Origin of the sequence: Mesorhizobium amorphae CCNWGS0123, from assembly GCF_001686985.1 — a bacterium.
GTDB classification, from domain to species: domain Bacteria; phylum Pseudomonadota; class Alphaproteobacteria; order Rhizobiales; family Rhizobiaceae; genus Mesorhizobium; species Mesorhizobium amorphae.
The window spans coordinates 1,401,815-1,458,860 of record NZ_CP015318.1; the positions used below are offsets into that span (position 1 = coordinate 1,401,815).

General features: G+C 64.3%; 50 protein-coding genes and 2 pseudogenes (2 of these 52 cut by a window edge). 16 read left to right on the forward strand and 36 right to left on the reverse strand.

Features of this window, described 5'->3' with window-relative positions; translation table 11 throughout:
- A protein-coding gene (locus tag A6B35_RS06670) for a phosphoenolpyruvate carboxykinase (ATP) (protein WP_006206918.1) crosses the window boundary here: on the forward strand, positions 1–20 show its final stretch. It extends 967 nt beyond the left edge of the window; the window shows 20 of its 987 coding nt (coding positions 968–987); its start codon lies off the left edge, out of view; it ends in the stop codon at positions 18–20.
- Between the two features lie 34 nt (positions 21–54).
- Here the strand turns inward: A6B35_RS06670 and A6B35_RS06675 are convergent, their stop codons facing one another.
- From A6B35_RS06675 to A6B35_RS06745, 15 genes and pseudogenes are all read right to left on the reverse strand, one after another.
- Positions 55–1,080 carry a nucleotidyltransferase family protein gene (locus tag A6B35_RS06675; RefSeq protein WP_006206917.1) on the reverse strand — a complete coding sequence of 342 codons (1,026 nt, stop codon included), beginning with the start codon at positions 1,078–1,080 and terminating at the stop codon, positions 55–57.
- 74 nt (positions 1,081–1,154) lie between these two features.
- Positions 1,155–2,141 (reverse strand): dihydroxyacetone kinase subunit DhaK, encoded by a 987-nt coding sequence (gene dhaK, locus A6B35_RS06680; protein ID WP_006206916.1) that lies wholly within the window; start codon positions 2,139–2,141, stop codon positions 1,155–1,157.
- A 34-nt stretch (positions 2,142–2,175) separates the two neighbouring features.
- Positions 2,176–2,601, reverse strand: a complete 426-nt coding sequence (locus tag A6B35_RS06685) for a hypothetical protein (RefSeq protein ID WP_006206915.1) — start codon at positions 2,599–2,601, stop codon at positions 2,176–2,178.
- Between the two features lie 8 nt (positions 2,602–2,609).
- Positions 2,610–4,211 carry a phosphoenolpyruvate--protein phosphotransferase gene (ptsP, locus tag A6B35_RS06690; RefSeq protein ID WP_006206914.1) on the reverse strand — a complete coding sequence of 534 codons (1,602 nt, stop codon included), beginning with the start codon at positions 4,209–4,211 and terminating at the stop codon, positions 2,610–2,612.
- Positions 4,195–4,497, reverse strand: a complete 303-nt coding sequence (locus A6B35_RS06695; protein WP_006206913.1) for an HPr family phosphocarrier protein — start codon at positions 4,495–4,497, stop codon at positions 4,195–4,197. The genes ptsP and A6B35_RS06695 overlap by 17 nt, the downstream gene beginning before the upstream one ends.
- A gap of 22 nt (positions 4,498–4,519) precedes the next feature.
- A complete protein-coding gene (gene dhaM / locus A6B35_RS06700) occupies positions 4,520–4,909 on the reverse strand; it encodes a dihydroxyacetone kinase phosphoryl donor subunit DhaM (RefSeq protein ID WP_006206912.1) in 390 nt (129 codons plus the stop codon).
- The gene (gene dhaL, locus A6B35_RS06705) at positions 4,906–5,508 is read right to left on the reverse strand and encodes a dihydroxyacetone kinase subunit DhaL (protein WP_006206911.1); all 603 of its coding nucleotides are present in this window, start codon (positions 5,506–5,508) and stop codon (positions 4,906–4,908) included. Before dhaL ends, dhaM begins: the two co-directional genes overlap by 4 nt.
- Before the next feature lie 79 nt (positions 5,509–5,587).
- Positions 5,588–7,231: a dihydroxyacetone kinase subunit DhaK gene (locus A6B35_RS06710; RefSeq protein ID WP_006206910.1), complete on the reverse strand. Its 1,644-nt coding sequence runs from the start codon at positions 7,229–7,231 to the stop codon at positions 5,588–5,590.
- Between the two features lie 82 nt (positions 7,232–7,313).
- Entirely contained in the window at positions 7,314–8,327 is a 1,014-nt protein-coding gene (locus tag A6B35_RS06715) for an ABC transporter ATP-binding protein (RefSeq protein WP_006206909.1), read from the reverse strand.
- Positions 8,320–9,432 carry an ABC transporter ATP-binding protein gene (locus A6B35_RS06720; protein WP_006206908.1) on the reverse strand — a complete coding sequence of 371 codons (1,113 nt, stop codon included), beginning with the start codon at positions 9,430–9,432 and terminating at the stop codon, positions 8,320–8,322. The genes A6B35_RS06715 and A6B35_RS06720 overlap by 8 nt, the downstream gene beginning before the upstream one ends.
- A 3-nt stretch (positions 9,433–9,435) precedes the next feature.
- On the reverse strand, positions 9,436–9,639 hold the full coding sequence (locus A6B35_RS06725; RefSeq protein WP_006206907.1) for a hypothetical protein: 204 nt from the start codon (positions 9,637–9,639) through the stop codon (positions 9,436–9,438).
- Between the two features lie 271 nt (positions 9,640–9,910).
- Positions 9,911–10,861 (reverse strand): carbohydrate ABC transporter permease, encoded by a 951-nt coding sequence (locus A6B35_RS06730; protein ID WP_006206906.1) that lies wholly within the window; start codon positions 10,859–10,861, stop codon positions 9,911–9,913.
- Positions 10,858–11,805 carry a carbohydrate ABC transporter permease gene (locus A6B35_RS06735; protein ID WP_006206905.1) on the reverse strand — a complete coding sequence of 316 codons (948 nt, stop codon included), beginning with the start codon at positions 11,803–11,805 and terminating at the stop codon, positions 10,858–10,860. Before A6B35_RS06735 ends, A6B35_RS06730 begins: the two co-directional genes overlap by 4 nt.
- A gap of 218 nt (positions 11,806–12,023) precedes the next feature.
- On the reverse strand, positions 12,024–13,355 hold the full coding sequence (locus A6B35_RS06740) for an ABC transporter substrate-binding protein (RefSeq protein WP_006206904.1): 1,332 nt from the start codon (positions 13,353–13,355) through the stop codon (positions 12,024–12,026).
- A 255-nt stretch (positions 13,356–13,610) separates the two neighbouring features.
- Positions 13,611–14,299 (reverse strand): annotated as a pseudogene (locus tag A6B35_RS06745) (PIG-L deacetylase family protein).
- A 25-nt stretch (positions 14,300–14,324) separates the two neighbouring features.
- Here A6B35_RS06745 and A6B35_RS06750 point away from each other — a divergent pair.
- From A6B35_RS06750 to nhaA, 5 genes are all read left to right on the forward strand, one after another.
- Complete coding sequence (locus tag A6B35_RS06750; RefSeq protein WP_040584360.1) at positions 14,325–15,215, forward strand: DMT family transporter; 891 nt, start codon at positions 14,325–14,327, stop codon at positions 15,213–15,215.
- Positions 15,216–15,297: 82 nt separating this feature from the next.
- Positions 15,298–17,760 carry an ATP-dependent helicase HrpB gene (gene hrpB / locus A6B35_RS06755; protein ID WP_006206900.1) on the forward strand — a complete coding sequence of 821 codons (2,463 nt, stop codon included), beginning with the start codon at positions 15,298–15,300 and terminating at the stop codon, positions 17,758–17,760.
- Positions 17,761–17,815: 55 nt separating this feature from the next.
- Positions 17,816–19,138, forward strand: coding sequence for an ActS/PrrB/RegB family redox-sensitive histidine kinase (locus A6B35_RS06760; protein ID WP_006206899.1), 1,323 nt, complete (start codon positions 17,816–17,818; stop codon positions 19,136–19,138).
- A 120-nt stretch (positions 19,139–19,258) separates the two neighbouring features.
- Complete coding sequence (locus A6B35_RS06765; RefSeq protein WP_040584356.1) at positions 19,259–19,822, forward strand: ActR/PrrA/RegA family redox response regulator transcription factor; 564 nt, start codon at positions 19,259–19,261, stop codon at positions 19,820–19,822.
- A gap of 92 nt (positions 19,823–19,914) precedes the next feature.
- On the forward strand, positions 19,915–21,114 hold the full coding sequence (nhaA, locus tag A6B35_RS06770; RefSeq protein ID WP_040584359.1) for a Na+/H+ antiporter NhaA: 1,200 nt from the start codon (positions 19,915–19,917) through the stop codon (positions 21,112–21,114).
- Here nhaA and A6B35_RS06775 read toward each other — a convergent pair.
- The 4 genes from A6B35_RS06775 to cueR form a co-directional block, all read right to left on the reverse strand.
- Positions 21,111–22,145, reverse strand: a complete 1,035-nt coding sequence (locus A6B35_RS06775) for an RNA polymerase subunit sigma-70 (protein ID WP_040584354.1) — start codon at positions 22,143–22,145, stop codon at positions 21,111–21,113. The two genes, nhaA and A6B35_RS06775, sit on opposite strands and share 4 nt — an antisense overlap.
- A 41-nt stretch (positions 22,146–22,186) precedes the next feature.
- Positions 22,187–22,933 carry an SDR family NAD(P)-dependent oxidoreductase gene (locus A6B35_RS06780; protein WP_006206895.1) on the reverse strand — a complete coding sequence of 249 codons (747 nt, stop codon included), beginning with the start codon at positions 22,931–22,933 and terminating at the stop codon, positions 22,187–22,189.
- Between the two features lie 169 nt (positions 22,934–23,102).
- Positions 23,103–23,603, reverse strand: a complete 501-nt coding sequence (locus tag A6B35_RS06785; RefSeq protein WP_050900912.1) for an MmcB family DNA repair protein — start codon at positions 23,601–23,603, stop codon at positions 23,103–23,105.
- Between the two features lie 999 nt (positions 23,604–24,602).
- Positions 24,603–25,016, reverse strand: coding sequence for a Cu(I)-responsive transcriptional regulator (gene cueR, locus A6B35_RS06795; protein WP_006206892.1), 414 nt, complete (start codon positions 25,014–25,016; stop codon positions 24,603–24,605).
- 226 nt (positions 25,017–25,242) lie between these two features.
- Here cueR and A6B35_RS06800 point away from each other — a divergent pair, with 226 nt between their 5' ends.
- Positions 25,243–25,860 carry a L,D-transpeptidase gene (locus tag A6B35_RS06800; RefSeq protein ID WP_040584358.1) on the forward strand — a complete coding sequence of 206 codons (618 nt, stop codon included), beginning with the start codon at positions 25,243–25,245 and terminating at the stop codon, positions 25,858–25,860.
- Positions 25,861–26,013: 153 nt separating this feature from the next.
- Here A6B35_RS06800 and A6B35_RS06805 read toward each other — a convergent pair whose 3' ends face one another.
- From A6B35_RS06805 to A6B35_RS06840, 8 genes are all read right to left on the reverse strand, one after another.
- Positions 26,014–26,583: a NifU family protein gene (locus A6B35_RS06805; protein WP_006206890.1), complete on the reverse strand. Its 570-nt coding sequence runs from the start codon at positions 26,581–26,583 to the stop codon at positions 26,014–26,016.
- 187 nt (positions 26,584–26,770) lie between these two features.
- Positions 26,771–27,262, reverse strand: coding sequence for a universal stress protein (locus A6B35_RS06810; RefSeq protein WP_006206889.1), 492 nt, complete (start codon positions 27,260–27,262; stop codon positions 26,771–26,773).
- A 248-nt stretch (positions 27,263–27,510) separates the two neighbouring features.
- Positions 27,511–28,578: a tryptophan--tRNA ligase gene (gene trpS, locus A6B35_RS06815; protein WP_006206888.1), complete on the reverse strand. Its 1,068-nt coding sequence runs from the start codon at positions 28,576–28,578 to the stop codon at positions 27,511–27,513.
- 150 nt (positions 28,579–28,728) lie between these two features.
- A complete protein-coding gene (locus A6B35_RS06820; protein WP_244897096.1) occupies positions 28,729–30,069 on the reverse strand; it encodes a glycosyltransferase family 2 protein in 1,341 nt (446 codons plus the stop codon).
- Between the two features lie 22 nt (positions 30,070–30,091).
- The gene (locus A6B35_RS06825; RefSeq protein ID WP_006206886.1) at positions 30,092–30,622 is read right to left on the reverse strand and encodes a dTDP-4-dehydrorhamnose 3,5-epimerase family protein; all 531 of its coding nucleotides are present in this window, start codon (positions 30,620–30,622) and stop codon (positions 30,092–30,094) included.
- A gap of 274 nt (positions 30,623–30,896) precedes the next feature.
- The gene (gene murJ, locus A6B35_RS06830; protein WP_006206885.1) at positions 30,897–32,507 is read right to left on the reverse strand and encodes a murein biosynthesis integral membrane protein MurJ; all 1,611 of its coding nucleotides are present in this window, start codon (positions 32,505–32,507) and stop codon (positions 30,897–30,899) included.
- 46 nt (positions 32,508–32,553) lie between these two features.
- Positions 32,554–35,355: a [protein-PII] uridylyltransferase gene (locus tag A6B35_RS06835; RefSeq protein WP_006206884.1), complete on the reverse strand. Its 2,802-nt coding sequence runs from the start codon at positions 35,353–35,355 to the stop codon at positions 32,554–32,556.
- 185 nt (positions 35,356–35,540) lie between these two features.
- A complete protein-coding gene (locus A6B35_RS06840; RefSeq protein WP_244426143.1) occupies positions 35,541–36,335 on the reverse strand; it encodes a glycosyltransferase family 25 protein in 795 nt (264 codons plus the stop codon).
- A gap of 227 nt (positions 36,336–36,562) precedes the next feature.
- Here A6B35_RS06840 and A6B35_RS06845 point away from each other — a divergent pair, with 227 nt between their 5' ends.
- From A6B35_RS06845 to A6B35_RS06855, 3 genes are all read left to right on the forward strand, one after another.
- The gene (locus A6B35_RS06845) at positions 36,563–39,070 is read left to right on the forward strand and encodes a heavy metal translocating P-type ATPase (protein ID WP_006206882.1); all 2,508 of its coding nucleotides are present in this window, start codon (positions 36,563–36,565) and stop codon (positions 39,068–39,070) included.
- 44 nt (positions 39,071–39,114) lie between these two features.
- A complete protein-coding gene (copM, locus tag A6B35_RS06850; RefSeq protein ID WP_006206881.1) occupies positions 39,115–39,507 on the forward strand; it encodes a CopM family metallochaperone in 393 nt (130 codons plus the stop codon).
- A 91-nt stretch (positions 39,508–39,598) separates the two neighbouring features.
- On the forward strand, positions 39,599–40,444 hold the full coding sequence (locus A6B35_RS06855) for an aldo/keto reductase (RefSeq protein WP_006206880.1): 846 nt from the start codon (positions 39,599–39,601) through the stop codon (positions 40,442–40,444).
- 31 nt (positions 40,445–40,475) lie between these two features.
- On the opposite strand, the gene mutS is transcribed toward A6B35_RS06855, so the two are convergent.
- Entirely contained in the window at positions 40,476–43,199 is a 2,724-nt protein-coding gene (mutS, locus tag A6B35_RS06860) for a DNA mismatch repair protein MutS (RefSeq protein ID WP_006206879.1), read from the reverse strand.
- A 239-nt stretch (positions 43,200–43,438) separates the two neighbouring features.
- On the opposite strand from mutS, the gene A6B35_RS06865 reads away from it, so the two are divergent.
- Complete coding sequence (locus A6B35_RS06865) at positions 43,439–45,718, forward strand: NADP-dependent malic enzyme (RefSeq protein WP_006206878.1); 2,280 nt, start codon at positions 43,439–43,441, stop codon at positions 45,716–45,718.
- 140 nt (positions 45,719–45,858) lie between these two features.
- Complete coding sequence (locus A6B35_RS06870; RefSeq protein ID WP_006206877.1) at positions 45,859–46,932, forward strand: sensor domain-containing diguanylate cyclase; 1,074 nt, start codon at positions 45,859–45,861, stop codon at positions 46,930–46,932.
- 72 nt (positions 46,933–47,004) lie between these two features.
- Here A6B35_RS06870 and A6B35_RS06875 read toward each other — a convergent pair whose 3' ends face one another.
- From A6B35_RS06875 to A6B35_RS06885, 3 genes are all read right to left on the reverse strand, one after another.
- On the reverse strand, positions 47,005–48,105 hold the full coding sequence (locus A6B35_RS06875; protein WP_006206876.1) for a porin: 1,101 nt from the start codon (positions 48,103–48,105) through the stop codon (positions 47,005–47,007).
- 364 nt (positions 48,106–48,469) lie between these two features.
- Entirely contained in the window at positions 48,470–49,216 is a 747-nt protein-coding gene (locus A6B35_RS06880; RefSeq protein WP_006206875.1) for an antitoxin Xre/MbcA/ParS-like domain-containing protein, read from the reverse strand.
- A gap of 258 nt (positions 49,217–49,474) precedes the next feature.
- Positions 49,475–50,467 carry an adenosine kinase gene (locus A6B35_RS06885; protein ID WP_006206874.1) on the reverse strand — a complete coding sequence of 331 codons (993 nt, stop codon included), beginning with the start codon at positions 50,465–50,467 and terminating at the stop codon, positions 49,475–49,477.
- A 372-nt stretch (positions 50,468–50,839) separates the two neighbouring features.
- On the opposite strand from A6B35_RS06885, the pseudogene A6B35_RS06890 reads away from it, so the two are divergent.
- Positions 50,840–51,741 (forward strand): annotated as a pseudogene (locus A6B35_RS06890) (DMT family transporter).
- 76 nt (positions 51,742–51,817) lie between these two features.
- A complete protein-coding gene (locus tag A6B35_RS06895) occupies positions 51,818–52,516 on the forward strand; it encodes a sulfate transporter family protein (RefSeq protein WP_006206872.1) in 699 nt (232 codons plus the stop codon).
- Positions 52,517–52,557: 41 nt separating this feature from the next.
- Here A6B35_RS06895 and A6B35_RS06900 read toward each other — a convergent pair whose 3' ends face one another.
- The 5 genes from A6B35_RS06900 to A6B35_RS06920 form a co-directional block, all read right to left on the reverse strand.
- Positions 52,558–53,361, reverse strand: a complete 804-nt coding sequence (locus A6B35_RS06900) for an isocitrate lyase/PEP mutase family protein (RefSeq protein ID WP_006206871.1) — start codon at positions 53,359–53,361, stop codon at positions 52,558–52,560.
- A 79-nt stretch (positions 53,362–53,440) separates the two neighbouring features.
- Entirely contained in the window at positions 53,441–54,292 is an 852-nt protein-coding gene (locus tag A6B35_RS06905) for a hypothetical protein (RefSeq protein WP_006206870.1), read from the reverse strand.
- Positions 54,293–54,370: 78 nt separating this feature from the next.
- Entirely contained in the window at positions 54,371–55,027 is a 657-nt protein-coding gene (locus tag A6B35_RS06910; RefSeq protein ID WP_006206869.1) for an HAD family hydrolase, read from the reverse strand.
- A complete protein-coding gene (gene dut, locus A6B35_RS06915) occupies positions 55,027–55,512 on the reverse strand; it encodes a dUTP diphosphatase (RefSeq protein ID WP_006206868.1) in 486 nt (161 codons plus the stop codon). Before dut ends, A6B35_RS06910 begins: the two co-directional genes overlap by 1 nt.
- Positions 55,513–55,596: 84 nt before the next feature.
- Positions 55,597–56,067, reverse strand: a complete 471-nt coding sequence (locus A6B35_RS06920; RefSeq protein WP_006206867.1) for an Lrp/AsnC family transcriptional regulator — start codon at positions 56,065–56,067, stop codon at positions 55,597–55,599.
- Positions 56,068–56,182: 115 nt separating this feature from the next.
- Between A6B35_RS06920 and A6B35_RS06925 the strand changes: the two genes are divergently transcribed.
- Positions 56,183–56,434, forward strand: a complete 252-nt coding sequence (locus tag A6B35_RS06925; RefSeq protein WP_006206866.1) for a DUF6356 family protein — start codon at positions 56,183–56,185, stop codon at positions 56,432–56,434.
- Positions 56,435–56,449: 15 nt separating this feature from the next.
- Positions 56,450–57,046: the 5' portion of a class II glutamine amidotransferase gene (locus A6B35_RS06930; protein WP_006206865.1), read on the forward strand. Its footprint extends 204 nt past the window's final position; only the first 597 of its 801 coding nucleotides appear in the window; its start codon is at positions 56,450–56,452; the stop codon falls past the right edge of the window.

Below are 57,046 nucleotides of genomic sequence, written 5' to 3' on the forward strand. Positions count from 1 at the left end.
GCTCGGCGTTAGCCGGCTGACGACAGGGATCGGCCTGACCGGGCTTGCTCGGGGTCAGGCACGATACGGCCTTGGCTTCGCCAGTCTCTGGACCCAGCGGAAAGCATCGCGCCGCAGGCGCGAACGCATCCTGTCCCTGGAGTTGACGCCGAGCAGCGTATCCCGGGTGATCAGCCATCTGGCGAGCCGGATGCCGAGATCGGGCCTGATCCGGCTGGCGAGTTCGAGCGCGCGGGGCGCGTCGAACAGCCGGCCGGTCACATCGAGCACGGTCGCCAACTCAAGCTCGATGCCGGTCATGCGCGCCGCCTCCAGCAGTCGTGCTTCCGCTTCGGGCGTTTGCAGCACCCGCACGCCTTGCAGCACGTCCACGCAAAGCTGCAGCCGGTGGAATTTGTGCCCGCCCGAAGCGTGGACGATGGCGATGGTGAGCAGGGCGGCCGGCGTGTCGGTCTCGTCGCCGTCGATCGCGCGCAGTTCCTTGAATCCCAGTGACAGCCGCCGCCGCATGCCGGAATCATGCACCAGATTGCCATGCAGTTCGATCAGCAGGCTCGAATTCTCCTTCTCCAGCCATTTGAACTCCTGCAGATCTTGCGACTGGACTTCGCCGCTGCAGAGCCGGAAACCAGACGCCGCGATCACCCGGTTGGCGTCGTTGAGACGGGCCGGCTCGACCAGGATGTCGATGTCGGTAAAGGGGCGGTCGGCGACGTGGCGGTACAGCTTTCGCGCAAAGACCGGACCCTTGACGATCCGCGCCGGAATCTCGTCCGCGGTAAGCGCCTTCATGATGCGGTCGCCATGGTACTGCAGCAGCATCGACTGCCCGGTTACCAACGTCGACTTCTGGCGCAGATCGGCCAGCCTAGCCTGCAAGTCCAAGTCCTGCGGCAGATGGGCGTCGCCGCGCTCCTGCAGCTTGCGCAGCATGATCGGCAGCACGCCGTGGAATTCGGCATTGGCGAGCAGGGCCAAAAGGCTATTGGCAGCGACGTCTCGGCCCCAGGCCGCAGGTGCCTCGGGATCGGCGAAAGTCAGCAGCAGTTTTTCATCGGCGGGCGAAAGGGATGGGAGCATCAACCGGGCAGCTTGGCGAATTCGCAGTCAGTTGCCGCAATGGTCGCAGAAAAGCCCTGGCGAAGCCAGCGCCGCTACATCCCCCAGCGCAGCGCAGCCGTATGCACGGGCGCGTCCCATAATGCCGTCGTCTCGGCGTCGAGCAGGGTCAGCGTGATCGAGCAGCCGGCCATGTCCAGTGACGTGACATAGGATCCGACGAGCGAGCGGGTCACAGTCACCCCGTGCTTTTCGAAAATCGCCCGGGCGCTGTTGTACATCAGATAGAGCTCCAACAGCGGCGTGCCGCCGAAGCCGTTGACGAACAGCAGCGCCGGGCCTTTCGCCTGGCCGCCGAGATCGCCCAGGATCGCGGTACAAATCTCCTCGGCAATGGCATCGGCGCTCTTCAAGGCATCGCGCCGCCTGCCGGGCTCGCCATGAATGCCGACGCCGAACTCCATCTCGCCGTCGCCGATATCGAAGGTCGGCTTGCCAGCCGCCGGCACCGTGCAACTGGTCAGGGCCACGCCCATCGAACGCGTCGCGCCATTGACGCGCTCGCCCAGCGCCTTTAGCGCTCCCAGCCCCATGCCTCGCTCTGCCGCCGCACCGACGATCTTCTCGACCACCAGCGTGCCGGCGACTCCGCGCCGGCCGGTCGTATAGGACGAGTTCTCGACCGCGACATCGTCGTTGGTCACCACCTGCATGACGCCCTCAGACATTTCGGCCGCCATGTCGAAATTCATCACGTCGCCTTCGTAGTTCTTGACGATGAACAGGCAGCCGGCGCCGGTATCGACGGCCTGCGCAGCCGCCAGCATCTGGTCCGGCGTCGGTGAGGTGAACACCTGGCCGGGGCAGGCGGCGTCCAGCATGCCGTGCCCGACCAGCCCGCCATGCAGTGGCTCGTGGCCCGAGCCGCCGCCCGAGATCAGCGCCACTTTGCCGGGCTTCAGCACCTTGCGGCGGACAAATTTGTGCTCGTCACCCGGCACCAGGATGTCGGCATGGGCGGCGACGAAGCCATCGAGGCTTTCGGTCAGCATCGTGTCCACCGAATTCAGGAATTTCTTCATGGTGTCCTCCCGACACGCTTTTGCTTAACAGGGATCAGCCGCTGCCCTTGCCGGCGATGCTGGTGATCTTCTGGATGAAATCGTTGATTGCCCGGTCGAGTGCCGCGTTCTGCTTGTCGTCGCCGAAATCGGGAACGATCAGCGACACGTGCCGCGTCTTGCGCAGACCCGATGCCACCGACATCTTGCCCGGATGCGCCTGGTGGTAAGCGACGAGGAACTGGTCGCGCTCGGCCTGACTGAAGTGGCAGACGGAAAAGATAGAAGGCAAATGTTTCGATGGGATCGGGATCGAATAGGCCGGGCTGGAGATCTGGGTGACGAAGCTGCGATGCTTGCCGAGCGCGTCGGCAAGGCGCTGGCGCATGCCGGACGGACGCTGGTCGATGACATGCGACAGGATCGTCTTGTAGGCGCGGATCGCGTCTTCCGAACCGGGTTCAGGTGTCTTGTCGACCATCCCGGCGCCTAGACGGTTACGTCCGCGATGGCCGCCTTGGCCATGGCGAGTTGGGCAGGCGCCACCGAGAGGTCGCGCAGGCCGGCTTCGAGCAGCCCCGGGATCGATGCCGGGTCGCCGCCGGCATCGCCGCACAGGCTGACCGGTATTCTTTGCTCCCGGCCGAAGGCAACGACCGAGGCGATCAATCGGAGCACGGCCGGATGTCGGACCGAGTTAAGATGAGCGACGGCAGTGTTGTCGCGCGCTGCCGCCATCACATATTGCGTCAGATCGTTCGAGCCGATCGAGAAGAAGGCGACATCGGCGAATGCCTCCGGCGCGATCGCCACCGAGGGCACCTCGACCATGATGCCGAGCGGCGGCGTTTTCTGCGCGACACCGCGCGCGGCAAGCCCGGCCTGCTCTTCGGCAAACAGGGCTGCGGCGCGCGCATATTCGTCAGCGACGGCAATCATCGGGAACATCACCTTCAGATTGCCGTGGATGCCGGCGCGCAGCAATGCCCGGATCTGCACGCGGAGGATTTCGGGCCGCGCCAGCGACAGCCTGATGCCGCGCAGGCCGAGAAACGGATTGGCTTCCTCGACCGTGAGGCCCGGCACCGGCTTGTCGCCGCCGGCATCGACGGTGCGGATGGTCACCGGCTTTTCGCCGGCCCATTCCAGCACCTTGCGATAGGCGCGGTATTGCGTCTCCTCGTCCGGCAGCGTCTTGCCGAACAGGAACTCGGTGCGCATCAGCCCGACGCCGTCGCAGGTGGCGATATCGATGCCATCGACGTCGGACAGATCGGCGATGTTGACCTGAACCCGCACAGCCGTGCCGGCCTTCGTCATCGCGGGCCGCGCCAGATAGGTTTCCGCCTTGTCGCGGCGTGCCGCGAAGGACGACGACGACCGGCGGAACGCCTCGATCTCGGCAGGCGACGGCGACAGCACGATGCCGCCATGCTCGGCGTCGAGCAGGGCTATACCGACGGGATTAGCCGGCGAAGCGCTTGGCCCTGCCGCCCCAAGCCCGACAACCATCGGCACGCCGCGCGAGCGCGCCAGCATGGCGACATGGCTGGCGGCACTCCCGGCCTTCAGGGCGATGCCGCCGCCAGAACTCCAGTCGGTCTCGAGAAACCGCGTCGGCGCTAGGTCCTCGCCGTAGAATATGGCGCCGGCCGGTGCCGTGCTCTCATCGTCCTCGCTCAAGGCGCGCAGCACCTGGTCCCTGATGTCGTGCAGGTCGGCGGCGCGCGCCCGGAAATAGTCCTGGTCGGAGGCCTCATAACCTGCGATTTCGGCATCCAGCACTTGTCGCCATGCCGCGTCCGCGGGTTGACCGGAGGCGATTGCGGCCAAAGCCGGGCCGCTCAGCGCGTCGTCCTCCAGCATGGCGATCTGGAATTCGAGGATGCCGGCGGCCTCGCTGTCGGCGGTCTCGATCAGGCCTCCTAGCCGCCCCGTGGCGATGCCGATTGCCGCTTCCAGAGCCGCTCTTTCGTCGGCCGCGGTCGCCTTGACCGTGTAATGCGAGGCGGCGCGGTCGAGACTGAACAGCGGCCCCTCGGCGTAGCCGGCCGAGGCCGAAATGCCTTGCAGCCTAAGCGGTTCGGGCATGGTCCGCGCCCTCGTCGAAATCGCGCCGCACCAGCTCGACCAGCGCCCCGACCGCCTCGCCGGCGCCGTCCCCTTTGGCGCGGATATGCAACAGCGTGCCTTTCGGCGCCTTGGCCGCCATGACCTTGACGATGCTCTTGGCGTCGAACCAGGGCCCGTTGGCGGCGAGCGCCACCTCGACCTCGGCCGCAAACGTCTTGGCGAGCTTGGTGAACTTCACCGAAGGGCGCGCGTGCAGACCGACCGCGTGGGTGATCAGGACGGTGGCTTCGGCGGATGCGGACATGCTTGTCAAAATTCCCGTTCGTTCACGACGGCGACAGTTCGTGCGCCGTCGCCACAACTTCCTTGAGCGAGGCGCCGCCGGACGCCTCGGTTGCCGCCATCACCGCGCCTTCGACGATCGGTGCGTTGCAGACGATGATCTTCTGCGCGCGCGGTTCGCCGATCATCTCCACCGCCATCTCCGAATTGGTCTCGGCGCCGCCGAGATCGACGAGGATGGCCACACCTGCCTCAGACCAGGCCTTCTCGATGGCACCCATGATCGCCTCGACGCTGGTTCCCAGCCCGCCATGGCCGTTTCCGCCGCACCATGCAAGCGGCACTTCGTCGCCGACCATCTGGCGCACCATGTCCGCGGTGCCTTCGGCGACCAGCGGCGAATGCGATACGATGACGATGCCGACATTGCTCATGCGTGCCTCTCGATTGTTTCGGCCACCGCCCGTACCAGCAGTGCTGTCGAGCGGGCGCCGGCGTCCATATGGCCGATCGAGCGTTCGCCGAGGAACGACGCGCGCCCGCGCAAGGCCTTCATCGGCACCGTGGCCTGCGCAGCCCTGTCGGCGACGGCGACGATCTCGGCTGCCGTCTTTCCCTCGGCCAGCGCCTCATGCACGGGTTGCAGTACGTCGAGCATCGTTTTTTGTCCGGTTTGCGACTTGCCGCGCGCGGCCACGGCTTCGATGGCCTTGCCGAAGGCCGCCGTCAGTCCGGCACGGTCCGGCTCCGCCGAAATCTCCTTGCCCAGCGCCATGAACAGCGTGCCGAACAGCGGGCCGGAAGCCCCGCCGACGGTCATCACCAGCTTGGTGCCGATCGCCTTCAGCGCCTCCGGCAGCGGCTTTACCGCGAAAGTGTCAGCCTCGGCACGCACCGCCTCGAAGCCGCGCTTCATGTTCAGCCCATGATCGCCGTCGCCGATCGCCTGGTCGAGCGCGGTCAGTTCGTCGGCATGCGCCGCGATCGTGTCCGCCGCTGCCGCGATCAACCTTGAAAGATCCGACGCCGCCATTGCCACCATGCTCCCGGCTCCTGCTCTGTCGGCAGTGTGGAAAGAACCCATGCCCGACATGTGCAGCATCGCCTTCCTGTCAGGCCGCCGCAAGCAAGGTGACCGCTGCCGCGAAGACTTCGGCCACGGCACAGGCGCCGGGGTCGACGACGCCGTAGAGCTGGCTGCCGACATAGGCGGACCGCCCGGCCTTGGCCTTGCGCATGGCGGCAGTTGCCTCGGCACCCCGTTGCGCCGCCGCCGCCGCATCCTCCAGGCCGCCGCTGTCGAGCGCTTTCAGGGCGGGCTCCAGGGCATCGATCATGGTGCGGTCGCCTGGCCTGGCGCCGCCGTAGAAGATCATCCGGTCAAGGCCGGCAAGCAGCGCCTTGCTCACGCTGGCGTCACCCTCCAGCGCCTGCGCCGCGGCGGTGAAGAAGATCGACAGCAGGACCCCGCTGGAGCCGCCCATCGACTTGCTCAGAATATCGCCGACCTCGCCGAGGGTTGCGGCAGGGTCGGCGAGCGGCAGGGTATCAAGTCGGTCGAGCACGCTGCGCGCGCCGGTCGCCACTGTCGAGCCGGTGTCACCGTCTCCGGCCTTGGCGTCCAGTGCGTTCAATGTCGCTTCCAGCGAGATCAGCCGTTCGCAGATGGTGGCGATAAGGCGCTCGGTATGCGCGTCCTTGCTGGCTTCCCTGGCGGCGTGCCGGACGGGCGCGCTTGCCAGCGTCACGATTGCCGGTGCACGGACGGCTCGAGCCGGCATCCAGGCGTGCGGCGCGACCGGCGCCCGCAGGGCCGCCTCGCGTGCCGCATCGAGCCGGATCAGCGACAGGGAAAAGCCGTTCATGTTGAGCGCCGTCATCAGCGGCCCCGGCCCTATCGTGAGCGTCACCTGGTCCGCCAGCGGTGAGGCAAGCACGGCGTTGGCGACAAGCGCCATCTCTAGCGGCGGCACGGAACCGAGATTGTTGATCAGCAACGCATAGTCGGCTGCCGGATCGAGTCGCGCGGCGATGCGCTCCACCATGATCGCAACCAGTTTCTCGGCACTCTGCACGGCAATGCGTTCGACGCCCGGCTCGCCATGGATGCCGAGGCCAAGCTCGCCATCGCCGGCCCCCAGCCTTTCCTCGTGCGGCTGTCCGGGGATCGAGCAGGACGAGAGCGAGATGCCGAGTGAAACGATATCGGCGGCCGCCGCGCGCGCTGCAGCCGCGACCGCCGCCAGGTCATGGCCGGTCTCCGACAGGTGCCCGGCGATCTTGTGCACGAACAAGGTACCGGCGACGCCGCGCGGCTGGGCGATGTCGGGCAGCGCGATATCGTCGGCGACGATCACCATCTCGACGCGAAAGCCTTCGGCGCGCGCCTTCTCGGCGGCCAGGCCGAAATTGAGGCGGTCGCCGGTATAGTTCTTGACGATGAGCAGGCAGCCGGCGGGGCCGGTAACCGAACGAATGGCCGCCAGCACCGCTTCCACGCTCGGCGAGGCGAAGATCTCGCCCGAAACCGCGGCCGTCAGCATGGCCTTGCCGACAAAGCCGGCATGCGAGGGCTCATGGCCGGCGCCGCCGCCGGAGACGACGCTCACCTTCGTCTTGTCCCAGTCGGCGCGCAGGATAACCTTTATCTCGGGATAGCCGTCGAGACGCGCGAGGTCGTCGGCGCCGATGGTCCTCAGCAAACCGTCCAGCGCTTCGGTGACGATCGAGTCCCTGCGGTTGAAAAAGTGCTTCATCGAATTCGTCCCGTCCCGTGCCGCGTCAGTCAATCAGAAATCCGGCGTTGCAAGGGTCCGGATGGAGTACACATCGAGCCGCTCACATCAGCCTCTGCCCGTCCGCGCCGAAATAGAGCGGCGCGCGGTAGCGGATCGTGACCTTGTCACCCTTTTCGAGAGCCGTATCGGGGTCGGTCAGCGTGACCAGTTTCTTGGCCCCGACCGTCACATGCAGATGGTTCTGGTCGCCCAGATGCTCGACCCAGTCGACGATGCCGTCGGCATGGCCATTCGCCGCCTTGTCGATCGAAAGATGCTCGGTGCGCGCGCCGATGGTCTGGGTTCCGGCCGGCGCACCGCCGTCGGGCAGCAGCCCCACCGGCAAAAGATTGATCGCCGGCTGGCCGAGCCGTGCCGCGACATGAAGGTTTGCCGGCTCCGAATAGATTTCACGCGGCGTGCCGATCTGCGCCAGCACGCCGTCGGCGAGGATACCGATGCGGTCGGCCATGGTCATCGCCTCTATCTGGTCGTGCGTGACATAGAGCATGGTGGCGCCGAGCTCGGCCTGGATGCGCTTCAGCTCGAGCCGGAGATCGCCGCGCAGCTTGGCGTCGAGCGACGACAGCGGCTCGTCCATCAGGTAGATCGCGGGCTTGCGCACCAGCGCCCGGCCGATGGCGACGCGCTGCATTTCGCCGCCCGACAGTTTCGTCGAACGGTTGGAGAGCTTGTGGTGGATGCGCACCATCTTTGCCACGTCCTCGACACGGCGGCGGATCTGGTCTTCCGGCATCTTTCGCGCCGGCGAACGCAGCGGGAAGGCCAGGTTGTCGTAGACCGACAGGTGCGGGTAGAGCGAGTATTGCTGGAAAACGAAGGCGGTGTCGCGCTCGGCCGGCGACAGCGCCGTGGCATTGTGGCCGCCGATGTGGATCGTGCCGGCATCCGGCCGCTCCAGCCCGGCGATCAGCCTGAGCGTCGTCGTCTTGCCGGCGCCGGTCGGCCCGAGCAGCACGACGAATTCGCCGTCGGCGATGTGCAGGTCGAGACCGCTGACGGCGACCTGCTCGCCGAAGCTTTTGCTGACGTTTCTGATGTGCACGTCAGCCATGCTGTGCTCTCCCCTGGGAGGCCGAGTCATGGATCGCGGTTCTGACCGCGCGTCCTGACCCTTTGTCGAACAGCGACAGCCGCGCGCTGTTCAGCGAAAGGCCGACATGATCGCCCGCGGCGAGCCGGATTTCGGCCGGCACCCGTGCCTTGATGATGCCGTCCGCCGTCTCCACCGCGACAATCTGCGTGGTGCCGAGATATTCGGTGCCGTAGATGGCGCCGCGCAGCTTTGAGGCATCGTCGAAGCGGATGTGCTCCGGCCTGATGCCGAGCGCCATGTCGCTAGGTGCGATATCCTCACGCACCTCCGGCACCGCCACCTTGGCGCCTTGCACGACGATCTCCTTCGCACCCTTTGCCAGTCCACCGCCAAATCGCAAGAAATTCATAGGAGGCGAGCCGATGAAATCGGCGACGAACATGGTTGCGGGACGGTCGTAGATCTCGCGCGGCGTGCCGAACTGCTCGATGACGCCGTGGTTCATCACCGCGATCTTGTCGGCCATCGACATGGCTTCCATCTGGTCGTGCGTGACATAGACTGTGGTGGCGTGGATGCGGTTGTGCAGTTCGCGCAGCTCATGGACCATGAGATCGCGGAATTCGGTGTCCAAAGTACCGAGCGGCTCGTCCATCAGGAAGCATTTCGGCCGCCGCACGATGGCGCGGCCGAGCGCCACGCGCTGGCGGTCGCCGCCGGCAAGGCCGGAGACGGATTTGTTGAGCAGATGGTCGATGCGCAGCAGCTTCGCCGTCTCTTCCACCCGTTGGCGGATTTCGGCTGAAGGCATTCCCTGCGCCAGCAGCGGAAAGCCGATGTTCTTGCGCACATTCATGTGCGGATAGAGCGCGAACAGCTGGAACACGAAGGCGATGTCGCGCTCCCGCGCCCGGCGCATGGTGACGTCCTCGCCGCCAAGCAGGATGTTGCCGCCGGTCGGTAGTTCCAGCCCGGCGATCATGCGCAATGTCGTTGTCTTGCCGCAGCCCGACGGTCCGAGCATGACGAAGAACTCGCCATCCTCGACGACGAAGCTGGAATCCTGCACGGCGACGAAATCGCCAAAGGCCTTTCTCAAATTCTGGACGCGGATTTCGGCCATCGTCTACTCCGGGAACTTCGAGACGACGATGAACATCGCCGTGCCGAAAAGCATGGTGATGAAGGAATAGGTGTACAGCGACAGCGCGAAGGGCTGGAACAGCATCAGGAAGCCGATGGCGATGATCACTGTCGCTATGTTTTCCATCAGCCCGCGCCGGGCCCAACGCGGCCAAGAGGAGCGCTTGGAGACAACAGGGCGGTTCATGCGGCACTCCCTTCCTTCTCCCCGTTCAAGGGGAGAGATGGTTGCCAGGTGGTTCCCCCACTCCGTCGCTGCTTAGCAGCGCCACCTCTCCCCCCTCCGGAGGGAGAGGAAGGGAGCCTGGCTGAGTGAAGTGCGCGCCCTTCCTCTACCCCGTCGATCGGGGGAGAGGTGTCGAGCGAAGCTCGACGGAGTGGGGGTCGACCTGGCGCGGCGCGAGACCATGCATGCGCCTGCTTGCCATGCACGCTATCGCTTCTTATTCCCACACTAATCATTTGCGCACCGCGCCGAAGGTGATGCCGCGCAGCAATTGCTTGCGGAGCAGGATGGTGAAGACCAGGATCGGCACCAGGAAGATCGTCGTGCCGGCCGCCACCGCCGGCCAGTCCTGGCCGCCTTCGCCGATAATGGTCGGGATGAAGGGCGGCGCGGTCTGCGCCGTGCCGGACGTCAAGAGCGCTGCGAAGGCATACTCGTTCCAGGCGAAGATCAGGCAGAAGATGGCGGTCGCCGCGATGCCGGTGGTCGCTTGCGGCAAAACCGTGCGCCAGAAGGCCTGCAGCCGCGTATAGCCGTCGATCATCGCCGCTTCTTCATATTCGCGCGGGATCTCGTCGATGAAGCCCTTTAAGAGCCACACCGCGAGCGAGACGTTGACCGCCGTGTAGAGCAGGATCATGCCGAGCGCGGTGTCGGAGAGGCCAAGCTCGCGGTACATCAGGTAGATCGGAATGGCGACCGCGATCGGCGGCATCATGCGCGTCGACAGGATGAAGAACAGAAGGTCGTCGGCCAAGGGCACCTTGAAGCGCGAGAAGCCGTAGGCCGACAGTGTGCCGAGGAACACCGCGCAGAAGGTCGAGCCGAAGGCGATGATCAGCGAATTGACGAAGCGCGGCAGGAAGTTCGATGGGCCGGCGATCACCATATTGCGCTTGCGCACCGTCTCGTCGCAAAAGCCGGTCGCCGGTCCAAGCGAGTTGATGTATTCCGGCGTCTGCCTCGTGCGCGTCGTGAACAAATTGCAGTAGCCCTCGATGCTCAGCTGGAACACGACCTTCGGCGGATAGGCGATCGAGTCCGGCGGCGTCTTGAAGCTGGTGGCAAAGATCCACAGCAGCGGCACGATCGAGATCAGCGCATAGGCGACGATGATCGTGCCGGCGATGAGCTTTGCGTTTGCCGAAGGGGCGACGACGGAATGGGCTGTGGTCAGGCTCATCTCTGCTTCACCTTGTTCAGCGCCTTGACGTAGATGTTGGCCAGCCCGAACACCGCGACGAACAGGATGATGGCGAAGGCCGACGAATAGCCGGTGCGCCAGCTCTCAAAAGCCTGTCGCTTCAGTGTGATCGAGGCGACCTCGGTCGTCGAGCCCGGCCCGCCGCCGGTCAAGAGATTGACCATGTCGAACATCTTGAAATTCTCGATGCCGCGAAACAGCACCGCCAGCATGATGAAGGGCAGGGCCATCGGCAGCGTGATCGACCAGAACTGCCGCCAGTTGGAGGCGCGGTCGACCTCGGCCGCCTCATAAATGTATTCGGGGATCGAGCGCAGGCCGGCGAGGCAGATCAGCATCACGTAGGGGGTCCACATCCAGGTGTCGACGATGATGATCGACCATGGCGCCAGAGAGACGTTGGAGAGCATCTGGATGTCCGTCGGCGGAATGCCCGACACGAACGAGATGGCATAGGCGAACAGGCCGATCTGCGGCTCGTAGAGGAAGCGCCAGAAATTGCCGACCACCGCCGGCGACAGCATCATCGGCACCAGGATGATGGTCGTCCAGAAAGCGTGGCCGCGGAATTTGCGGTCAATCAGCCAGGCCAGCGTGAAGCCGATCAGCGTTTGCAGCAGGATGGTCCAGAACACGAAATGCGCCGTCGTCTGCATGGCGATCCAGATGTCCTGGTCGCCGAGGATGCGCTTGTAATTGGAGAGACCCAGATTCTTCACCACTTCGTTCGGCCGGTTGGCCCGGTAGTTGGTGAAGGACAGATAGATCGCCCAGAACAGCGGGAAGATGTTGATGGCGAGCAACAGAAGGATCGTCGGCGAGATGAACAGCCAGGCGAGGCCCTTGTCGCTGATGCCCCGGACCCGGCGGGCCAACGGCTCAGGCGTGGCCCGGGCAACGCTGTCCGCAGTCCGATTGAGCATGGTGAGTCCTGCTTCGGTCACTTTACGTCTCGACAATGGAATTTATCTGAACTGCGTCCCGTGCCAAGGGCGGCACGGGACCGAGAGCATGATGCCGAAAAGTGTGAACCGGTTTGCGGACGACATCATGCTCACTCTCTCTTTGGTCCGGAGCGGATGATTTCAGGTCTATTCGACCCGAAATCATCCGCTCTGGGGTCGAGCTCGGGAGGAGCCGTTCACATCTTGCCGTCGTCCTGGAAGACCTGCGTCCAGTCCTTGACCAGGCCGTCAAGCGCGTCCTTGGCCGAACCCTGGCCGGCGACGACATAGTCGTGGAAGCGCTTCTGCGAGGCCTGCAGCAGCGGCGCGTAGCTCGGCTCGGCCCAGAAGTCCTTCACGATGGCCATCGAGTCGAGGAAGGTCTGCGCATAGGGCTGGCTGGCCGGGAAGTTCGGGTCTTTCACGACCGCGTTGAGGCAGGAAAAGCCGCCAAGCGACCACCACTTGGCCTGCACGTCCTTGTTGGCGAACCACTTGATGTATTTCAGCGCCGATTCCTGCTTGTCGGAATAGGAGACAACCGAGATGCCCTGGCCGCCGAGCTGGGCGAACTGGTCGCCGTCGGGGCCTTTGGGATTGGCGAAATAGCCGATCTTGTCGCCACCGACATTCTCGTCCTTCTGCAGGCCCGGCCAGGTGAAGGCGAAGTTCATGTGCATCGCCACCTGCCCGGATTTGAAGGCATCGACGCCTTCGCCCATGTAGCTATTGGAAGCGCCGGGCGGGGTGCAGCAGTCATAGAGCGCCTTGTAGAACTCCAGCCCCTTCACCGATTTCTCGGAATTGACGAAGCCGTCCATCTCGTAGGGCTTTTCGGGGTTCTCGTATTTGAAGCCGAAGCTGTAGAGCACGTCCATGGCGCCCATGGTGATGCCTTCCGAGCCGCGCTCGGTATAGATCGACGCGCCATAGACCGTCTTGCCGTCGATCTCACGCTTCTGGAAAAACTCGGCGATCTGCTTCAGCTGGTCGAAGGTCGTCGGAGCGGCGAGATCCCAGCCATACTTCTCCTTGAATTCCTTCTGCAGCTCCGGCTTGGAGAACCAGTCCTTGCGGTAGGTCCAGCCGACGACGTCGCCCATTGCCGGCAGCGCCCAGTAGTTCGGCGAATTCTTCGGCCATTCCGAATAGCCGACCACGGTCGCCGGCACGAAGTCGTCCATGCTGATCTTCTCCTTGTCGAAGAAGTCGTTCAGCTTGACGTAGTGGCCGTTCTCGGCCGCGCCGCCGATCCACTGGCTGTCGCCGATGATCAGGTCGCACAGCTTGCCCTTCGAATTGAGCTCGTTGAGGAAGCGGTCGGCGTAGTTGGTCCACGGCACGAATTCGAACTTCATGCCGATGCCGGATTCCTTGGTAAAATCCTTGGACAGTTCCACAAGCGCGTTGGCCGGGTCCCAGGCTGCCCAGCAAAGCGTCAGGTCTTCCGCATGCGCGACGTTCGAGACGGCTGTCGACGCAAGCATCGCCGAGGCCAGACCCAACGTCAGTTTCAAGGTCGATTTCATGCCTTCCTCCCATTTGCGAAACACGTCCGGATGACGGTTTCAAGAGCCCGCTAACCCCTCTCCTCAGGGGCCCAAACATGGCGGCGCGGTGGCGCGGCGGATGTTTAGTAATTTGTTTAGTAATGCCATCTTTACTAAACAAGGCAAGCGAATTCGTCGCTGCATCGCAGCATGATTTGCGAAGACCTTGAGCTGGCTAAGAAAATTTCGGGAGGATCGTGGCTGTCTGGGTGCCCGGCGTGCCGGCAGCCGGCTTTACCTGACCGTTATCGTGCTGACCGTGACCGGTCGGATCGCCGGCGCCGGCGGCAGCAAGGCGCGGATGTCGGCGAAGGGGAACACCGGTTCGAAGCGGAACGCTTCGGCGAGCGCGCCTGGCGCGCCATTGCACTGGCCGGCGCGAAATTCGTTCTGCACGCGCGCCGCGTCGACGAAGCGCTCGGGATCCTGCGAGCGATGCGCCCGGATCGCTCGCGCCTTGATGTCGGCATGGGCTGTTATCTCAACGCAATGCGTCGGCAAAAGCCGGTACCGCCAAGCGTGTCGGCATGCAGCACCGGCACGGTGAAGGACGCTGCGATGCGCACTCCGTCCGACAACGCGCGGTGGTCGCCGTGATAGTCATTCGGCGCATGGGTGATGACGAGATCCGGCTTCACCTCACCGATCAGCGCCTTCAGCGCCGCGATCAGGGCGGCGTCGGCGACGAGCGCACCATCAGGAAAGTCGAGGAAGCGTGGGACAACACCGAGCAGCCTTGCCGCTTCCGTCGCCTCCTCGCGACGCACGCGGGCAAGCGTTGCCGGGTCGCCGCGCCCGCCTTTGGCGCCGTCCGTGGCTATGGCGAAAGTCGGCTCTGCGCCTTGCGTGGCATAGGCGGCCATCGTACCGAACATGAAGATCTCGATATCGTCCGGATGCGCGCCGAGCGCCAATACCTTCACTTTACTCTCCGCGGAAATGAACAACGTGCCGAACGGAATCCTGCTCGCCCTGATCGCCTACGCAAGCTATTCGTGCAACGACGCCGTTGTCAAAAGCCTGGGCGGGCAGTTCACCATCTTCGAGATCGGCTTCTTCTCGACACTGTTTTCCGGCTGTTTCCTGCTCTTCACCCGGCCGAACGGCGAACGCTGGCGTGACTTCTGGCGCACCAAGCGGCCCTGGGCGGTGCAGGCGCGCGCCTGGGCCGGCATCGCGTCGGGCGTGCTCAGCGTCTATGCCTTCACCACCATCCCGCTAGCCGAAGCCTATGCGCTGATCTTCCTGGCACCGCTCTGCGTCACCATCCTTTCAACCGTCGTGCTCAAGGAGAAGGTCGGCCCCTGGCGCTGGCTGGCGGTGGTCGCCGGCTTTGCCGGCGTCATGCTGGTTGTCAGGCCGGGTTTTCGCGAGCTGCATCTCGGGCACCTCGCGGCTTTCGGCGTAGCCTTCCTCGCCGCCGCCAGCGTCATCCTGATGCGCTCGCTTGCCCAGCAGGAGAAGCGCACGACCATGCTCGGCGTGCTGATCGGCTACGGCCTGGTCTTCAACGGCATCGGTGCTGCCGCCACCTCGTTCACGCTGCCCGACGCCCGGCAGCTGGTATGGTTTGTCATCTCGGGCGCCTTCACCTCCTGCGGACAGTTGCTGCAGCTGCTTGCGGTCAAATACGCACCCGCCAACCGGATCGCGCCGACGCATTATTCGCAGATCGTCTGGGCGGTGATCCTCGGCGCACTGTTCTTCCAGGAATATCCCGATGCCCTGTCGCTGGTCGGCCTCGCCGTCGTCGGCGGTTCCGGCCTGCTGACCATGGTGCGTGAGGAGGTGCGCCTGGGCACGGTGCGCTGGAACCCGTTTTCGCGGACCCGGCTTTGAGCCCGCCGCGATGGTCCGGTTGCGCGGCGGCTGCTGTCGCTGGTATGCGAGCGCAGCGGACTGGCTGTTTATCCCGAGGACAATGAGCAAGAGAACCCTGCCGGAACTTCCGGTCTCCGCCGTGCTGCCGGCGCTCGGCGAAGCGCTGGCAAAGCAGAGCAGCGCCGTGCTGGTGGCGCCGCCGGGCGCCGGCAAGACGACGCTGGTGCCGCTGGCGCTGCTCGACGCGCCATGGCTGGGTGCAGGCAAGATCGTGCTGCTCGAGCCACGCCGGCTCGCCGCCCGCGCCGCGGCCCGCCGCATGGCCGAGCTGATCGGCGAGGAACCCGGCGGTACGGTCGGCTATGCCATGCGCATGGAGAACCGCACATCGGCCCGAACGAAAATCCTCGTCGTCACTGAAGGCGTGCTCGCGCGCATGATCCTCGACGATCCGGAACTGCCGGATGTTTCGGCGGTGCTCTTCGACGAGTTCCACGAGCGCTCGCTCGACGGCGATTTCGGCCTGGCGCTGGCGCTTGACGTGCAGGGCGCGCTTAGGCCGGACCTGCGCCTGCTGGTGATGTCGGCAACGCTCGACGGCGCGCGCGTCGCCAGGCTGCTGTCGGGCGCTCCGGTGATCGAAAGCCAGGGCCGCGCCTTTCCCGTCGACATCCGCTACGACGAGCGGCCTGCCGGCGTCCCCATCGAGGACGCCATGGCCAGGGCGATCCGATCCGCACTAGCCGAGGAGAGTGGCAGCGTGCTCGCCTTCCTGCCCGGCCAGCGCGAGATCGAGCGCACCGCCGAGCGCCTGCACGACCGCGTCAGTGCCGACACCGATATCGTGCCGCTCTACGGCATGCTCGACAACCGGGCCCAGGATGCCGCCATCAAGCCGGCGCCTTCGGGTCGCCGCAAGGTGGTGCTGGCGACGTCGATCGCCGAAACCTCGATCACCATCGACGGCGTGCGCGTCGTCATCGATTCCGGCCTGTCGCGACTGCCACGCTACGAGCCGGCCAGCGGCCTGACGCGGCTGGAGACGCTGCGGGTCAGCCGCGCCTCCGCCGACCAGCGCGCCGGCCGCGCCGGACGCACGCAAGCCGGTGTCGCCATCCGGCTATGGCGGGCCGAGCAGACGGCGGCACTCCCCGCCTTCACCCCGCCGGAGATCCTCGAGGCGGATCTGTCCGGCCTGCTGCTCGATTGCGCCGCCTTCGGCGTCGCCGATCCGAAAAGCCTTTCCTTCCTCGATCCGCCGCCGGCGCCGGCGCTCAACGAGGCGAGGACGCTGCTCAGCGCACTGCACGCCATCGACGGGGCCGGGCGCCTGACCGATGCGGGCGCGGCGATGCGCAAGCTGGCACTGCCTGTGCGGCTCGCCCACATGGTCGCCGAAGCCGCAGGGAGCGGCCACGCCTTCGAGGCGGCGATGCTCGCCGTGCTGCTTACCGAGCGCGGTCTTGGCGGCGACGGCGCCGACCTCGAGCGGCGGCTAATGCGGTTTCGCACAGAGAAATCGCCGCGCGCCGTCGCGGCGCGGCAGCTTGCCGAGCGGCAGGCGAAACAGGCCGGCGGTGTGAGGAGCAATGAGCCGGCATCTGCAGGCGCCCTGCTCATCCACGCCTGGCCCGACCGTGTCGCCAAGGCGCGCGGCGAACGCGGCCGTTTCGTTCTGGCCAACGGTTCGGGCGCCATGCTCGACGCCGCCGATGCGCTGGCGGGCGAGACATGGCTGGTCGTCGCCGATCTGCAGGGCAAGGCGCAGAATGCCCGCATCAGCGCGGCAGCTCCGGTCGACGAGGCCGATATCCGTGCTGCTCTCGCCGACAGGATCGAGACCCGCCGCGAGACCAGCTTCGACCGCGACCGGCGTGCCGTGCGCGTGCGCGAGACGGCTCGGCTCGGCTCCATCACGCTTTCCGAGCGCATGCTGCCGGCGCCTTCGGGCACCGACGCGGATCAGGCGATCCTCGATGCCTTGCGCGAGCATGGCCTGTCGGTGCTGGAATGGGGCAAGGAGGCCGAGACCCTGCGCCAACGGCTCGGCTGGCTGCACCGTGGCCTCGGCGCGCCCTGGCCCGACGTTTCCGACACAGCATTGATCGACCGGCTCGACAACTGGCTGCTGCCGTTCCTCACCGGCGCGGCGTCTTTTGCCGCCATCAATTCCAGTGCGCTTTCGGCCGGCCTGATGGCGCTGGTGCCGCATGATTTGCAGCGCCGGATCGATGCGCTGGCGCCGACCCATTTCGACGCGCCCTCAGGCAGCCACGTGCCGATCCGCTATGACGGCGAATGGCCGGTGCTGGCGATCCGCGTGCAGGAATTGTTAGGCCTCGACCGGCATCCGACGATCGCCAATGGCAGCGTGCCGCTGACGCTCGAACTGCTGTCGCCGGCGCACCGGCCGATCCAGACGACGCGCGACCTGCCCGGTTTCTGGCGTGGCTCCTGGGCCGATGTGCGCACTGACATGCGTGGCCGCTATCCCCGGCATGTTTGGCCGGAGAACCCGCTCGCCGCCGCAGCCACCAGCCGGGCAAAACCGCGCGGGACATGATGCATCCGGATAGAAACATCTACCGCTTGTCTTTTCCCGGCTATAATCCTTGGCCATGATCAAGATCCTCAACGCGCCCGATTTCCAGCAGAGCCAGCGGCTGCGACTCAACACACTGATCAGGCTGCGCTGGCTGGCCATCGTCGGCCAGAGCCTGACGGTGCTTCTCGTCGCCTACGGGCTGAAATTCCCGCTGCCGGTCAGCATGTGCTTCGCGCTGATCGCCTGCTCGGCCTGGATGAATTTGTGGCTGACCTTTCGCTATCCGGCGGCGCATCGGCTGACCCCGCTGTCGGCCTTTGTCATCCTGACCTTCGACAGCCTGCAGCTTGCCGGCCTGCTCTATATGACCGGCGGCCTGACCAATCCGTTTTCGGTGCTGATGACCGTGCCGGTCGTCATCTCGGCGGCGTCGCTGCCGCTGCGCCTCACAGCGGTGCTCGGCGCGCTGGTCATGGCGGCGGCGACCTTGCTGGTCTTCTTCCACCAGCCGCTGCCCTGGCACGAAGGCGCGCCCCTTGAGATGCCGTTCGTCTATGTCGCCGGCATCTGGATGGCGGTGTTCTCGTCCATCGCCTTCACCGCCATCTACGCCTTCCGCGTCGCCGAGGAAGCGCGCCTGCTCGCCAACGCGCTCGCCGCCACCGAACTGGTGCTGCAGCGCGAACAGCATCTTTCCGCTCTGGATGGTCTCGCCGCCGCCGCCGCGCATGAATTGGGCACGCCGCTTGCCACCATCGCCCTTGTCTCCAAGGAGATGGAAAAGGCGCTTGGCGAAGACGCCAAATACCTCGAGGACGTGACACTGCTGCGTTCGCAAAGCGAGCGCTGCCGCGAAATCCTCAAGCGCCTCACCAGCCTGTCCTCCGAGGGCGAGGCGCATCTGTCGCGCCTGCCGCTGACCTCGCTGGTAGAGGAGGTGACGGCGCCGCACCGCGATTTCGGCATTTCGATCAAGCTCCGGCCGGGCGAGCGCATCGGTGCCGAACCGGTCGGGCGGCGCAACCCGGGCGTCATCTACGGCCTCGGCAATCTGGTCGAGAACGCCGTCGACTTCGCCCGCAAGACCGTCACCGTCCGCTGGAGTTGGGACGACGAACACGTCTCCTTCTCGATCATCGACGATGGGCCGGGCTTCCCGCCTGAGATCATCGACCGCATCGGCGAGCCCTATATGTCGACGCGCCAGGGCACCGAGGCCGGCGGCGGCCTGGGGCTTGGGCTGTTTATCGCCAAGACCTTGCTCGAGCGCTCCGGCGCCACGCTCGATTTCCGCAATTCGAGCGGGCTGGGCGAGGGCGCCGTGGTGCATATCTCGTGGCCGCGCAGCGTCTTCCTCAATCCCGAATCGTCGTCGAGCATGTTCGACACCGCCTGAGATCGATGTCGCAACCTGCATAGTGGCCCTATCACCCCCGGTTTCAGGCGCTAAAAATTGGACAATAGTGCTGCGGAACTGTATCTGCGTAAAACTAAGGCAGCAGGATTTCTGGAAGCGATGAGCGGAGACGAAACGACTGGCGCAATGGTTGAAGGCGAGGACACCTCGCTGCTGATAGTCGATGACGACAAGCCGTTCCTGACGCGGCTTGCCCGCGCCATGGAAACCAGGGGCTTCGTGGTCGAGACGGCCGACAGCGTCGAGGAGGCGGTGACGAAAGCACGCGCCCATCCGCCGGCCTATGCGGTGGTCGACATGCGGCTCGGCGACGGCAACGGCCTCGACGTCGTCGCCGCCATCCGCGAGAAGCGCGACGATGCCCGCGCCGTCATCCTCACCGGCTATGGCAACATCGCCACCGCGGTGACGGCGGTGAAGCTCGGCGCCATCGACTATCTGTCGAAGCCGGCCGACGCCGACGACATCTTTGCCGCGCTGACCCGCACCTCGGGCGAACGCGCCGCACCACCGGAAAATCCGATGTCGGCCGACCGCGTTCGCTGGGAACACATCCAGCGCGTCTACGAAATGTGCGACCGCAACGTCTCGGAGACCGCGCGCCGGCTCAACATGCATCGCCGCACGCTGCAGCGGATTCTCGCCAAGCGCGCGCCGCGCTAACGTCCCGGCAGATGGACCGCTTGCCTCGCTGCCGAGGCTTGCGCATCATCTGAACCATGATTCCGGCCGGCAGGCGGCATGACGGAGGCGACATGCGGGACGACACAGCGCGGCCGGTTTCCATCTTTCGCGAATTCCTCGATGGCGAGGCGGCCGGCGGCATCATCCTGATGGGCGCCGCCGCACTGGCCCTCATCGTCGCCAATTCGCCGCTGTCCGAAACCTATTTTGCCGCCCTCCACGCCTATCTCGGGCCGCTTAGCGTCTCGCACTGGATCAATGACGGGCTGATGGCGGTGTTCTTCCTGCTGGTCGGGCTGGAGATCAAGCGCGAGATGCTGGACGGCCAGCTCTCGACCTGGCCGCGTCGCGTGCTGCCGGGCGTTGCGGCGGCCGGCGGCATGGTGGTTCCGGCGCTGGTCTATGTCGCCATCAACCGCGACAATGCCGCTGCCCTGTCCGGCTGGGCGATCCCGACCGCCACCGACATCGCGTTTGCCCTTGGTGTCTTGTCACTGCTCGGCAACCGCGTCCCGGCCTCGCTGAAAATCTTCCTCACCGCCTTGGCCATCATCGACGATCTCGGCGCCGTCATCATCATCGCGCTGTTCTATACAAGCGGCCTGTCGCTCGCCTATCTGGGCGCCGCCTTCGCGGTCATTGCGGTGCTCGCCGTGCTCAACCGCATGCGGGTGCTGACGCTGGTGCCCTATCTCGTGCTCGGTGTCGTCTTGTGGGTGCTGGTGCTGAAGTCGGGCGTGCACGCCACGCTCGCCGGCGTGGCCCTGGCGCTGACCATCCCGCTCGAACGTTCTCCCGGCATCAGCCACGACCTCGAGCACTCGCCGCTGCACCGGCTCGAACACGGCCTGCACAAGATCGTGCCGTTCGTCGTCATCCCGATCTTCGGCTTCGCCAATGCCGGCGTGTCGCTCGCCGGCGTCAGCCTTGCCGCACTGGTCGAGCCGTTGACGCTGGGGGTGGCCGCCGGCCTCGTCGCCGGCAAACTGGTCGGCGTCTTCGGCTCTTCGGCCTTAGCCATCCGGCTGGGCTTGGCCGACCTGCCGGCGAATGCCGGCTGGCTGCACCTGATTGGTATTTCGCTGCTCTGCGGCATAGGCTTCACCATGAGCCTGTTCATCGGCCTGCTCGCCTTCGCCAGCGATGTGGCGCTGCAGGACGCGGTCAAGGTCGGCATTCTTGCCGGCTCGCTGATCGGCGCGCTGCTTGGCGCCGCCGTGCTGCTGGTGGCGCCGGCGGCTGGCGAAGCCGATGGGGCGGACGAAGGCTAGGCTGGCGGCAGACCGAAGGCAGCAAACAATGAGGGGCCGAGCGGCGGCACATAGATCGTCAACGAGGCGATCTTCCCGTCGGCGGGCTCGATGACATGCAGAGAATGGGGCAGCCACGCAAGGTTCTGATGGCTGCGCGCGTAGACCGCGACCGCGGGCTGGCCATTGGCCCCGGTGGCCACCGCGCGATAGCCGGCAAAATTGCCCCAGACGGTCCCGAAAAAAGCCCGGATCGCCTTTCGCCCTCGGTACCATTCCCGCCATGGCGGCATGTGGTAGGTGGCGTCTTCGCGCAGCAGGTCGACGAGGCCGTCGAGGTTGTCCGCTTGCCAGGCCTGCATGTAGCGTTCGAGCAGCAGCCCCTCTTGCGGGTTGGGTTGCGATCGCTGCAGGGGACGCCCCCGAGGATAGCTCTGGCCAAGCGTTGCGCGAGCCCGCTGCAGGGCGCTGTTGATAGAAGCTGTCGAACCGCCCAGCAAGTGCGCCGTCTCGACCGCTGACCAGCCAAGCACGTCGCAAAGCAAAAGGGCGGCCCGCTGCCTGGGCGGCAGAAGCTGGATCGCCGCGACGAAAGCGAGTTGCACCGCTTGACGGGCCTCGTAGCGCGCGTCCGGACCCGGTTTGTCGTCGACCAGATCCGGAAGCTCGGCGTCCGGATAAGGCTCCAGCCAGGTGAGCTCGGCGGCCGGCCCGCCGGTCGCCCTCGAGTCAGAGGGCGGCCGTTCGGGCTCAAGGAGAATGCGATGCACACTCGACCTCGCCTTGATGGCATTGAGGCAGCTGTTGGTGGCGATCGCGTAGAGCCAGCCACGAAGCGAGCCCCGGCCTTCGAATTGCGACCTTGCGCGCCAGGCCTTGAGGAAGGTGTCCTGGACAAGGTCGTCCGCCTCGTGCAGCGAACCCATCATCCGATAGCAATGCAACTTGAGTTCGCGGCGATGGACCGCTGTCAGGCGCTCGAAGGCCAGCCGATCAAGGATCGGCTGGCCTGGCCGGCCCAAGGGCTCAACAGGGCCAGAAGCGTCTGTCATACGAAGCTGCGGTGCTGAAATCGGCTGACATCCTGCGCGCCTCATGCCGCCGCCGCAAGTCCGCTGCCGCTCACCGTGAAGGAGCTGCCTTCCGGTTTCCCGGTGGCCAGAGCGACCACCGCCCGGCCCACATCGGCCGGTGTCTGCAAGTCGGTCATGCCCGCAAGCATGTCTGCGGGCCGGATGCCCAAGTAGGCCGCAAAGCCATCGAGGCCGGCATCGCCTACCCCGGTCCCTGGCATGATGCGAGCCGGCGCAAGCGCCATGAAACGCAGGCCGAGGCCAAGGCGATCCGATTCCTTCTGGCAATGACCGGCCAGGAACATCTGCATGCGTTTTGCACCGGCATAGCCGCCGGCGAACGGGGGTCCCCCGCTCAAGGCTGCGCCACTGGAGATCAGCACGACCCGGGTCCCCGGCTTGAGCGGACCCGTGAGCGCGGCCTTGCAAAACAGGAACGCCGCCTTGACGTCCGTTTCCCAGTTTGCGGAGAACATCTCCCAATTCTGATCCTGTACGGGCACGGAGGGGGCAAGGGCGCCGGCGCAGATCACCAGGACGTCCGGCTCCAGCACGTTGAAAACCGCATCGGGCGCAGCCTCCTTCGTCGCGTCGGACGCAAGGGTTTTCACACCGGGCATCTCGTTGAAGAGTTCTGTCAGGGCTGCTGCGCCGCGGGCGACGGCGAGAACGGTCGCCCCTTCGCCACGTGCTGCTTCCACGATCGAGCGGCCGACACCCCGGCTGCCTCCGATGACGACGACATTCTGACCTTTTAACGATCCCATGGATCACCTCGCTTTCCGGCCACTGGACCGTCCAGCGCCTATTGATCAGGACAGCGCAGGGGAGCGGAAATCATCGGTGCGGGCTCAGAAACTTTCTCAGGGGATCGACAGGGCCCGCGCGGAGCCCGATTCGGGCGGTCAGCCCTGCCGCCAGCGCGCCGAGGCGAACCTATTCGCTCTCGCCCTCCAGTGCGGGCACCGCCACGCCAGCCAGTTCCGCCGCCAGCAGCCGCGAAGCCCCGGCACGCGCGATCCTCAGCATCAGCGCCTTGCGCGTTGCCGCCGCCATGCGGTGCTCGGGCGCGTCGCGCAGGATCTCGGCGCCGTAGCCGTCGGAGAGGATGAAGCCGCATTCCACGGGAAAGATCTCCGCCGGCACGCCGGGATGCGTGGCGAAGAAGAAGCGGTCGGAATGCAGCCGGTAGTCGGGCCATTTGCGGTCGACCCGGAAATCCTCGATCGAGGATTTGATCTCGATGATCCAGATGTCGCCCTGGCGGGTCAGCGCCACAAGGTCGGCACGGCGGCCGGTGGCCAGCGACAGTTCCGGCAGCACATGTGCGCCCATTTGCATGAGCAGCCGCTGCACGCCGCGCCGCACCAGTAGCGCGCGCTCCGACTGTCGGCCGTCGATCAAAGGGTTAAGTGGAATCGGGGAAATGATGGGCATGGCGGGCACCATGCCAGATTTTGTTCACGGTTTGAACCCATGAACGGCACGAGGCCGGTGAAACGCCTTTAGTGACCACTAACGTAGCTAGGAACGCGTGCCGGACTTTCCATGAACGAAAGGCCACCAGCCTAGCTCGAATGGCTTATGGCGTTGCGTCGCCGTTCATACGACGGAACGAGACAGGCTTTATCGCCGGTAAGGCTTGCGGGCACGCTGCATCTTGCCGGTGATGTCCTTCGCGGTCTTCATCAGCGCCTCATGCAGTGTCTGGAGCGAGCAATGCTCGCCGTAGGCGGCGGGACCGGCTCCGTTCCCACGTTGAATGAGCCGCAGCCTATGCCTGTCACATCAGCTTAACAATTCTCTGGTAGCTAAGGCCCATAGCCTAACTTTTCCTCCGCCCCGCCAGCTTCATCCAAAGCAGACGGGGCTTATTTTTTGTTGAAGACGTTGCTGCACCGGTCCTGTTCCGTGCCATTGGATGGAAGCTGCATCCTTGCCGGTGATGTCCCTTCGCCGTCTTCAACAGCGCCAAAACCTGGAGCGAGGCGGTAGTGATCGCAGCCAGGCGATATCGGCGGCCGACGATGCTCTTGTGCAGGCCGCGATCGTAAATTGACGGACCCAGCCAAGATTTGATGGCTGCTACGCAAAGGGTCAATTGCACCCAAAAGAAGTCAGGCCAGGACAGTTTTCAGCCTTGAAGGTCCACGAGCGCGGATCATATAAGAATATATACTTTTCCCATTGCTTCAGGGGTAGGCATGGCGGTGAACAGGGCAGCATCAAAAAGCGAGAGGCTCTCGGCCTTCGACCTCGATGCTCTGCGCGAGGTGTTCAGGAAGTCGGTTCGTGAGCATGACGTCTCAGCAGCCGATTGGGCGGAACACGCCAAATTGTTCCTCAAGCGGACAACCAAGCGCGAAGCTGGCAAGGAAACTATTGGCCGCGTCGTTTAGGCGGCCCGGTATCAGCCATTGATGCCACACCATCGCGCTATGCCGTTGGCGCTCGACTACCTTCAGCCGCCCCAGCCATATCATCCAAAATCGGGCAGTCCGGCCGGTCGTCGCCATGGCAGGCGTGGATCAGTTTTTGTAGTGTCGCCCGCATCGACTGCAACTCGCGCACCTTCTCCTCGATGGCGCTGACGTGGGCGGCGGCGATCTCGCGCACATCGTGGCTGGCGCGGCTGCGATCCTGGTAGAGCGCCATCAGCTGGCGGCAGTCGTCGATGGAAAAGCCGAGGTTGCGCGCGCGGCGCAGGAAGGCCAGCCGATGGATATCGTCGCCCGAGTAGTCGCGGTAGCCATTGCCAGCGCGCGCCGGCGCGATCAGGCCGATCTCTTCATAGTAGCGGATGGTCTTGGCCGGCAGGCCGGAACGCTCCGCGGCAGCTCCGACATTCATGGCGTCTTCCCTGGTTTCGGCAGCTCCCGGAACTGCCCCATTGAAATTGCTTCACAATCCTGTGACGGCTGTTGCCGAAATGCCGCAGTCGCGGGCTTACCGGCACGTAAGGTCCTGCATATAGGCATCCCGCGCTTGGCAAGCAACGCAAATGCCAGCATGAATGGTTAAGGAAAAAGCGGCCGACTCGTGCCGCGATCAACTGGGCTGGGCATCGGACCTATTCATGCGCATGAAGTCGTTTGCAATTGTCGCTGCCCTCGCGCTGTCGACCACCATTAGCGGTTGCAGCACCATCGGCTCGCGGCTGTTTTCCAACAACTACGGCGCGGTCACCGATGCGGGCTATCAATTGCCGCGCATCCCGATCGAGAAGGTGCCGGCGAAGTATCACCGGCAAGAGGTGAATTACGACACCAGGGAAAAGCCGGGCACCATCATCGTCGATACCCAGAACAAGTTCCTCTACTTCGTCGAGGGCGACGGCCGCGCGATACGCTACGGCATCGGCGTCGGCCGTGAGGGCTTCGAGTGGCACGGCACCGCCCGTATCGCGATCAAGCGCGAATGGCCGACCTGGACGCCACCCTCGCAAATGATCAAGCGCCAGCCCGAGCTCGCCAAGTTCGCCGGCGGCATGGACCCCGGCCTGAAGAACCCGCTCGGCGCGCGCGCCATGTACCTGTTCAACAGGGGCGGCGACATGGGCTACCGCCTGCATGGCAGCCCGGAATGGAATTCTATCGGCAAGGCGATGTCGTCGGGCTGCATCCGGCTGATGAACCAGGACATCATCGACCTCTACGACCGCACGTCGGTCGGCGCCAAGGTCATCGTGATGTGACACCCTTTATTACGCGGACCGTCTAGGCAACAAATGGACGTCCAAAAACAGAAAACCGGGCAATTCGGCCCGGTTTTTTGTTGTCCGCGTTCTGAAGTTGCGAAGCGTTTTTGAGAACTCGCCCTGCTTGCCGGCAGGGCATGGCGACGGAAGTTAGGAGACCTGTTCGACCTGCTGCACCTCGGGCACAAAGTGCCTGAGCAGGTTCTGGATGCCATGCTTCAGCGTCGCCGTCGACGACGGGCAGCCGGCGCAGGCGCCCTTCATGTGCAGGAACACGGTGCCGTTCTCGAAGCCGCGGAAGGTGATGTCGCCGCCATCCTGGGCAACCGCCGGGCGCACCCTCGTGTCGAGCAGTTCCTTGATGGTGATGACCAGCTCTTCGTCGGCCTTGTCGTAGAATTCGCCGGTCTGGCTGGTCTCGGCGGCGGGGCCAGCCCTGGCCATGACGGGCGCGCCCGACATGAAGTGCTCCATGATGGCGCCGAGGATCGCCGGCTTCAGATGCTGCCAGTCGGGGCCGTCCTTGGTCACGGTGATGAAATCATAGCCGAAGAAGACGCCGGTCACGCCCGGGATCTCGAACAGCCGGCCGGCCAGCGGCGAAGCTCCTGCCGCACTGTCGGCGTCGCGGAAATCGGCGGTGCCTTCGCGCAGCACTTCCTTGCCGGGCAGGAACTTCAGCGTCGCCGGGTTCGGCGTCGATTCGGTCTGGATGAACATGGCTGTCTCCATGCCCGTGTCGGGCAATAGTTTGGAATAGTTCTAAATAGGCTCTATCGGCTGGACATTCAAGCGAAACGCGTCGCCCGAACGGCTGGCTGGCGGAATGTTTTTTCAGCGTCCCTGCGACGCGCTTTTGGGCGTATTGAGCTTCAGGTCAGGCCGGCCGCACCTGAGTATCGATACCTCAGGCCAGGCTGTCGATCTCCTCATCCGAAAGATTCTGCGGCACCACGGTGACGGGAATAGGGAAGGCGGCGCCTTTGCCGGCTACCGCGCCGACCAGCGGTCCGGGGCCTTCCTTGCCGGCGCCGGCCGCCAGAACAAGGATGGCGATGTCCTGGTCTTCCTCGATCAGTCTGTGGATCTCTTCGGTCGGTTTGCCTTCGCGCACCACCAGCTCAGGCTCGATGCCGAGCTTCTGGCGCACCTTGTTGGCATAGCTGTCGAGCGCGGTGCGCGCCGTGGCGTTGGCCTCCTCGCGCATGATCTTCTCGACCCCCAGCCAGTGCTGGAAATCGTCCGGCTCGATGACATAGAGCAGCACCAGCACGCCACTGGTGCTCTGCGCCCGCTTCGAGGCGTAGGCGACGGCGCGCTCGCATTCCGGCGTGTCGTCGATGATCGCCAGGAACTTGCGGCGATGTCCGGCTTCGCGACTGAGGCGCTTGGAGACCATGTCTATCTACCCAGTGTCGTGATTTCGAAGTTCGCCTGATTTTGATATCGCGCGCGGAGCGAACTTCGAATCAAAACGACACTAGAAATCAATAGTTTGCTCGCTTCCCCGATTTTGAAATTCGCACTGCCTTTGATATCCAACTCCGGCGAATTTCAAAATCAGGGAAACGAGTGGTTTCGGCCGCAATCTGCCACCCGCGCTGACCGGCCGCAAGCGGCCGGCAGTGGGGATGGTGACAGGACAGATCAGCCTTGCAAAAGACCGATGATGTCGCGCACCGTCTTCATCGTGGATTCCGCCAGGGTGCCGGCACGTTCGCCACCGTCCCTCAGCACCGCGTCGACATAGGCGCGGTCGCCTTCGATGCGGCGCATCTCGCCGGCGATCGGCGCCAGCCTGTCGACGGCAAGGTCGGCCAGCGCCGGCTTGAACACCGAAAACTGCTGGCCGCCGAATTCCTTCAGCACATCTGCCTTCGAGAGTTCGGCAAGGCCGGCATAGATGCCGACCAGGTTCTCCGCCTCGGGCCGGCCGGCAAGGCCGTCCAACTCGCTCGGCAAGGCTTCTGGGTCGGTCTTGGCCTTGCGGATCTTCTTCGAGATGGTATCGGCGTCGTCGGTCAAATTGATGCGCGACAGGTCCGACGGGTCCGACTTCGACATCTTCTTGGAACCGTCACGCAGGCTCATGATGCGCGCCGCCGGCCCGCCGATGACCGGTTCGGTCAGCGGGAAATAGCCGTTCACCGTCTCCTCGCCGACCTGCATCTCGACGCCGACGCCAAGGGCCGCGATGCGGTCCGAAAAGTCGTTGTTGAATTTCTGCGCGATGTCGCGGGTCAGCTCAAGGTGCTGCTTCTGGTCCTCGCCCACCGGCACGTGCGTGGCGCGATAGAGCAGGATGTCGGCGGCCATCAGGCTCGGATAGGCGAGCAGGCCGAGCGAGGCGTTCTCGCGGTCCTTGCCGGCCTTGTCCTTGAACTGCGTCATGCGGTTCATCCAGCCGATGCGCGCCACGCAGTTGAAGATCCAGGCAAGCTCGGCGTGCTGCATGACCCGCGACTGGTTGAAGACGATGTGCTTCTTCGGGTCGATGCCGGAGGCGAGGAAGGCCGCGGTGATCGAGCGCGTCTGGTCGGCAAGGTCCTCATAGACCAGCTGCGCGGTCAGCGAATGCAGGTCGACGACGCAATAGATGCAGTCGGACTGTTCCTGGAGGGCGACGAATTTCTTGATGGCGCCGAGATAGTTGCCGAGATGCAGATTGCCGGTCGGCTGGACACCGGAAAAGACAAGTGGCTTGAAGGCGGTCATGATGTCCTCATGGCTTGTGGAGGGCCGTATAAGCGTGATTCCAAAAAGTTGCAGACTTTTTGGAGCCAATCATGCGGCTGGAAACCGCACGCGGCGAAAGTCTTCGACGGCGCGCTTATGGACGAAGACCAAAAAAGCGGCAAGAGGGGATCAGCGGGCCGGGCGGAACTTGGCGAGCAGGCGCTTGCCCCTTGCCAAATTGGCGAGCACCCGATTGCCCGTTGCCGACCTGGCGAGGAACCGCTTGCCCTTGGCAACAAGGCCTCGCCACCCAAGCGGCGTGACCTCGATGTCGGCCACGCCGATGCCGTTGCGGCCTGCGGGTCTCTGCAATCTGGTGAGGTGAAGCTCCAGGATCGTATGATCGTCCTTTCGCAGCGCCGTTTCGAACGTCGCTTGCGCGTTCCAGAGATCGCCCACCTGGCGCACCCCGGAAATGCTTGCCACAACCGGCTGGCCATTTACGGACAGTTTTAGCCTGGTCAGCGCCTCGCGTTGAACGTGCCGGATGTGCAGGCAAATCCGCGCCTTGCCGGCATATTTGAACGGCACAAGCAGCTTCGGGCGTGGATTGCAGCCGACCCAGAGGATCCAGTCGCCACCTGCTTGGAACGGAGACCAGTCGAGCGCCTTTGGCGAGCTGTCCTGCTTGACCACCTCGCGCTGCCTGAGGCTGCTCAGATTCGGGCGAACGATGCCCTTGTTCGTCGCAATCTGGGTCGCGAGCTGACCCTTCTCGAAGCGCTCGTAGTCCGGATGGACCATGATCATGTAAGTGTTGGCTGCCTTTGCCTTGGTCAGTTCGGAGGCCAGATAGCCGTCAAATCCTGGCCTGGCCATTCGCCTGGCCATTCGTTCCTGCTCGTCCGAGCCTTGGCTCATATAGCTAAGGTAACGGTGACCGGCCGCGAATTTCTGGACAGTGATCCGCTGCGTCGACACAAAACGCATGCCTGACTTTGCCGCTCGCAACATGAAATCCGCGTCGACGGGCGCAGTTATCTCTTTCGGACTGCGCCATTTGCCGATCCGATCGACAACGTCGCGTCGGTGGCCGAAACTCGAAGGCGGGAAGAAGTGCTTGAGAGCGGCGTCCGGTTCGCTGAAGATGCCGGTCACCCACCGAAAATTGCTTGCCCTGGGGCCATGAAAGATCGTGCCGCTTACGACAAAATCCGGTTGCTGGTTATGCCCGAAAAGATCGGCGAGTGCCTGGAGATGGTCCGGAGCCCAGAGATCGTCATGACCGAGATAGGCGATGTATTGCCCGCGCGCCAATTCGATGCCCGCATTGTTGGGGAAGGCCTGGCTGCCGCCGCGCTCTGACAGGGTGGACCAGCGGATTTGAGGGGACGCAAGCGCCTGGACGACATCCGCGGTATCGTCCGTGCAGCAATCGCCCACCACCAACAACTCGAAGTCCTGGCGGGTTTGGCGCAACACCGATTGTATCGACGGAAGGATATGCCTACCGCGATTGTAGGTGGCCATGATGACGGAAAACGTCGTCACGTTATTCGAATTTGTACGGGATGCCCGGGTGATCGAAGCGGAGCCGCGACTTGTCCGGATTTTTAGGGTCGTAGACGTTCGTCGGCATGTTGACGAATGTCGCGATGCTCTTGCCACGGTTTTGAACCCCGTGAACGACATAGGGCGGGATTGTCAGCAGGATCTTGTTGGCCGCGCCGACGTCGAGAACGTTCATTTTTTGGTATGTCGGGCTATCCTTGCGTAGATCGTAGAGCACGACCCTGATGTCGCCATTTGTATAGGCGAGCCGGTCGAACTGTCGCTTGTGATAGACCCATGCCCTGATCGATCCCACCGCGGCTGATACCAGATAGACATGCGGCGGCGGGGTGACGGGCTCCAGCAGTGACGACATGAGGACCGTAAGGTCGCCACGCTCGTCGCCTCTTGTGACCAACCGCTGGATCCGCACGCCCGCTACCAGATTTTCGCCCGGAATGTCCTCCAGAAACGGAACGTCGTCTCCCCAAGGTTTGTCATCGATGAAATCTTCGAGCGACAGCGTTTCCATCGAACCCCCAACATTAGCGCAAGTCTGACCTTGCCCCTTGCGTTATGTCCGGTCGGCGCCGAAGGCAATACCCCGAATGGGCGATGGCGGCTCAGCGCGGGGCAATTGCCTTGCGAGCTTCAACCTCGGCCCGAGGCAACCTCGCCTTCCATCGAGGCCACTCGCGGTTCCGCAACAACGCCATCCGCCTGAACACGGCGGACTGCTTTCACCACGCTTGCGCGCGCGTGTTACCAAGCCGTGCCGATGCTTCCATGGCCCGTAGAAATCAGGCTCACGGATCTGGAGACTGTTCCGTGACCGATGGCGCCGTCGCCTTTGCCGAACCGCGCTTGATGTTCCTTCGGATCATGCCGAAATCGGCGCCGCCGGTTGTGAAGGCGGTGACGAAATAGAGCGCCGCCCCGCCGGCGACCAGTGCCAGAACCGTCGTTGCCTTGACGACCAGTGGCGAACCCGGGCCGAGCCTGACGGCCAACCAGTGCTCAGCGAAATAGAGCGCCGCTCCCATCACCGCCGCCGACAGCACCAGCCGGGGGATGCGTTTCAAGAGCGGCAGGTCGCGACCCCAATGGCCGCGCCGGATCAGCACGGCAAGCAGCATCAGCGCGTTGACCCAGCCGGCGACGGCCGAGGCTACCGCAATGCCCGGCGCGCCCATCGACGGGAACAGCGTCAGCGCGGTCGCGACGTTCACCGCCACCGAGATGGCGGCAAACATCATTGGCGTACGCGTGTCCTCGCGGGCGAAATAACCGGGGGTGAACGCCTTGATCAGCACGAAGGCCGGCAGGCCCAGGCCAAAGATCGCCAGGATCGCCGCCACGGTCGGCGTCGAATGGTTGGCGGCAAAGGCGCCGCGCTCATACACCAGCCGAACGATAGGCTCCGACATGACCCAGAGGGCGACGGCCGCCGGCAAGGTCATGAACAGCGTGAACTCGACCGAGCGGTTCTGCAGATTAGCCGCCTCGATCAGGTTTCCGGATTTCAGCGCCCGCGACAGTTCCGGCAACAGCACGATCGCCACCGCGACGCCGACGACGCCAAGCGGCAACTGGTAGATGCGGTCGGCATAGGCGAGCGATGACACGGCGCTGTCCTGCGCCGAGGCGATCGCCGTGCCGATCAGCTGGTTGATCTGGGTGATGCCGCCGGTGATCGCCGCCGGCAGCGCCAGGATCAGCAGCCGCTTGACGCTGGGCGTCATTTTCGGCCGGCGAAAGCCGATCGAGATGCCGGCATGGCGCACCGCCACCCAGACGATGGCGAGCTGCACCAGCCCCGCGGCGAGCACGCCCCAGGACAGGCCGAAGCCGACGGCGTGGGCGTCCAGCCCGTTGTACCAGGCATAGGCCAAGACGCCGATCAGGATGATGTTGAGGAACACCGGCGCCACGGCGGCGGCGAAATAGCGGCGCAGCGAATTCAGCATGCCGGCCATCATGGCGCCGAGCGACATGCAGATCAGGTAGGGAAACATGATGGTCGCAAGCCGGACGGTCGTCTCGAACTTGCCCGGCGTGTCGGCAAAGCCCGGCGCCACCAGGTAGCGCACGATCAGCGGCATCGCCAGTTCCATGACGATGGTCAGCGCCAGCAACGCCGTGAACAGCACGCCGAACACCTCTTCGGAAAAGCGCTTGGCGCCCTCGGTGCCGTGGGTCTCGATCTCCTTGGCGAACAGCGGCACGAAGGCGGCGTTGAAGGCGCCTTCGGCGAACAGCCGGCGGAAGGTGTTGGGAAACTGGAAGGCGGCGTTGAAGGCGTCGGCGACCGGCCCTGTGCCGAGTGCGGCCGCCATCAGCATCTCGCGACCGAAGCCGAGCGCGCGGCTCATCAGCGTGCCGGAAGCGACGGTGGCGAATTTCTTGACAAGGCTCATGCGCGGGGAGACTGACCGTGGGAATGGGACAAAGTGATGGTGATCCTCACTCGGCGGCCGCCTTGGCCTTGCCGTTGCGCTCCGGCGCGGTGCCTTCGAGGGTCTCGATCAGCCGCTTGTGAATGGTGGCCATGCGCGTCGGGCTGTCGATCTTCTGTCCCGTCAGGTCGGTGACATAGAAAGTGTCGATGACCTTCTCACCAAAAGTCGTGATGTGCGCCGAGGCGATGTCGAGCGAGAGATCCGACAGCGCGCCGGTGATCTCCGACAGCAGGCCAGGCCGGTCCAGCCCCTCGATCTCGATCACCGAGAAGCGGTTCGACAGCGTGTTGCGGATTTCAGCCCGCGGCGGAATGCGGAAGACCTTGGCGCCGCGCCGGGGCTTGGTGCGCTTCTCGATCATTTCGGGCAGCCAGCTCTTGCCTGACAGCACGTCCTCGATCAATCGGCCGACGCGCTCGGCGCGGCGGCGCTCATCCTCGTCGAGGTCGAATTCCCGGCTGATCAGGATGGTGTCCAGCGCGCGGCCGTCGGAGGTGGTGAAGATCTGCGCGTCGACGATGTTGCCGCCGGCTCCGGCGCAGGCGCCGGCAATCACCGACAGCAGGCGCGGATGGTCCTGCGCCAGAACGGTGATCTCGGTCACGGCCTCGAACTGGTGGGTCTTGACCATGGTGGCGAGCTTCTTGCCCGCCGCGTCCGCCTCGCGGATGAATTCGGCGTGGCGCAGCTGGTCGGCGAGGTCCACGGTCAGCAGGTAGTTCTCGTAGTGCTGGGCGACATAGCGCTTGCGGTCCTTGGCCGGCCAATCCGCCAGCGCCTCGGCCAGCCGCTCGCGCGCGGCGGCAGTGCGCTCGGCGCGCGACACTTCAGAGAATCCACCGGTCAGAAGCAGCTCGGTCTCATAATAGAGCGTACGCAGCAACTGGCCCTTCCAGCCGTTCCACACGCCCGGCCCTACGCCTCTGATGTCGCAGACGGTCAGGATCAGCAGCAGCTTGAGCCGCTCGACCGACTGCACGATCGAGGCGAAATCCTCGATCGTCTTGCGGTCGTTGAGGTCGCGCGTCTGCGCCGTCATCGACATCACGAGGTGGTTCTCGACCAGCCAGGCGACGGTTTCGGTGTCGGCCGCCGACAGGCCCATATGCGGGCAGATGCGCCGCGCGATGCGCGCGCCGGCCTCCGAATGGTCCTCCAGGCGCCCCTTGGCGATATCGTGCAGCAGCACCGCCACATAGAGCGCCTCGCGGCTTTTCTTCAGTCCCGGCATCAGCGTGTGCGACAGCGGATGCACCTTCTCGCCGTCGCCGCGCTCGATCTCGGCCAGCACGCCGATGCAGCGGATCAGGTGCTCATCCACCGTATAGTGGTGGTACATCGAGAACTGCATCATGGCGACGATCTTGCCGAAGTCGGGGATCAGCTTGGCGAGCAGACCTGCCTCGTTCATGCGCCTGAGGTTGAGCTCGGCGTTACGATCCGAGGTCAAGATGTCGAGGAACAGCCGGTTGGCCTCCTCGTCGCGTCGCAGCGACTTGTTGACCAGGCCGAGCGAGCGGGTGAGCAGCTTCAGCGCATCGGGGTGGAACTCCAGCCCATGCTTGTCGGCGAACCAGAACAGCCGCAAGAGATTGACCGGATCGCGCTCGAACACCATGTCGTCGGCGACGTTGATGCGGTGGTTGTCGACGATGAAATCGGACGTGCCGGCGAGCTTGCGCTTGCGGCGCGAGAAGGTGAGGAAGATACGGTTGAAGCCAGGCACATGCTTGGCCTGTTCCTCCTCCAGTGCCGCGCAGAAGATGCGGGTCAGGTCGCCCACGTCCTTGGCGACGAGGAAGTAGTGCTTCATGAAGCGCTCGACCGCCGACAGGCCGGGATGGGTGGTGTAGCCCAGCCGCTCGGCGATCTCGCGCTGGATGTCGAAATGCAGCCGCTCCTCGGGCTTGCCGGTGAGGAAATGCATGTGGCAGCGCACCGCCCACAGGAAATCCTCGGCCTTGAGGAATTCGCGGTATTCGGCTTCGGTGAAGACACCCTTGTCGACCAGTTCCTCGCCGGTACGCACCCGGTAGAAGTACTTGGCGATCCAGAACAGCGTCTGCAGGTCGCGCAGGCCGCCCTTGCCGTCCTTGACATTGGGTTCGACGAGATAGCGGCTTTCGCCGGCCTTGGCATGGCGCTCGTCGCGCTCGGCAAGCTTTGCCTGCACATATTCGGGGCCGGTCGTGCGCACCACCTCGTGGTCGAAACGCGTCAGAAGCTCGTCATAGAGTTTCAGCTCGCCCCACAGGAAGCGCGCTTCCAGGATCGAGGTGCGGATGGTGATGTCGGTGCGCGACAGCCTCAGGCACTCGTCGATGTTGCGGGTGGCGTGGCCGACCTTCAGGCCGAGATCCCACAGCATGTAGAGCATGTATTCGACGATCTGCTCGCCCCACGGCGTCTGCTTGTAGGGCAGCAGGAACAAAAGGTCGATGTCAGAGCCTGGGGCCAGCGTGCCGCGGCCATAGCCGCCGACCGCGACCACGGCCATGCGTTCGGCAGAAGACGGGTTCTTGACGCGGTAGACATGGGTCGCGGCGAAATCGTAAAGCGCGCGGATGAGTTCGTCCATGAGATGCGACAGCCGGGCGGCGCAGGCGGTGCCGCCGCCATCGTCCTTCAGCATGGTCTCGGCGACCTTGCGGCCGTCGGCGAGCCGGCCCTTGAGCAGTTGGAGGACACGGCTCCGGATGGCCTGGCCGGAACCGTCGCCAGCCGTTGCCGCGGTCAGCGCCGTCATCTCGCGGCGCAAGGCGTCGCCGTCGATCAGCTCGTCGAGTTTCAGGGATATTTTTGCCATATGCGGAGGTCGGTCTCGCCTTTTCGGCGGCGTCTATAGCGCGTTTTCGCGGTGCTGGGTATGGGGCGGTCGAACACGCTTGCCCTGGTGTTCGAACGGGATGGTCTTCCACTGCCGCAGCCGGAAGAAGTCGGCGAGCTGTCGTGCCGGGCCTGGCCGTGGCATGAAAAGAGAAACGTGATTATCTACAGCGCCTTCAAACGATGCCCAGGACGAGGCGGACGGACACTTTTGCCATGATAGCGGAACGGAATGATCATTTCCCGCTCCAGGTGGGTAATTTCGCTGGCTTGGTGCCATATCCGTTTGAACTCGGTCAGGACTTTTTCGCGAGTAGACCTCTTTCGTTTTTCGCTGGCAGGCGTCGCCGGCGCCCTGGGTGTCGCATCAATGATCTGGCTTGGCAGCACGGCTTCGTCATCGCTCAGGAACTGGGTCTGCATGCACAGCGCCGGTATGAGCTGATATGTTGTCTTGCGCCACGATGTCTGGAAGGCGGGATCGAACATCACGCAATCGACCTGAGCGGCGAGCTCATATGTTGCCTCGATAAGATCGCGCGCGGCCCGTTTCGAAACGATATAGCCCGCAGTGCCGAGATGCCCCCCCAGGAGCCTGGACACGGAATGGCCGTAACCGACGGAAGTGTGCATTCTGGAGACAGAGGTCTTGCTGAAGACTGTCTCCAGCTTGACGATGTCGGCATCGGCCGGAATCCAGTCGCTGTCGGCAAACAATGGGCGGGCCACGGCTGAAATCAGCACGTCGTCCTCGAGGATTGCGGCGTAGGCATCATTGCTTTCAGCAACGATGCGCCAACATGCAATGTGGCTCAGAAAGCATGCGATCTCGGCATCGGACAAGTTCGACGGAAAGGAATTCCTGTATGGCGCACTCGCGGCCATGTCGGATGGATTGCATGCATCGATCGCCGCAACCCGTTCAAACGCTACACCGATGCGGGCCAGCTCAGCCGTCATGTGGGCAAGCCGGTCCCGGGACCGATCGAGGTTGATGACCAGACACTTCATTTAGAGCGGGGATCGATGCGATTGCGGGAAGTGGGCGTCCATAGCATATGGGCGTAATCGCGTGCGGTATTTTTTCGCCGACCACGCCTCGGCACGAAAAGTCGAAACGGCTCTTGACCTTCCAGTTACTGGAAGCCCTACCTCCGCACCAGATCGAGACATAAGAGGCATTTCGGATGGCCCATTCCGACCATAGTCACCAAGCGCACGCCGGCGGCTGCTGCTCCGCCAAAGGTGTTGCGCCTGGCGCCGAAGCCGTCATCCGCGATCCGGTCTGCGGCATGACCGTCGATCCGGCCGCCGGCAAGCCGATGGCCGAGCATGGCGGCCAGGTTCGCCATTTCTGCAGCGAGCGCTGCCGTGCGAAATTCGTCGCCGAGCCGGAAAAATACCTGACGGCCACCGATCCGGTGTGCGGCATGAGCGTCGATCGCGCCACCGCCAAGCACTTCTTGCGTCACGAGGGCCAGGGTTTCTATTTCTGCTCGGCCGGTTGCAAGGCGAAGTTCGAGACAGAGCCGGCGAAATATCTCGGCGATAGGCCAGCGCCGCAGGCAATGCCGAAAGGCACGCAGTACACCTGCCCGATGCATCCCGAAATCATCCGCGACAAGCCTGGCGCCTGCCCAATCTGCGGCATGGCGCTGGAGCCGATGGGCGTACCGACCGGCGACGAGGGGCCGAACCCTGAACTGGTGGATTTCACCAGGCGCTTCTGGGTCAGCGCGGTGCTGTCCTTGCCCTTGCTGATCATCGCCATGGCGCCGATGCTCGGCCTGAGCTTCGAAAGCCTCATCGACGATCGGACGAAGACATGGGCAGAACTGGCGCTGGCGAGCCCGGTGGTGCTGTGGGCGGCATTCCCCTTCTTCCATCGTGGTTGGCAGTCGGTCTTGAACCGCAGCCCCAACATGTGGACGCTGATTTCGCTCGGCGTCGGCGCTGCCTACCTCTACAGCGTCGTCGCCACGCTGTTCCCGGATATCTTTCCGCATCAATTCCGCGGCCATGGCGGTACTGTCCCGGTCTATTTCGAGGCCGCCGCCGTCATAGTCGCACTGGTGTTCCTCGGCCAGGTCCTCGAACTGCGTGCCCGTGAAAAGACCGGCTCGGCGATCCGCGCCTTGCTCGACCTGGCGCCAAAGACGGCCAGGCTGATTGGCGCGGATGGCTCCGAGACCGACGTGCCGCTCGACACGATCAAGGCAGGCGACCGGCTGCGCATCCGCCCCGGTGATGCCGTGCCGGTCGATGGCACTGTGATCGAAGGCCGCTCGTCGGTCGACGAATCGATGATATCTGGCGAGCCGCTGCCGGTCGAAAAGACCGAAGGCGATGCCTTGACCGGCGGCACGCTCAACAAGAACGGGGCGCTGATCATGCGCGCCGACAAGGTCGGCGCCGAGACGACGCTGGCGCGCATCGTCGAGCTCGTCGCCAAGGCACAGCGTTCACGCGCGCCGATCCAGGGGCTGGCCGATCGCGTCTCCTTCTATTTCGTGCCGGCCGTCGTGCTGGTCGCGATCATCGCCTTCGTCGCCTGGGCAATTCTCGGTCCCGAGCCGAGCCTCATCTTCGCCATCGTTTCGCTGGTGTCGGTGCTGATCATCGCCTGTCCCTGCGCGCTCGGCCTGGCGACGCCGATGTCGATCATGACCGCGACCGGGCGTGGCGCCCATGCCGGCGTGCTGATCAAGGAAGCGGCGGCCCTCGAAAGCTTCGCTGCGGTCGATACGCTGATCGTCGACAAGACCGGCACGCTGACCGAGGGCCGGCCGCGATTGACCGACGTCGTCGCCGCCGAAGGCATGGTGGAGAATGAATTGCTGGCGCTCGCCGCCGCCCTCGAAAAGGGCTCGGAGCATCCGCTGGCCGAAGCCATCGTCGACGGTGCCGGCGAACGGGGCCTGAAGGCCGCCGACGCCAGCGATTTCGAGGCGGTCACCGGCAAGGGCGTCTCCGGCACTGTATCGGGCAGCAAGGTCGCGCTCGGCAACGTGGCGATGATGGCCGATCTCGGCATCGACACCGCGCCGCTCGGTGAACAGGCAACGGCGCTACAAACGGACGGCAAGACGGTGATGTTCGTTGCCGTGGGCAAGAGGCTGGCGGGCATCGTCGCCGTCGCCGATCCGGTCAAGGCGACGACAGCGGTGGCGATCAAGGCACTGCATGACAGGGGCTTGAGGATCATCATGGCGACCGGCGACAATGAGCGCACGGCCAAGGCCATCGCTGCAAAACTCGGCATCGACGAGGTTTGCGCCGGCCTGCTGCCGGAACAGAAGGCGGCCCTTGTCGAGGAATTGCGCTCGAAAGGCGCCGGTGTCGCCATGGCCGGTGACGGCGTCAACGATGCGCCCGCACTTGCCGCCGCCGATGTCGGCATCGCCATGGGCACCGGTGCCGATGTCGCGGTCGAAAGCGCCGGGATCACGCTGGTCAAGGGCGACCTCAACGGCATCGTCCGCGCCCGCACGCTCGCCCAGGCGACGATCCGCAACATCCGCCAGAACCTGTTCTTCGCCTTCCTCTACAATGTGCTCGGCGTGCCGGTCGCGGCCGGCGTGCTCTATCCGCTCACCGGCACGCTCCTGTCGCCAATGCTGGCGGCGGCGGCGATGAGCCTGTCCTCGGTCTCGGTCATCGGCAATGCGTTGAGGCTGAGAACGTTGAAACTCTGAGCAAAGCTCCCAAATACGACATTCCATTCAACAGGAGATCACGGATGAATCTGGCCAAGAAGATTGTGCTTTTGCTGATGGCTGCGGGAATGCTGCTCGCGGTGTTCCTTGAAAGCGTCCCTGCACAATCGGAGGAGATGAAGCACGACATGTCCGGCATGGCGATGGGCGCGGAAAACCCTTCGACCGCCGGCTACAAGGCGGCGATGGACAAGATGCACGCCGACATGATGGCGATCGAAAGTACCGGCAATGCCGATGTCGATTTCGTCCGCGGCATGATCCCGCATCATCAGGGCGCGATCGACATGGCCAAGGTCGAGCTTGCTAACGGCAAGGACCCGGAAATCCGCAAGCTGGCCGAGGGGGTTATCGCCGCGCAGGAAGCCGAGATCAAAGAGATGCAGGCCTGGCTCGCCGCCCATCCGGTGAAGTAGCGGCGGGCGTAACCGCGAACGTTCGGACGGGACTTTCGTCTGGATTTCACGGCTCGCCTGTGCTGCGATCCGGCGCCAACTGGAGCACGTCATGCCGTCAACGATCAGAACCACCACTTTACCCTCGGGCGAAGCCATTGCCGTGCTCGGCCAGGGCACCTGGAAAATGGGCGAGGATGCACGTCGCCGTGCCGATGAGGTTGCCGCGCTCAGGCTAGGGCTGGATCTCGGCATTACCCTCATCGACACCGCCGAAATGTATGCCAGCGGCGGCGCCGAGGAGGTGGTGGCGGAGGCCATTGCCGGGCGCCGCGACGACACCTTCCTGGTCTCCAAGGTGCTGCCGTCCAACGCCTCTCGCGCCGGCGTGCAGCGGGCCTGCGAGAGCAGCCTGAAACGCCTCGCGACCGACCGCATCGATCTCTATCTCTTGCATTGGCCGGGCAGCGTGCCTTTGGCGGAGACGGTCGAGGCGTTCGAGGCGCTGAAAAAGGCCGGCAAGATCCGCCACTGGGGCGTCAGCAATTTCGACACCGACGAGATGGAGGACCTGGTCGGCCTGCCTGCCGGCGGCGATGTCCAGACCAACCAGGTGCTCTACAATCTGTCGCGGCGCGGCCTCGAATTCGACCTCGCGCCGTGGAGCCGGCAACGCGGCATTCCGCTGATGGCCTATTCGCCGGTCGAGCAGGGCGCCTTGGCGCGCAACACCAGGCTTGAGGCCATCGCCGCCCGCTACAATGCCACCCCGGCGCAGATCGCGCTTGCCTGGGTGATGGCACAGCCAGGCGTCATCGCCATACCCAAAGCAACGAGGCAGGAGCACGTGCGCCAGAACGCCGCAGCGCTCGACATCAGGCTCGGTTCAGAGGATCTGGCCGAGCTCGACCGCGCCTTCCCGCCGCCGACCCGCAAGCGCGGGCTGGAGATGATTTGAGCGGCAGCTTCGGCGACGCCGCTTTTTACTTTTACTTCCCCGCCATTCCCTTCAGCCTGTACAGCGCCTCCAGCGCCTCGCGAGGCGTCATCTCGTCGGGATTGATGTCGCCCAGCGCGGCACCCAGCGCATCGTTCTTCACCGGCTTCGGCGCTTCCCGCTTCACCGCCACCGAAAACAGCGGCAGGTCGTCGACCAGCCGGTTGGCCTTGCCCGAAACCTCGCCTTCCTCCAGCTGGTGCAGCACTTCCTTCGCCCGCCCGACCAGGGCTTCCGGCAGGCCGGCGAGCCGCGCCACCTGGACGCCGTAGGAGCGGTCGGCGGCACCCTTGCCGACCTCGTGCAGGAAGACCACGTCGCCTTCCCATTCCTTGACCCGCATGGTGACGTTGTGCAGTCGCGGCAGCTTGCCGGCCAGCGCCGTCATTTCGTGGAAATGGGTGGCGAAGATCGCCCGGCAGCGGTTCTTCTCGTGCAGATATTCGACCGCCGCCCAGGCGATCGACAGGCCGTCGAAGGTGGCGGTGCCGCGGCCGATTTCATCGAGGATCACCAGCGCCCGCTCTCCCGCCTGGTTGAGGATCGCCGCCGTCTCGACCATCTCGACCATGAAGGTCGAGCGGCCGCGCGCCAAATCGTCGGAGGCGCCGACACGCGAGAACAGCCGGTCGACGACGCCGATATGGGCGCTTTGCGCCGGCACGAAGGAGCCGGTCTGGGCAAGGATGGCGATCAGCGCGTTCTGCCGCAGGAAGGTCGATTTGCCGCCCATGTTGGGGCCGGTCAGCAGCCAGATCGCGCCGTTCTTCGCGCCGCCTTCCGGCGACAGGTCGCAATCATTGGCGACGAACGGTCCTTCGCCCGAACGCCGCAGCGCCTGTTCGACCACCGGATGCCGGCCGCCGGAGATATCAAAGGCGAGGCTGGCATCCACCACAGGACGGCACCAGGCCTCGCTTTCCGACAGCAGGGCAAGTGCCGCCGAGACGTCGATCACGGCAAGCGCCTCGGCGCCGGCGCGGATGCTGTCTGCTTCGCCGACCACTTCCGCCGTCAGCCTGTCGAAAGTGGCCAGCTCGATGCTCAGCGCCCGGTCGGCGGCGTTGGCGATTTTTGTCTCGAGTTCGGCGAGCTCTGTTGTCGTAAACCGCATGGCGTTGGCCATGGTCTGACGATGGATGAAGCGCGCCTTGGCGCCGTCGCTGCCGGTCATGATCGAATGGTGGTTGGCGGTTACCTCGATGTAGTAGCCGAGCACATTGTTGTGCCGGATCTTCAGCGAGCGGATGCCGGTCTCATCGATCAGCGAGCGCTCCAGCCCGGCGATCACTTTTCGCGATTCGTCGCGCAGTGCCCGCATCTCGTCGAGCTCGGCATGATAGCCGCCGCGCACGAAGCCGCCGTCGCGCTTGAGCAGCGGCAGCTCCTCGCTGAGTGCCTGCGTCAGGTGCTCCGAGAGCGGGCGCGGCAACGCCTTGATGGCGGTGAGCGCTGCCGCCAGTTCCTGGGGCAGGGCGGTCGCGGCAAAGATCTCGGCGATGGCGTCCGCCGCCTCGAAGCCGGCGCGCAGCGCGCCGAGATCGCGCGGGCCGCCGCGGTTGAGCGCCAGCCGGGACAGCGCGCGCGGCATGTCGGCGACGCTCTTCAGGCTCGTCCGCACCGCCTGGCAGAGCCGCGTCTCCGAACGGAAGAACGACACCGAATCCAGCCTGGCGCCGATCGCCGCCGGGTCGGTCAGCGGCGCCATCAGCCGGTCGGCCAGCAGTCTTGCGCCGCCGCCGGTCACCGTGCGGTCGATCGCCTTGAACAGCGAGCCGTCGCGGCTGCCCGACAGAGTGCGCAGCAGCTCCAGATTGCCACGCGTCGCCGGGTCGATGAACAGTGTCGAGCCCTGCTCCTCGCGCTCTGGACGTGACAGAGGCGGCCGTTCGGCCTTCTGCGTCTTCTCGACATAGGCAATCGTGCCGGAGATCGCCGACAGCTCGGCGCGCGAAAACGCACCAAAACTGTCCGGGGTCGCCACCTCGAAGAAGCGGGCGATGCGCCCCGCCGCCGAGGCCGAATCGAACAATGACGGCGGCTGCGGGCTGGCGACGCGGCCGATGACGTCGAACACCGGCTTCAGCTCCGGATCGTAGAATACCGGTTCGGCAACGATCAGCTCGCGCGGATCGACCCGGAACACATCGGCCAGCAGCCGGTCGGCGGTGGTTTCGGCAACGCGGAAGATGCCGGTCGAGATCTCGATCCAGGCCAGCGCGAAGGAATGCTCCGCCCCGCCCTTCACGCGCCCCAGCGCCATCAGGAAACTCGATTCCGACGGCGCCAGCAATTTGTCCTCGGTGATGGTGCCGGGCGTCACCAGCCGCACCACGTCGCGTCGCACCACCGATTTGCCGCCGCGCTTCTTGGCTTCCGCCGGATCCTCGATCTGCTCGCAGACGGCAACGCGAAATCCCTGGCCGATCAGCTTCTGCAGATAATCGTCGGCCGCATGCACAGGCACGCCGCACATCGGGATGTCATGGCCCTGGTGCTTGCCGCGCTTGGTCAAGACGATGCCCAGCGCCCGGCTCGCCTTCTCGGCGTCGTCGAAGAACAGCTCGTAGAAATCGCCCATGCGGTAGAACAGCAGCGAATCCGGGTTCGCCGCCTTGATCTCGATATACTGCTCCATCATCGGCGTTGGAGCGGCAACAGTCGCAGGCGTCATCGCCTCTGGGGCGTCGGGCTCGGTTGGCGTGTGCATGTTCATGCCGGCACGCTAGCAGATGTGCTTGCCAGGTTTAATGCCGGCGGCTCGAAAAGCAGGGGAAGAAGCGGCCGCACCCGCTGTTGCCGGCGCCGGACCGCCAACAGCCTGCGACATGCAGGATGCGCTTTTCCGGATCGCTTGGCGGTTTACAGCGTCCTCATGTGGCCTTAATCCGGAAGCTCACAAAAACATGGCATCCATCTCAAGGGTGTCGCACCGGCGAGGAAATCAAAAGCATCATGGCCAGGAAAACCGAAAACAGCGGTCCCTCCGTCAGCGCGCAGGAGGCGCTGGAATTCCACGCCATGGGCCGCCCGGGCAAGCTGGAGATCGTCGCCACCAAGCCGATGGCGACGCAGCGCGATCTCAGTCTCGCCTATTCGCCGGGCGTCGCCGTTCCGGTGCGCGCCATCGCCGAGGACCCGAGCCGCGCCTTCGACTACACGACGCGCGGCAACATGGTCGCCGTCATCTCCAACGGCACCGCCATCCTCGGCCTCGGCAATCTCGGCGCGCTCGCCTCCAAACCGGTGATGGAGGGCAAGGCGGTGTTGTTCAAGCGCTTCGCCGATGTCGATTCCATCGACCTCGAGGTCGACACCGAGGATGCCGACGAGTTCATCAACTGCGTGCGCTTCCTTGGCCCCTCCTTCGGCGGCATCAACCTCGAGGACATCAAGGCGCCGGAATGCTTCATCATCGAGCAGCGGCTGCGCGAATTGATGGATATTCCCGTCTTCCATGACGACCAGCACGGCACCGCCATCATCTCGGCCGCCGGCCTGATCAACGCGCTGGAGATCACCGGCCGCGACATGAAGACCACGAAGATGGTCTGCAACGGCGCCGGTGCCGCAGGCATCGCCTGCATCGAGCTGATGAAGGCGATGGGTTTTTCGCCGGAAAACATCATCCTGTGCGACACCAAGGGCGTGGTCTTCCAGGGCCGCACCGAAGGCATGAACCAGTGGAAGTCGGCGCATGCGGTCAAGACCGAGGCACGCAGCCTGGCCGAGGCGCTGGATGGCGCCGATGTCTTCCTCGGCCTCTCCGCCAAGGGCGCGCTGACCACCAAGATGGTGCAGTCGATGGCCAAGAACCCGATCATCTTCGCCATGGCCAATCCCGACCCGGAGATCACGCCGGAGGAAGTGGCCGAGATCCGCACCGACGCCATCATGGCGACCGGGCGCTCGGACTATCCGAACCAGGTCAACAACGTGCTGGGCTTCCCCTACATCTTCCGCGGTGCGCTCGATGTCAGGGCCACCACCATCAACGACGAGATGAAGATCGCCGCGGCACGCGCGCTGGCCGAACTGGCGCGCAAGGACGTGCCCGACGACGTCGCCGCCGCCTATCAGGGCAACCGGCCGAAATTCGGCCCCAACTACATCATTCCGGTGCCGTTCGACCCGCGTCTGATCGCGGCTATCCCGCTTGCGGTGGCAAAGGCTGCGATGGAGTCGGGCGTAGCCCGCAAGCCGATCCTCGACCTCGACCGCTACGCGCAGGAGCTGTCGGCCCGCCGCGACCCGATCGCATCGACCTTGCAGCGCATCTATGACCGCGTCCGCCGCCAGCCCAAGCGCATCGTCTTCGCCGAGGGCGAGGAGGAGCAGGTGATGCGCGCCGCCGTCTCCTATGTGAACCAGAAGCTCGGCACCGCCATCCTGCTCGGCCGCGACGACGTCATCAAGGAAAACGCCAAGCACGCCGGCATCGAGCTCAACAAGCAAGGCATCGAGATCATCAATGCCAGGCTGTCGCGCCGCAACGGCATCTACACCGACTATCTCTACGAGCGCATGCAGCGCAAAGGCTTCCTGTTTCGCGATTGCCAGCGCCTGATCAACAACGACCGCAACCATTTCGCCGCCTGCATGGTGGCGCTGGGCGATGCCGACGGCATCGTCACCGGCGTGACCCGCAACTATTCCACCGCGCTCGACGACATCCGCCGCATCATCGACGCCAAGCCCGGGCACCGCGTCATCGGCGTGTCGATCGTGCTGGCGCGGGGCAGAACGGTGCTGGTCGCCGACACCGCCGTGCACGATATGCCCAATGCCGAACAGATCGCCGACATCGCCGAGGAGGCGGCCGGCTTCGCCCGCCGCATGGGCTACGAGCCGAGGCTCGCCATGCTCGCCTACTCCACCTTCGGCCATCCGCAGGGCGAACGCTCCGAGCGCGTCCAGGAAGCGGTGCGCATCCTCGACAAGCGCCGCGTCGATTTCGAGTATGACGGCGAGATGGCCGCCGACGTGGCGCTCAATGCCCGCGCCATGGCGCAATACCCGTTCATCCGCCTGACCGGCCCCGCCAACGTGCTGATCATGCCCGCATTCCACTCGGCCTCGATCTCGACCAAGATGCTGCAGGAACTCGGCGGCTCGACCGTCATCGGCCCGCTGCTGGTCGGCCTGAACAAGCCGGTGCAGATTGTCTCGCTGAATGCCAAGGACAGTGACATCGTCAACATGGCGGCGATTGCGGCGTATACGGCGGGGGCTTGAGGGACGCTCCGTGCAGAGCCCGAAACGCCGTCGGACTAATCCCATAAGAGATTGATAATATTCAGCTGATATAGAGCCTCTTTGCCGACTTGCCGTAAGGGCATCTGCGGCGCGCTCAGACCGCCAAACGGGGGTGCGGCATGAAGCATGACGGGGTTTCTGTATCCGCGGTCGGCCACGGGGTCTACCACGACGAGCGGCTGGATGCGCTGCTCAGCATTACTGGCCGCATGGACGGCTATCTCTACCGCTGCCGCAACGATCAATCCTACACCATGCTCTATATCAGCGACGGCATTTTCACCGTCAGCGGCTTTCCACCGACGGATTTCGTGCACAACGCCGTTCGCGACTATGTCTCGGCCATCCACCCGGACGATCTTGCCTCGGTCTATGCCGCCGTCGACGCCGCGCTCGAAGCGCGCCGCAACTGGAACGTCGACTACCGCATCGTGCCCAAGGTTGGCGAACCGCTCTGGGTCCGCGAGATCGGCGGCGGCGTCTGGGACGATGCCGGCGAGCTCGAATTCCTGGAAGGGTTCGTCGTCGACATCAGCGACCGCAAGGTCGTCGAGGATCTCAACGCTGAGCTGCTGCAGGATCTGAAGGTCGCCAATGAGGAGCTCTCCGCGCAAAAGCGCGAGATCGAGTTGGCCAAGCAGCAGAGCGACCATTCGGCCAACCACGACCTGCTGACCGACCTGCCCAACCGGCGCGCCTTCCACAACGAGCTCAAATCGGTGGTCGCCCGCTGCGGTGGCAACGGCGAGGCGGCGGGCCTGCTTTTCATCGACCTCGACCGGTTCAAGGATGTCAACGACACGCTCGGCCACGAGGCCGGCGACGCCCTGCTGCAGCGCGTGTCGAGCCACCTTCGCTCCGTCCTGCGCAGCGACGATTTCGTGGCGCGGCTCGGTGGCGACGAGTTCGCCTTGCTGTTTTCGGGGCAAGCGGACCAGGCAAGGCAAAAGGCCGTGCGCGTCGCCGAACGCGTCCTGGAACGGCTTCGAATCAAGGTTCCGGCGCCGAACGGCGACATCCAGGTCGGCTGCACCATCGGCGTCGCCATCTATCCATCCGAAGCCGGCGATTGCGACGCTCTGGTCGCGCTGGCCGACCGGCTGATGTATGTCGGCAAGAAAAACGGTCGCGACCGGCTTGTCACCTCCGACGCTCTGGAGCCTGCAGCCAACAAGCATCGCCGAAGGGCCTGAGCGGCGCGCCCTCGAAATGAAAAGGCCCGCGGCATTTGCCGCGGGCCTTTTCGTCGAGATTGCAGGTTCCGGTCAGAACGAACGCTGGAAGCGGACGATGCCGCCGATCGCGTCGGCGTTGCTGGCGTCGAAATTGTCGAAATAGTCGACTTCGCCGGTAATGGTGTAGCCGGGGACGATGGTGTAGGCGATGTTCGCCGCCACCGCGAAGTCCTTGGCGTCGGTGTAGGAAACCTGCGTGTTGAAGGCCACCTTCGAGCTGAACTTGTAGGTGCCGCCGCCCCAGACGGCGAAATTGCCGGTCCACGGCTTGTAGAAGCCGACGCCGTTGGCCGGGATGGCGTTGCTGGCGTCCGACAGGTTATCGTCGGTGCCGTAGCCTGCCATCACGAACAGGGTCAGATCCTTTGTCGCATTCACGTCGAGGCGAACCTTGCCGGCCACCTCTTCATAGTTGCTGTCATAGGCAACGACGCCGGTGACCGCACCCCAGTCGCCCTTATACTTCACACCGCCGACGACATGCGGAACATAGCTGTCGATCGTGCCAGTCACGCCAGAACCCTCTTCGAGCGAAACCACCGCCGAGAAGCCGTTGCCGGCGTCGAAATAGTAGCTGATCAGGTTGGTGTCCTTGATGCCGTAAGGAATGATCGTGTCCTGGACGACATTGCCGGCATAGCCGATGAACGAGTCATAGACCGATTCATCCTTACCGACCCGCAAGCCACCGAGCTGAATCCAGGCGAAGTTCAGCGTCGTAGTCTTGTTGCCAGCGTCACTGGCGGAGCCCGTGTTGCCGAAGTTGAAGCGGGTCTCGGTATAGGTCTTCAAGGTGCCGAGTTCGGTTTCCTGGGCGGTCCAGGTCTTCAGGTTGAAGCGGGCGTTCTTGTTCCAGGCATCGTTGATGCCGCCGTCTTCCCGGTCTGCGCGCTTGGTGCCGTCCATCACGCGGCCGCCGTCGCCGAACGAGGCGTCATAGCGGACATAGCCGCCGATGCGCAGGCAGGTTTCGGTGCCGGGAATGTAGAAGTAGCCGGCACCGTAGACGTCGCAGATCTTGACATATTCGGCCGGTTCCGGCTCGGCGACGACGACCGCGTCGGCGGCGCGTGCGCCCGAAACTGCGATCAAAGCCGCAGCGGAGCCGAGAAGAAGGCTCTTGATGTTCATTTTCTTGAATCTCCAGTCAAAGGTTCAAATCAGGTCCGGGCATGGCTCTGAAGCCTGCCGCTTCACCCCACGTTGAAAGCCGCGCACCGCGCCGTTCTTTCGCCCCCGACATGGCCCAAGTGGCGGCGCCGTTCAACAGAGATTGTGTTCAAAAACGACTTTGCGCTTCTTAAAAGAGTATTGTTGCACAAATATCACGTCATGCATTTGATAAGATGGCACAATTGGCACGTTTGAAACAAATGACACAATGATTTGTATTTAGATAAAACTGAGGAAGTCGAATATTGACTGCTATATGAACAGTTATTATTTGGCTAATATCTGGAAACGGCAGATCGGGAGCGACGAAAAATCCGGAAAGTCAATCGGGCGAAAAATCGCGCGCGGCCGGCACGACGTCGCCCACCATGTCCTGCTTCAACATCTCGATCGGAATGCGGCCATCGAGCTCGGGCGAAGGGCGGGTCAGCCAGAACCAGGCAAGCCTTGGATTGGCGATCGCCGCCAGCACCTCGCTTATCCCCGCAGCCGGCCTGCCATCGATGAACTGGGCCAGCGGGAAGACATGCTTGCGGCCACCCTTGCGCAGCGCAATGACCTCGTTGCGCCTTTGCCAGCGGTGCAGCGTCGAGCGCGGTATGCGAAACTTCTCCTCCAGATAGGTCGATCCGGCGACCTCGCCTGCCCAGTCCTCGATCAGCTTTGATTGAAGATCATCGATCGGCTTGCGGAGGGTGAGGGATGCAAGCCTCTTGGTGTCCTTTGCCGGCGCAGGGCTCTCATCCGCGCTGCCTGCATTTGTCATGCCAGGGCCGGCGCTTGCCGTGCCAGGGCCGGCGCTTGCTGTGCCGCCGCGCGCAATCTTGCCCGCCATTGCGCGGAAGAACTCGGTGGCGAGCGCAGTCCATTCGCTGATCGCAAGCCGTTCCGTCTGCGACAGGAAGGGAAGTGCCGCGGCAATGTTGCCGGCGATCACGCTGGTTGAAACCACGGCCTGTGCGTCAAGAACGACGCCATGCTGGATCAGTGCCAGTTGCACAGCTTCCGCCACCAGGCCTGCCAAGGCCTCCTGCGAAGTTCCGTCCATCGGATTTTGAAATCTGGTCATGCATCTGTCTTGCTGGCCGCGCGCGCTCCTCCACAGCTGCGGCCGCTTGCTGAACGGCTACAACGGAAAGCGAAAATCGCAGCGGCGACAGATGCAGCGACCCGACAGGTTGCTGTCTTGCATTTTTTGACACCCCGACTGGCTGCGGGCGTCTCGAAATGTCAGTCGCGAAACGCCTCGATTGCGTCTAGGTGCGCTCTGTGACAGGCGCGCGACAGGCCGCGTCTTTTGATGCCCGTCAGGGGTGACGCTGCGAGACTATAGCAGCCCCGCCAGTTGGGCCGCGCTGCGCAAATTCTGCCGCGGCCGCGGCCCGATCTGCTGGATCACCAGCCCGGCCGCCAGCGAGCCGAGATCGCCGCAATCCTTCAGGCTGCGTCCCGCAGTGTAACCGTAGAGGAAGCCGGCGGCATAGAGGTCGCCGGCACCGGTGGTATCGACCAGTTCGCGGATCGTCGTCGCCTTGATAGTGACGGTCTCGTCGCCGCGCACGATCACCGAGCCCTTTTCCGAGCGGGTGACGGCGGCGATCTTGCAATCCTTGCGGATCGCCGCCAGCGCCTGTTCGAAAGACGAAGTCTGATAGAGCGATTTGATCTCGTGGCTGTTGGCGAAGACGATATCGACGGTGCCCGAGCGCATCAGGTCGAGGAATTCGTCGCGGTAGCGGTCGACGCAGAACGAATCCGACAGCGTCATCGACACTTCGCGCCCGGCTTCATGCGCCAGCTTCGCCGTCTGTCGGATCGCTTCCTTGGCGCGCGGCGGATCCCATAGGTAGCCCTCGAAATAGGTGACCTTGGCCCCTGAGGCCTTGTCGGCCTCGACGTCCTCCGGGCCGAGCTCGACGCAGGCGCCGAGATAGGTATTCATCGATCGCTCGCCATCCGGCGTGACGAAGATCATCGACCGCGCCGTCGGCGGCTGGCCCTGGAGCGGCCTGGTGTCGAAGGCGACGCCCTGGGCCTGGATGTCGTGGGTGTAGATTTCGCCGAGCGGGTCGTTGGACACCTTGCCGAAGAATGCGGCGCGGCCGCCGAAGCTGGCGATGCCCGCCGCCGTGTTGCCGGCGCTGCCGCCCGACGCCTCGATCGCCGGCCCCATGCGGCTGTAGAGCAGCTCGGCGCGCCTGGTGTCGATCAGGTTCATCGCGCCCTTGATGATGCCGTTGGTCTCGAGGAACGCCTCGTCGCACTGGGCGATGATGTCGACAATGGCATTGCCGATACAAAGCACGTCATAGTCCGGCATCAATATCTCCGCCAACAACCACCGGCTTTCTGCCATGCCGGCCGCGCGCGGGTCTAGACCATGATCCCGAAAAGGGGAACCCGGTTTCGGACAAGATCGTGGTCAAACAGAAAATAGAGCCCCAGCCCGATTCAATCAGGCTGGATCAGGCTCTGGAGTTGCCGCCGCTTTGCCTGCCCCGAAAATCGGCATTGTCTTCCGCGACGCCGACCTGTGGCTGCCATTGGCAACTTCGCTGCGGCAGCCGTCGGATCGAACTGGACCATGGCAGCTGTGACCATGGCAGCTATGGTTGCATCCAGATCGAAGCATTTTCGTTTCTTCTTGAGCTAGAAGCGGGACCGATCGAAGTTTCCGAGGCGCGAACCGGCAATGCCCGAAAAGACCAACATGACCACCGAACTGGCCCTGCTCGGTGTGCTGGCCGTGCTCTGGGGTCGTCCTACTCCTTCATCAAGGTCGGCGTCGAGACGATCCCGCCGGTGACCTTCATCGCAGGGCGGACTTTGATCGCCGGCGGCATCCTGCTCGCGCTCATCCGCTGGCGCGGCCTCGCCATGCCGAGGGATGTGGTGACCTGGCGCCGGTTCATGTTCCAGGCCTGCCTGAACAGCGTTGTCCCATTCACGCTGATTGCCGCCGCCGAACGCTCCATCGATGCCGGCCTTGCCACCATCCTCAACGCGACCTCGCCGATCTTCACCTTCCTGCTGACGGCGCTGATCACCCGCCACGAACCGGTGACGCTGCGCAAGCTGGTCGGCGTCGGCGCGGGCATCGCCGGCATATGCCTCATCGTCGGTACCGAGGCGCTGGGCGGCCTCGGCCAGCAGCTCTGGGCGCAGCTTGCCGTCATCGCCGCCACCGTCAGCTACGCGGGTGCCGCTATTTTCGGGCGCAACTTCAGGGGACTCGACCCGATGCTGCCCGCCGCCGGCTCGATGATCTGCGGCACGGCAATCCTCATCCCTCTGAGTCTCATTTTCGACCGGCCCTGGACGCTTTCGCCCTCGACCGCGTCAGTCCTTGCGCTGCTTGGACTGTCGGTCTTTTCCACCGCGCTCGCCTTCTCGATCTTTTTCCGCCTCATCCACACGCTGGGTTCGGTCGGCACGACGTCGCAAGCCTATCTGCGCGTGCCGATCGGCGTCGGCATCGGCGCGCTCTTCCTCGGCGAGAGCCTCGGCCCGACGGCCTGGTTCGGCATGGGTTTTGTCGTCGCGGGCGTGGCGGCCATGACCATCCCGGCCCGCAAGGCAGCACCTGCCGGGTAGGCAAGTCGCTCTTGTGGCCTGCCGGGTCTCCGCCTATCTCGGAGATGTCCGTTTTGTCCCAGGGGGTGGAAAAGCCGTGATCCTTGACGCTGCCCGCGCCGCTGCCAGTCAGCTGTTCTCTCCCGAATTCCGAGCGGTTTTCCTGAAGACGCTCGGGCTGACCCTGCTGGCGCTGGTCGCGCTGTGGTTCGGTCTGACGGGTCTTGTCGATTGGCTGGCCCTGCCGTGGGTCGAGGCGCTGTTGCCGGGCCTGCCGTCCTGGGCCGGATGGCTGAGCGGCATCATCGCCGCCATCGCTCTTGCGTTCGGGATGGCGTTGCTCATTGCACCGGTGACGGCGATCATTGCCGGCCTGTTCCTCGATGATGTCGCCGAAGTGGTCGAGCGCACCGACTATCCCGGCGATCCGGCCGGACGCGCCGTGCCGGCGCTGCGCTCGCTGGTGCTGTCGATAAAATTCTTCGGCGTCGTCATCCTCGGCAACATCGTCGCCTTGCTGCTGCTTTTGGTGCCGGGCATCAACATAGCTGCCTTCTTCATCGTAAACGGCTACCTGCTCGGGCGCGAGTTCTTCGAATTCGCCGCCATGCGCTTTCGCCCGGAGGAGGAGGCCAAGGGCCTGCGCAGAAAGTATGCCGGCACCGTGTTTCTCGCCGGGCTGGTCATCGCCGCCTTCCTCGCCGTGCCCTTGCTCAACCTGGTGACGCCGCTCTTCGCGGCCGCCATCATGGTGCATCTCCACAAGGCGGTCTCGGCACGCGAAAGCCGCCGGTGAATATCCTCAGGGGCTCGCCGCCACGTCGACGACGGTAGGCTTCATTCGCCGGACTTGCCAAACAGCGCCTGCAGCTTGCCGAACGACATGGCGGATCGGGTGAAGCCGAAAGTGCCTTCCTCCTGGATCTCGCGCGCCGCCGTCTCCAACATGCCGAAGGCGAAATTGGTCAGCCACGGCCCGAGCGAGATCCGCTTGACGCCTGCCTGGGCAAGGTCGGCGACGGTGAAGCCCGGCCGCGCCATGACATTGATCGGCTTGCTCACCGCCGAGCACACGGTGCGCACCGTCTCGATATCGCCAAGGCCGGGCGCGTAGAGCACGTCGGCGCCGGCTTTCTCGAAAGCCTGCAGCCGCTTGATCGTGTCGTCGACGTCGTTCCGGCCCCACAGGAAATTCTCGGCCCGCGCCGTGAAGACGAAATCGCGCTTCAGCGCCCGCGCCGCCTCGACGGCTGCTGCGACGCGCTCGACCGCGTGCGAAAAATCGTAGATCGGCTTGTCGGGATCGCCGGTGTGGTCCTCGATCGAGCAGCCGGCAAGGCCGGCGGCTTCGGCCGCGAAGATGGTTTCGGCGGCACGCTCGGCGCTGTCGCCCTTGCCGCGCTCGAGATCAGCCGAGACCGGCAGGCTGGTCGCCGCAGTCACCTCGCGGCAATGATGGATCATGGCGTCGAACGTCACCGCGCCGTCAGGCAGGCCACGCGAGAAGGCAAAGCCGGCGCTGGTCGTCGCCAGCGCGTTGAAGCCGAACGAGGCGAGAAGCTTCGTCGTGCCGACATCCCAGGGGTTGGGCATGACGAAGGTCGAGGCATGCAGGTCGCGAAAGATCTTGCCCTTGTCCATGAAGAGTTTCCTTCAGATACGGAATTGTGATGCGGAGTCTATCGTGCCGGTTTCCGCCGGGCAAACGAATGCGTTTGGGTCAGAAGCGCTTGGCGTTCTCTGCTGACAAACGCTCGAACGCGTCGGAGTCCTTCACGTAGCGCGACACCACCTTGTCCCACCTATAGGTGACCGAGATATCGTGCGAGGAAGCCTCCGGCCGGGCTTCCCCGCAATCCTCCTCGCTGGGCACGGTGGCGTCGGTGACCGTCACCTTGATCGCCGCATAGGGTTGATTGTCGCCACTTGTCTGAAAGGCCAGGTTTTGCGTGCGCCTGTAGGCGCAGACATTTTCATCGAACGTGTAGATCATGTCGATCAGCTGGAAGCGGTTGTCGCGGACCATGATCAGTGCTGTGCCGACATAGCCCTGGTTCGAGTTGAAATGCGTGCTCATGGTGACGACGGCATCGTCGCCGGCGCCCAGCGAAAGTCTGTTCGGTTCACGGAAATAGCTGTTCCTGTCGACGGCGACATTGACGGCGTCGAGCAGTTTCGGTTTGCCGCTGAGATCGTAGAGTGCCAGCACCGCAAAGCCTTCGGCGCTATCGGGAGAGTCGCCGAGGTCGAACAGCATCGTCAGCCGGTCCTTGCCGCCGGTCTTGATGTCGAGCACGGCGGCGTTGGGAAAGCTCGATGTCGGCGGCGGCGAGCCACCGCTATCCGGACCCTCGATGTGGCGCATATCGATCGGCAGGGTTCCGGCATAAAAGCCGTCCGTACCCGTCTTCAGGTCCGGAATGACCATTCTGGCAAGGTCGAGATAGGTGACATCCTGGTGGCCGGGCAGGGCAGTACCCAGATCGGGAAAGCTGACGCCTTGCGCACCCGCTGTCGCCCCAAGGCAAAGCAGCAACAGGCAGAAAAGGACAAGGCGAAGCAAAAGGTTCATGCGTGGCCCCCGGCTGGCGGGCATCAGGCTAGCACGGACAGACGAGGCATACAGCAAGGTCCGCTGGCCGAAATCAGCTCAGTGGATCGGCACCAGGCCGGCCAGTTCGCGCATGTCGTCGAACAGGATGCCGCCGGCCCCGGCCAGGCCGTCGGGATCGGAATACGGATCGGCGTGATAGGAAAAAACGCGCATGCCTGCGGCTATGCCGGCCTCGGTCCCGGCGACGCTGTCCTCGATGACGATGCAGTCGGCGGGCGCGAAGCCCATCGTCGTCGCGGCATGGAGGAACAGGTCCGGAAACGGCTTGCCGCGCCCGACCATGGTCGAAGAGAACATGGCGTGCTCGAACAGCGGCAGCAGCCCCGTCTGGCCAAGCGTGATGTGCATCTTCGACACCCGCGCCGAAGAGGCGACGCAATAGTCGATGCCGGCCGCCCGCACTTTCTCGATGAACTCGCGCACATAAGGGATCGCCTCGACACCATGTGCGAACAGGTCCGGCAAGCCTGCATTCCAGCGCTCGACGAAATCGGCGCCGAGGCTCACGCCGGTCGCCTCGACGTCCTGCTGCACCGAGACCATGCTGCGGCCGGAGAAATGCTTGCGGCAGTATTCGAGGGTGGTTGTGAAACCGGCGGCGCTCAGCCATTCGGCGAGGCGCTGATTGGCAAGGTTCTCGGTATCGACCAAGATCCCGTCGCAGTCGAAAATGACGAGTTTGGGCGTTCCCATTAAGCGGTGCCGGTCGACCCGAATCCGCCAGAGCCGCGCGCTGTACCGCCGGCGAGTGAGCGCTCCTCGATCGCCACCTGGGTCACCGCCGTAAAGACGATCTGGGCGATCCGCATGCCGCGCGTCACGGCAAAGTCCTCGTCGCCGAGATTGATCAGCAGCACCTTCACCTCGCCGCGATAGTCGCTGTCGACCGTGCCCGGTGAATTGAGGACAGTAAGTCCATGCTTGAAGGCAAGGCCCGAACGTGGCCGAACCTGGCCTTCCATGCCCTCCGGAATTTCCAGTATCAGCCCGGTCGGCACCAAAGCGCGTTTTCCGGGCAGGATCAGCAACGGACGGTCGTCCGGCACCGCTGCGCGCAGATCCATGCCCGCTGCGCCCGCGCTTTCATAGGCTGGAAGCGGCAGGCCTTCGCCATGGGGTAACCTGACGAAACCGACGGAGGGGCCGATGACGGAAGTTGGATAAAGGGCTGCGCGCATAAAGCCATTCCTATCGGCACGAATCCCGATTCGGTCAACTCGGCCGCAAGGCTATCAACGGCTTTCTTTTGCGACGGTTCCGTTTCAGCGCAGTTCCACAGGCACGACCGTCGTTTCCTTGATCTCTTCCATGACGAAGGAGGCCGAGACGTCGGAGAGCGCCACCTTGGCGATCAGCCGCTGGTAGAGCCGATCATAGGCCTTCACGTCGGCGACTCGGGCGCGCAGCACGTAGTCGAGGTCGCCGGACATGCGATAGACGCCGGTGATCTCGGGAAAGCCGGTCACCGCCGCCCGGAATCTGCGCAACCAGTCGGGATCGTGGTTGGAGGTGCGGATCAGGATGAACACCGATAGCCCCAGTCCAACCCTGTCGGCATCGACCAGCGCCACTCGCCCGGTGATGATGCCGTCCTCTTCCAGCCGTTTGACCCGTCGCCAGCAGGCATTGCGCGACAGCGACACTCTTTCCGAGAGCTGGTCGACCGACAGCGTGCCGTCACGTTGCAACTCGGCCAGCAATCTTCGGTCTATTTCGTCGATTTCCTGCGACATGTTGGGATGAATGTCCCAATTTGTAGGTCATGACAAGGACAAATTGAGACCAATGAACCTTCGGCCCGTGGCAGGATACCCAGCATCGGGGCTTATCCCGGCAGGAGGGATCACCATGACGCAGCTTTCGAAGCTCTTTACATCGCACCCGGCCAAGGTGGGCGAGAGCTACTTCAGCCATATGGCCTTTGCCGCGTGGTTCTGCTCGCGCCTGTCGATGGCTGCGGGGGCCGCCCTCGTTCACGCTTTCTTGCCGTTTCTGTTCGAGACTACGGCAAGCCGAATCGTCCGCGAACTCTACGAGCGGACGCACAACAGAGGCTCGCACGCGACCAAGGAGCCGGCGGCTCTGATGGATCGCGCATAACGGACGGTAGAAGCGATGTGCCGGTGGGCGGCCTATCTTGGTGAAGCGGTCTTCCTCGAAGACATCATCACGGCGCCCTGTCATTCGCTGATCGCCCAGAGCCACTGCGCCCAGGAAGCCAAGTCGCCGACCAATGGCGACGGTTTTGGTCTCGCCTGGTATGGCGACCGGCCCGAGCCCGGCCTCTATCGCGACATCCTGCCGGCCTGGTCCGACCCCAACCTGAAGAGCCTGTGCCGGCAGATCAAATCCGGCCTGTTCCTCGCCCATGTACGCGCCTCGACCGGCGGCGCCACCAGCCGCATGAATTGCCACCCGTTCATCTCAGGCCAGTGGTCGTTCATGCACAACGGCCAGATCGGCGGCTTCGAAAAGATTCGCCGCGCGCTGGAGAATTCGCTCTCCGACGCCGTTTTCGACCAGCGCGAGGGCACCACCGATTCCGAACTCTTTTTTCTCTTGATGATCGACGAGGGTCTTTCGGCGGATACGCAAGGGGCAGTGTCGCGCGCCACCAGCCGCGTCATCGAAGCCTCCCGCCGCGCCGGTCTTGAGCCGGCTTTGAGGCTCACCGCCGCCTTTTCGGATGGGCAGACGCTCTACGCCGTGCGC

Bases quoted from the DNA above. Each gene is read 5' to 3' on its own strand.
- A6B35_RS06825 (WP_006206886.1), bottom strand. From the start codon at position 30,622: ATGGAAACGCTGTCGCTCGAAGATTTCATCGATGACAAACCTTGGGGA.
- A6B35_RS06785 (WP_050900912.1), bottom strand. From the start codon at position 23,603: ATGCCCATCATTTCCCCGATTCCACTTAACCCTTTGATCGACGGCCGA.
- A6B35_RS06835 (WP_006206884.1), bottom strand. From the start codon at position 35,355: ATGGCAAAAATATCCCTGAAACTCGACGAGCTGATCGACGGCGACGCC.
- A6B35_RS06925 (WP_006206866.1), top strand. From the start codon at position 56,183: ATGACGCAGCTTTCGAAGCTCTTTACATCGCACCCGGCCAAGGTGGGC.
- A6B35_RS06730 (WP_006206906.1), bottom strand. From the start codon at position 10,861: ATGAGCCTGACCACAGCCCATTCCGTCGTCGCCCCTTCGGCAAACGCA.
- A6B35_RS06765 (WP_040584356.1), top strand. From the start codon at position 19,259: ATGAGCGGAGACGAAACGACTGGCGCAATGGTTGAAGGCGAGGACACC.
- A6B35_RS06715 (WP_006206909.1), bottom strand. From the start codon at position 8,327: ATGGCTGACGTGCACATCAGAAACGTCAGCAAAAGCTTCGGCGAGCAG.
- mutS (WP_006206879.1), bottom strand. From the start codon at position 43,199: ATGAACATGCACACGCCAACCGAGCCCGACGCCCCAGAGGCGATGACG.
- nhaA (WP_040584359.1), top strand. From the start codon at position 19,915: ATGCGGGACGACACAGCGCGGCCGGTTTCCATCTTTCGCGAATTCCTC.
- hrpB (WP_006206900.1), top strand. From the start codon at position 15,298: ATGAGCAAGAGAACCCTGCCGGAACTTCCGGTCTCCGCCGTGCTGCCG.
- A6B35_RS06800 (WP_040584358.1), top strand. From the start codon at position 25,243: ATGCGCATGAAGTCGTTTGCAATTGTCGCTGCCCTCGCGCTGTCGACC.
- A6B35_RS06870 (WP_006206877.1), top strand. From the start codon at position 45,859: ATGAAGCATGACGGGGTTTCTGTATCCGCGGTCGGCCACGGGGTCTAC.
- dhaK (WP_006206916.1), bottom strand. From the start codon at position 2,141: ATGAAGAAATTCCTGAATTCGGTGGACACGATGCTGACCGAAAGCCTC.
- A6B35_RS06920 (WP_006206867.1), bottom strand. From the start codon at position 56,067: ATGTCGCAGGAAATCGACGAAATAGACCGAAGATTGCTGGCCGAGTTG.
- A6B35_RS06880 (WP_006206875.1), bottom strand. From the start codon at position 49,216: ATGACCAGATTTCAAAATCCGATGGACGGAACTTCGCAGGAGGCCTTG.
- dhaM (WP_006206912.1), bottom strand. From the start codon at position 4,909: ATGAGCAATGTCGGCATCGTCATCGTATCGCATTCGCCGCTGGTCGCC.
- A6B35_RS06905 (WP_006206870.1), bottom strand. From the start codon at position 54,292: ATGAACCTTTTGCTTCGCCTTGTCCTTTTCTGCCTGTTGCTGCTTTGC.
- murJ (WP_006206885.1), bottom strand. From the start codon at position 32,507: ATGAGCCTTGTCAAGAAATTCGCCACCGTCGCTTCCGGCACGCTGATG.
- A6B35_RS06760 (WP_006206899.1), top strand. From the start codon at position 17,816: ATGATCAAGATCCTCAACGCGCCCGATTTCCAGCAGAGCCAGCGGCTG.
- A6B35_RS06695 (WP_006206913.1), bottom strand. From the start codon at position 4,497: ATGTCCGCATCCGCCGAAGCCACCGTCCTGATCACCCACGCGGTCGGT.
- A6B35_RS06845 (WP_006206882.1), top strand. From the start codon at position 36,563: ATGGCCCATTCCGACCATAGTCACCAAGCGCACGCCGGCGGCTGCTGC.
- A6B35_RS06775 (WP_040584354.1), bottom strand. From the start codon at position 22,145: ATGACAGACGCTTCTGGCCCTGTTGAGCCCTTGGGCCGGCCAGGCCAG.
- A6B35_RS06820 (WP_244897096.1), bottom strand. From the start codon at position 30,069: ATGGCCACCTACAATCGCGGTAGGCATATCCTTCCGTCGATACAATCG.
- A6B35_RS06810 (WP_006206889.1), bottom strand. From the start codon at position 27,262: ATGGTCTCCAAGCGCCTCAGTCGCGAAGCCGGACATCGCCGCAAGTTC.
- A6B35_RS06840 (WP_244426143.1), bottom strand. From the start codon at position 36,335: ATGACGGCTGAGCTGGCCCGCATCGGTGTAGCGTTTGAACGGGTTGCG.
- A6B35_RS06710 (WP_006206910.1), bottom strand. From the start codon at position 7,231: ATGAAGCACTTTTTCAACCGCAGGGACTCGATCGTCACCGAAGCGCTG.
- A6B35_RS06805 (WP_006206890.1), bottom strand. From the start codon at position 26,583: ATGTTCATCCAGACCGAATCGACGCCGAACCCGGCGACGCTGAAGTTC.
- A6B35_RS06910 (WP_006206869.1), bottom strand. From the start codon at position 55,027: ATGGGAACGCCCAAACTCGTCATTTTCGACTGCGACGGGATCTTGGTC.
- A6B35_RS06685 (WP_006206915.1), bottom strand. From the start codon at position 2,601: ATGGTCGACAAGACACCTGAACCCGGTTCGGAAGACGCGATCCGCGCC.
- cueR (WP_006206892.1), bottom strand. From the start codon at position 25,016: ATGAATGTCGGAGCTGCCGCGGAGCGTTCCGGCCTGCCGGCCAAGACC.
- A6B35_RS06675 (WP_006206917.1), bottom strand. From the start codon at position 1,080: ATGCTCCCATCCCTTTCGCCCGCCGATGAAAAACTGCTGCTGACTTTC.
- A6B35_RS06855 (WP_006206880.1), top strand. From the start codon at position 39,599: ATGCCGTCAACGATCAGAACCACCACTTTACCCTCGGGCGAAGCCATT.
- A6B35_RS06780 (WP_006206895.1), bottom strand. From the start codon at position 22,933: ATGGGATCGTTAAAAGGTCAGAATGTCGTCGTCATCGGAGGCAGCCGG.
- A6B35_RS06865 (WP_006206878.1), top strand. From the start codon at position 43,439: ATGGCCAGGAAAACCGAAAACAGCGGTCCCTCCGTCAGCGCGCAGGAG.
- A6B35_RS06725 (WP_006206907.1), bottom strand. From the start codon at position 9,639: ATGAACCGCCCTGTTGTCTCCAAGCGCTCCTCTTGGCCGCGTTGGGCC.
- dhaL (WP_006206911.1), bottom strand. From the start codon at position 5,508: ATGGCGGCGTCGGATCTTTCAAGGTTGATCGCGGCAGCGGCGGACACG.
- A6B35_RS06885 (WP_006206874.1), bottom strand. From the start codon at position 50,467: ATGCCGGACTATGACGTGCTTTGTATCGGCAATGCCATTGTCGACATC.
- ptsP (WP_006206914.1), bottom strand. From the start codon at position 4,211: ATGCCCGAACCGCTTAGGCTGCAAGGCATTTCGGCCTCGGCCGGCTAC.
- dut (WP_006206868.1), bottom strand. From the start codon at position 55,512: ATGCGCGCAGCCCTTTATCCAACTTCCGTCATCGGCCCCTCCGTCGGT.
- trpS (WP_006206888.1), bottom strand. From the start codon at position 28,578: ATGACCGCCTTCAAGCCACTTGTCTTTTCCGGTGTCCAGCCGACCGGC.
- A6B35_RS06735 (WP_006206905.1), bottom strand. From the start codon at position 11,805: ATGCTCAATCGGACTGCGGACAGCGTTGCCCGGGCCACGCCTGAGCCG.
- copM (WP_006206881.1), top strand. From the start codon at position 39,115: ATGAATCTGGCCAAGAAGATTGTGCTTTTGCTGATGGCTGCGGGAATG.
- A6B35_RS06875 (WP_006206876.1), bottom strand. From the start codon at position 48,105: ATGAACATCAAGAGCCTTCTTCTCGGCTCCGCTGCGGCTTTGATCGCA.
- A6B35_RS06720 (WP_006206908.1), bottom strand. From the start codon at position 9,432: ATGGCCGAAATCCGCGTCCAGAATTTGAGAAAGGCCTTTGGCGATTTC.
- A6B35_RS06900 (WP_006206871.1), bottom strand. From the start codon at position 53,361: ATGGACAAGGGCAAGATCTTTCGCGACCTGCATGCCTCGACCTTCGTC.
- A6B35_RS06740 (WP_006206904.1), bottom strand. From the start codon at position 13,355: ATGAAATCGACCTTGAAACTGACGTTGGGTCTGGCCTCGGCGATGCTT.